This is a genomic window from Candidatus Poriferisocius sp. (assembly GCF_965219775.1).
GTDB lineage: Bacteria > Actinomycetota > Acidimicrobiia > Acidimicrobiales > Bin134 > Poriferisocius.
The window spans coordinates 1,489,140-1,545,866 of the sequence record NZ_OZ244793.1 but is presented as its reverse complement, the minus strand read 5'-3'; the positions used below and the strand labels follow the sequence as shown (position 1 = coordinate 1,545,866).

Genomic DNA, 56,727 nt, shown 5'->3' with positions numbered 1-56,727 from the left:
GACAATGCAGTGGGCAGAATCCTCGGCGTGCCGGTCGAAGAGATGTCTCGAATCCGCTTCGAGCTCAGCCGTGAGCCATCGGTTCAGAAGTAGCGAGACAGGGTCGCCATGCTCGTCATCTTCCCGTCCTCATGGAGGACCCAATCCTGAGTCGGGATTAGGTCCGCGCCGCCAGGTATGCGGCTCGATGCGTTGAGGCTGGGCTCTGGATGACGTCGGGGGAGGGTCTCCCTCTCTGTCAGTGCGGAGTGTGCGGTGAGCGGATGGGAATTTTTTGAGCCTGCGTGGTTTCGGGGGGTGGGGGTGGTGTGGTAGCAAGGGCTGGTGACTGTGGGGCCGCTTCGTTTCTTCCATGTGAACGTGAACTGTTCCGACCTGGAGCGGTCGTTGGGGTTCTACCGCGACTTGGTGGGGCTGACGCCGACGGTGCGTACCCGCCCGGAGCGGCCCCAGCCGGGCGGCGCTTTCGGCTTGGACGAGGTGCAGTGGGACGCCTGGATCATGGCCGGCGACGACGCCCCCGAGGGAGCGGTGTTGGATCTGCTGGAGTGGCAGGTGCCCCGGCCCGGGGGATCGGCGCCCTCGTCGGTGACCCAGTTGGGTTTCGGCCGATTGTGCATTCTCACCGACGACCTGGCCGGTTTGCACCGGCGCCTCATCGACGCGGGCCACGACGTGTGGTCCCCACCAGGGCCCGTCGAACTGGGCGCGGCGGGTATGGCGGCGCCGGAGTTGTTCCTGTGCTCTGATCCCGACGGTACGGCCGTGCAATTCGTGCAGGCCGACCGCACCTGCTTGGCCCACGTGAACGTGAACTGCTCCGACCTGGAGCGGTCCCGCCACTTCTACTGTGACGTGCTCGGGCTGCACCCGCTGGTCCGCTCCTGTCCCGCGGAGCCGCAGCCCGGTGCCCGCTTTCGGGTGGACGGGGAGGTGACCTGGGACGCCTGGTTCATCGGCGCCTCGGACGATGGCTTGTCCGGCTTCATCCTGGACCTGGTGGAGTGGACCCAGCCCCGGCCCACCGGCACGGCGCGCCGGGCGGCCAATCACCTCGGGATTTTCCGGCTGGCGTTGTTGACCGACGACATCGACCGGGACTACCAGGGCCTGCTCGACGCCGGTGTGGTGTGCTACTCCCCGCCCATGGAACTGGAGATGGGCCCCGGTCTGCCGTCGGACCTGCGGGCGTTGTTCTTCGAGGACCCTGACGGCACCTGCATCGAACTCATCGAATCCCCCCCAACCTGATTCACTTCTTCAATTGATACGGCTATAAGGGTTTCAGGCGTGTTCCCAATCCTGCCTCAAAGTCTGACTTGCTGACCGTCCTTGCCGCCTGGAGCCGCTCTTTGGTGTCCTCAAGTGTCAGTACTTCCCAATGGTCCCGCACCAGAGTAAAGGCATTTCTCTTTGTTGGAGCTAGACGAACTACCAGCCAGATGATGTCTCCATCATTGAGGTCCTTGCTGGGAGTCTCACTGGCGCCACCCACAGCCTGGAAGAAAGGCCGGTCAATGGCTATGGCTAGCTTGGCACCCCATCGCCGCACTGTCGGTGCCTTGATGTCGAGTTGTGGCATGAGGCGCTTGGCACTGGAGGACCGCCAGTCAGGGTGACGAATTGCGTCGGGGAAGGGGGGAGGGTCCTCTTCGTCATCTCTCAGTTGTTGAAACTCTTGGGTCATCCCTTTACCTGAGAAATATACGGCTTGAATTTCCAATGCATGCCATCTCAGCTCATCTCCATGAGAATGAGCAATGACCATGTCAATTTTGCCTGCAGGCTTGTTGGTCTCTGTGCTCCGCATGAAGGGAACTTCGCGTGCTACTTCAGTGTCATGAATGGGAAAGTTGGCAACTTCAGTCAACCACTTGGTCACGAGATCCTGCTCTTCGAAGCGCCGAGGACAAGTTATCACTGGATCATCAATTGGATCACCTATCCGGTTGTCTGTACCTTCGGTGTAGCGCCGTATGGAGCATACACCACCCCTCTTGGAACATGGTGGCTTATCTGCCTGAAAGGGGCAAGCGGGATGTTCCTCACTTGTCTCACCCAGGGCATGTGTAGCGCACGAAACTCGTTCCTCTGAACTGAGCGACGTAAAGCTCTTGCCATACCATTCAGCTATCCCATAACGCGTCTTGACATTGTTAGGCATAGAACTAGTCAATCCTACTCGAATATGGGCCGTCGAGTGATGACTAATTCAGCAATGTCAGCATGATGAGTATTCCGCATGACAACTTCAACTGCACTAAATCTGTACTCCTGTATAAGGTCAGCAATCTCAGGGGAACGGTCGTAGGTCATGAGAAATTCTACAGGGGCTTCAGCTAGAAGTTTGAATAGTTGTCGATGGTCCAGATTGTGGTGAGCATAGAGGCGGCTTCCTGCACGTTTGCCACCAGCGGTGTATGGAGGGTCAATGAATGCGACGGCACCGGGCAAGTCGGCCAAGAGTTCCAAGAGTTTGAGGCCGTCCGTCTCGCAGAATGTGATGCTCTGCTTGTGTGCGGCAATGTTGTGTAGCCGCTTGATGATTGTATCGGGATACCATCGAGAAGTTAGGCCCCTATTGTTCTCCCCCAACTTGGTCAGGGCGGCACCAGGGGCCAGAATGCCGCCGCGGCGAGTCCGATTGAGCACAAGAGTCCTGAAACCATGCTCCAGAAGTCCTTGGGGAGCCTGCATGGCTAGGGCGGAGACGGACTCGTGAGTGGGGGTGAACTCTGCCACGAGTTCGCAGAGTTCCGAGTTCTGGTTCAATGCTGCATGCCAGAAGGCAGCCACGTCGTGATCCAGTTCGGCCATGATGCAGTGTTCCGCCAGGCCTTCGCACACGGAGGTGAGTGCGACCGTGCCACCGCCGCAGAAGGGCTCGATGAGGACCCGGGGTCTTGGTTGCAGGGGTGTGAGCCAGGCCCGGATATGAGGGATGAGCCAGGTCTTGCCCCCCGGATATCGCAGGGGTGACCTTTGGGGCACCGAAGCGACATTGACGGCTGGGATCGGGGACGTGGGAAAAGAGGGGCGAAGGCCAGGCGCGGAGGGCTGGTCTACAGCCGTTTCGTGCAGAGCCGTCATGGCTTCAGTGGTCTCTGGTAGCCCACTCTCCGTCCCTTCACCTCTGCCCAGCATTGCACGCCGACTGTTCTTGCTGGTGGACCCGGTAGCGGGGCCCTCAAAGGGGTCGGAAGGAGGTGGGGCCCAGTGTGGAATCGGCATTTGCTGGTCGTGTGGAGGTGGGTGCATCGACCGATTGTACGGAAGGGGGTGACAGCGTCGGGCAGGCCGTGGTCTCAGGAAGGGGTTCATTTGTCGCGCTCGGGGCGGGTGCCGATGACCTGGGCGTTGATCCAGGCCCAGAAACCGTCGGGTTGGGCGGCCCACCGTCGGAAGGCATCGGAGATTTCTTGCAGTTCGGCCTGGTCGGCCAGGCCATGGGTTTGGGCGTGGCGGGCGAAGTCGCTGTCGAGTACCCGCACGGCCCACATCTCCCCCCAGGCGGAGCGCGAATCGGCGTCGGCATGGACGGTGGTGTCGACGGTGGTCTCCACGTCGACGAATCCGGCCTGCATGACCCACGACTGCAGGAACCGGCCGGCGTCGGCCTCTCCACCGTTGGCGGCGGCCACCAGGTGGTACAGCTCACGCCAGCGCTCGATGGCCGGCTGTACCGGTGCGTGCACCATGGTGCCGTAGTCGGAGTCCCGCACGGCCACCAGCCCGCCCGCCCGCAGCACCCGCCGGGCCTCCCGCAGGGCTCGGACCGGGTCGGACAGGTGCTGGAGCACCTGGTGGGCGTAGACCACGTCGAAGCGGTGGTCGTCCCAAGGCAATTCGTAGGCCGAGCCGACCTCGAAGGTGGCGTTGTCCAGCCCGCAGTCGGCGGCGTGGTCGCGGGCGGCGTCCACCATCTCGGGAGACCGGTCCAAGCCCACCACCTGGCCGCAGCGGCGGGCCAGGCCGGCGGTGATGGTGCCGGGACCACAGCCGAGATCCAACACCCGGGCATCGGCGCGCAGCCGGGGCAGAAGGAAGGCGGCGCACACCTCGGCGGAACGTCGGGTGTAGGACCCCACCACCACCGGGTGGTAGCCGTGGGTGTAACGCTCCCCCCCAGGCTCAGGTAGTTGCGGCATCTCTGGAACGGGCTTCGACTCGCGGGTCGTCAGTCCGGAGACCAAGGATTGACAACCTGCAGTTGGTCGAAGCGCTCGAAGTCGCCTTGGTTGCGGGTGACGACGGCCATGCCTCCGGCCATGGCGGTGGCGGCTACGAAGGCATCGTTGACCGGGGCAGGGTCGGGAACGTGAAGCGCCGCAGCCAGACGGGCGACGTTGGTGTCGATGGGCAGAATCCGCTGCTTGAAGGCACCGAAAACGTTATGGTCGAGCCACTTCCGCAGCACGGCCCCACCCTCCTGATCACGTCTCTCGATGAGTTGTACCCCGTGTTCCAACTCGTGAATGGTGATCACAGAAACGAAGGTGAGGCCGGTTGGGGTTCGGCGGATCCAATCTTCTACTCCCGGGTTCGCCCGGCCCGCCCTGATCTTGCGGATTTCGGACACGACGTTGGTGTCGAGCACGTACATCAGTCGAAGGCGGCAGGCTCGGCCACGTCATCGAATTTGGGAATCTCGAAATCGATGTCGCCAACCCCCGGGGTTTGGCACAGCACTCTGCGAGGTTCGGCTCCTCGACGAGCATTTGCCGGTAGTGCTCAATGCTCAAGAGCACGAAGGCGGGGCGACCCCGATCGGTGATGTACACCGGACCGCGGCGGGCGGCCTTCTTGGCCTGTCCGGTGCCTTGGTTGAACTCCCGGCTGCTCATGCTGCTCGCCATATGGGCCATCAGTCTACCTCTCGGATATAGCAACGTTGCTTCAAAATAGCCGATTTAGGGTGGGAACCGGCGACCGACGAGGCAGATAGATGGTTGGCGGGTCTACTTGAGGGGGGTGAGGAGGGCGTCGAGGCGGTGGGGGCCGTTGGCCCAGAAGACCGGGGTCTTGCGGCGAGTGCTGCCGGGGGCCAACTCGGCGGCGGCCACCCGGTCCAGGAACACCTCCAGGGCCACCCGGCCCTCGAGTCGGGCCAGGCTGGCGCCCGGGCAGATGTGGGGACCGCCGCCGAAGGCCACGTGATCCTTGGGCCGGGCCCGGTCGAGCCGGAACTCATCGGGGTGGTCGAAGTAGTCCTCGTCGCGATTGGCGGAGGCCACACCGAACACGATCTTCTCGCCGGAGCGCATGGGCACGCCGAACACGTCGGTCTCGGCGGTGCAATCCCGCATGAGCATGTGGACCGGCGAGTCCAGCCGCAGCGACTCCTCCACCGCCCGCTCGCACAGACCCCGATCGGCCTTGAGGGTTGCGAACAGCTCGGGATCGCTGATGACCCGCCACAGCAGGTTGCCGATCAGATGCCGGGTGGTCTCGTTGCCCGACATGATGAGGAAGGCCAACTGGGTGCGAATCTCCACGTCGGACAGTCGATGACCCTCGATCTCGGTGGTGATGAGCCGGGTCACCAGATCGTCGCGGGCGTCGTCGCCCGCCCGGCGGTCGGCGATCAACGCGTCGATGTAGGCGGTGAACTCGGGGTGGGCCCCGGCCAGCCCCTCGCCCCGCTCGTTGCGGTTGGTGCGGGAGTAGGAGCCGTTCACCACCTCGTCGGTCCAGGCGTGGAACTGCTCCCAGTCTTCGGCGGGCACGCCGATGAGATGGGAGATCACGTTGATGGGCACCGGGGTGATGAACTCGGCCACCAGCTCGCCGTGGCCCCGCTCCAAGATGGGATCCAGGTACTCGTGGCACAGATCCCGGATGAACGGCTCTGCTCGCATCGACTTGTGGTGGGCCACGGTGGCGTTGACGATCCGCCGCACCTGGCCGTGGCGGGGCTCGGCGATCTCGCTGAGCAGCTTCTCCTCCTCGGGGACCACCACGCCGGCGTCGCGGAAGCTGGACACGAAGGTCTCCACGTCCTTGGTGGCGGCCAGCACCTCATCGAACTTGGTGAGATACCACCCGGTGGGGGTGCGGGCCACCGGGCACCCGGTCCGCAGTTCGGCCAGGGTGTCGTAGGGAACGTCATCCAGGTGGGCCAGAGGATCAAATGTCCGGGCGCCAGCGGAGGTCGGGGTCGACGTCTGGGACGGTGGGGTGGCGATGCTCATGGTTCTCATGGTGCCACATGGGGCGATGTCCTGTTCCCTGTCGTCGGTTGCTCCGAGCGGGATGACGGCGCCTCAGGTGACGGTGAACACGACGATGCGGGCCCACTGGTCGGGGTCGCCGGGGTCGGCATCGCCGTAGATGGGCCGCATCTCCTGACCCAGCTCGCTGATCCGGCCCTCGGCTTGACGCGCCTCGAACCAGCGGTCGAAGCCCCGTTCGCCGAAGTGGGCCGAGTTGATGCCGAGCGCACCCCTTGCGCCGGGGCCGGCCACCCGCAGCAGCCCCGCGATGGACTCCGGCCCGAGATGGCCGTGGGTGAACGCTCCCGCACTCACGATGCCGGCGTAGGTCCGGTCGGCCACCTCGACGCCCGCGGTGAGGTCGGCTTCGATGAGCCGGCGATAGGTCGGGCGGCCGTCAACGTGTTTGGCTCGGGCCTGGGCCAGCATTTCCGCTGAGATGTCGATGCCGTCGACCACGGCCACCCCCAGCCGGGCCAGTTCGACCCCGACCAGTCCGGTGCCACAGCCCACATCCAGCACCGGTCGGGTGGCGTCGGCCAAGCCGTCACAGAACACCTCGGCCACGTGGCGGTGATACACGTAGCCGCTGTCGGCGATGAAGCCCGACTCGTAGGTGGCGGCCCACGATGCGTACAGCTTGCGGTTGGCCTCGGGTCCGTCGACGGCGTAGGCGTCCTGCGGTCCCAGGGCCGGGGTGCCCGGCGGGGTGGTGCGCTCGGGCGACTCATCGCCCGGCGGCGTCGGGTGTTTACGGGGCCTCGAACCCACGTGACCATGGTGGCACGCCGGCCCCCGTGCCCTGGTGGTGTGTCGGCAAGGACGATGGCCGCCTCCGGGCCGGTCGGGGGTGCCGGTTGCGCCGGCCGGCGGTGGGCAGCAGCGTCGGCAGGGCCGACGGCCGCCTCCGGGCCGGTAGTGTGCCGCGCCATGGAGTTGGTGATCGGTTCGGTCTTCGACAACGCCGCCGCCGCGGTGCCCACCCGACCGGCGGCGGTGCTCGGGGCCCAGACCCTCACCTACGGGGAACTCAGCAGCCGGGCCCACCAGATGGGCCATGTGCTGGCCGGGCTCGGGGTGGGCCGGGGCGACCGGGTGGTCACCTGGAGTGACAACAACCTGGCCTCGGTGCCGCTGTTCGTGGCCCTGGCCCGAGCCGGTGCGGTGTTCGCCCCGGCCAACGCCCGGTTGTCTGCCGATGAGGCCACCGAGATGGTGGCCTTGGCCCGGCCCTCCTTGCTGGTGGCCGACGCCGACCATGCCGAGGCCGCCCAGGCAGTGGCCGAAGCCGTGGGTGTGCCCCTGGCCCGCCTGGGGGGTGCCGGACCGGAGGTCGACCTGGTGGCCGAGGCCCAGTCGGCGTCGGTGTCGGCCCCGGCTCCCAGCGGGGTGGGGGAGGCCGACCCGCACGTGGTGTTCTTCACCAGCGGCAGCACCGGACGCTCCAAGGGGGTGGTGCTGTCGCACCGGTGCAACTGGCTGCGCACCCGCACTCCGGCGCTGCTGGAGCCCCGAGGGCCCACCGTGTGCATGTTCCCCATGTTCCACATGGGGGCGTGGACCATCGCCCTGCAGGCCTGGCAGGCCCGAGGGCTGGTGGTGTTCACCGACCGGGCCGAGGCCGACGGCCTGATCGACGCGGTACACCGCCACCGGGCGGCCTACCTCAATTGCATCCCGGCGGTGTGGCGGCGGGTGCTGGAGGCCGACCGGCACCGCCACCTGGAGTCGCTGCGGTTCGCCACCTCGGGCACGTCGGCCACTCCGCCGGAGTTGCTGGCCGACCTGAAGGCGGCGTTTCCCCGAGCCCACCGCCGGGTGTTCTACGGCTCCACCGAGGCCGGTTCGGTGACCATGTTGGACGACGCCGACATGGAGGCCCGCCCGGGGAGCTGCGGCCAGGCCCACGTGGGGGTGGAGGTCCGCCTCGACCGGGGCGAGCTGCAGACCCGGTCCCCGTTCCTGTTCGACGGCTACTTCGACAACCCGGCGGCCACCGACGAGGTGTTCACCGCCGATGGCTGGTTCCGCACCGGCGATCTGGCCGAGGTGGACGGCGACGGGTTCTACTCCATCGTGGGCCGAGTGGCCGACGTGATCCGCACCGGCGGCGAGACGGTCTCGCCCACCGAGGTGGAGGGCCACCTGGGGGATTTCCCCGGAGTGGTGGACGCGGCCGTGGTGGGCATTCCCGACGACCGCTGGGGTGAGGTGGTGTGCGCCGTGTTCGTCGTGGCCGACGACGCGGCGGCGCCCACCCCCGAGGCGCTCCAGCGGCATCTGGGCGACCGCTTGGCCCGGTTCAAGCACCCCCGTCGGGTGGAGGTGGTGGACGCCATCCCCCGGACCTCGGCCACCGGGCAGGTTCGCCGCCGGGACCTGCTGGCGGCTCTCCTGCAGTAGTCGGCCGACCTGGGCAAGTAGCGCCGGTCAGTACCCCTCGGCGGGGTCGACCACGCCCTGCAGGGGGAGGCCGTCCAAGCGGCGTTGGAGGTTTTCGGTGAACGGGGCCATGAGCAGGTCGAAGGAGTCGGGCATGGACCAGGAGACATGCGCGCTGATCCGGACTTTGGGGTGGGCGTACAGCCAATGGCCTGCGGGAAGGGGCTCGGGGGTCATGGTGTCGAGCGAGGCCCGGGCCACGGTGCCGTTGTCCAGCGCAGTGCGCAGGGCGCCTTGGTCGATGAGGTCGCCGCGGGCGATGTTGATGATGTGGATGCCCGGTTTGGCGGTGGCCAAGGTCACTGCGTCCAGAAGGTGGTGGGTGGCCGGGGTGGCCGGCGCGGCCACCACCAGATGGTCGGATCGGCTGAGCAGCTCCGACAGGATTTCGGCCCGCTCGATGCCCTCGAAGGGCGGTGGCGCCGCGGTGCGGCGCACGGCCACCACGTTCATGTCGAAGGCCAGGGCCCGACGGGCCACCGCGGTGGCGATGCCGCCCAGGCCGATCAGGCCCAGCGTCTTGCCGTACAGGGCGCCCAACGGGGCGGTGAACCAGCGTTCGGGCGGTTCGCTTCGCCACACGTCGGGCAGGTCTTTCTCGAAGGCCAGCATCATGGCCAGGCACCATTCCGAGATGGCGATGGCCGAGCTCCCGCGGGAGCAGGTCATCACCCGGTGGCCCAACAGCTCGAACGGGAAGCCGTCCACCCCGGTGCTGGTGATATGAACCCACTCCACCCCCCGGTCCAGCAGCTCGGCCAGATTGGGGTAGTCCCGCGGGATGGTCAACAGCACCTCGCCGGAGGCGCCCTGGGGAATCTCGCCCTCACGGGGAACCCGCACGAACTCCACGTCGGGGCAACGGGCGGCCATCGACGCCAGCCGGGCGTCGTCCAGATGATGCATCACTCGCACGGCGCCCCACGGTAGCGGTCACCCGCAGCGTCATCGACGCCCCCAGCGTCATCGACACTCCCGGCGCCATGGACGCCGCCGCCACGGTGGTGGGGGTGACGGGCTCGGGCCGTTGGCCTAGTGTCGGGCCGTGACGTCGAAGGCGCTGTCGCACATTCGCATCTGTGATTTCACCGGGCAGTTGGCCGGGGCGGGGGCCACCCGGTGGCTGGCCGCCTTCGGCGCCGAGGTGATCCGCATCGAGGATCCCGTGCGGCTGGGTCGGTGGGACGTGTTGCGGGGAACCTCCCCGTTCGTGGACGAGCGTCGGGGTCACGAATTCGGCGGGGGATTCAACAACCACAACGTGGAGAAGCTGGGCGTCACCTTGAACCTGCGGACCGACCGGGGCAAGGAACTGCTGGCCGAGCTGGTGGCCGTCAGCGATGCGGTCACCGAGAACTTCGCCGCCGGGGTGCTGGACCGGCTGGGCTTCGGCTACGACCGGCTGGCCGAGATCCGACCCGACATCGTGTACGTGTCGAACTGCGGCTTCGGCCACGCCGGCCCCTATCGCAAGTACAAGACGTGGGGGCCGATCGTGCAGGCCTGCTGCGGCCTGACCTTCACCTCCGGGTTGCCCGACATGCCCTCGGCGGGCTGGGGCTACTCCTACATGGACCATCACGGGGGCAACTTCATGGCCATGGCCATCATGGCCGGGCTGATCCACCGCAACCGCACCGGCGAGGGCCAGTGGATCGACATGTCGTGTACCGACGCCGGGGCCACCCTGCTCGGGCCGGCGGTGCTCGACTACACCGTGAACGGGCGACCGCTGCGACGCCCTGGCATGCCCTTCAGCAACCGCAACCAGTTCCCGGCCATGGCCCCCCACGGCATTTACGAGGCCGACGGCCATGACGCCTGGCTGGCCCTGGCCTGCAGGGACGACCGGGATTGGCAGGCGGTGGCCGAGATGATGGGGATTGACGACCGCCGCTTCGACGACTTGGCCGGTCGACTGGCCCACGAGGACGACCTGGACGATGCCGTGCGGTCATGGACCGCCACGCGGGACCGCTTCGAGGCGGCCGCTGCGCTGCAGGCGGTGGGCGTGCCCGCCGAAGGGGTGGCCAAGCCGGTGGACCGCATCGACAACGATCCCGACACCGCGGCCTGGGGGCTGTGGCCCGAGGTGGACCACGGGGCCATGGGCCGGGTTCGGGTGGACGGTATCCCCGTCCACTTCTCGGACACCGACTGGTCGCTGGAGCAGGGAGCACCGTTGCTGGGCGAGCACAACCAGCGGGTGCTGGGTGGCCTGTTGGGGCTGTCCGAGGCCGAGTTGGCCGACCTCTCCGACCAGGGCGTCATCTGATGGCCGGGGGTGACCGGTTGGCATCGGGGGGCGCGCCCGGCGCACTGGCGGGCATCCGGGTGGTGGAGTTGGCCGGGGAGGCGTCGGCCTACGCCGGGCTGCTCTTGGCGGGCATGGGGGCCGAGGTGATCGTGGTGGAGCCGCCCGAGGGCCATCACTGCCGGGGGTTCGAGCCCTTCCTCGACGACGAGCCCGGCCCGGAGCGCAGCCTGTGGTGGTGGCACTACAACGCCTCCAAGCTCGGCGTCACCCTCGACCTAGCCGATCCCGCCGACCAAGGGCGGTTCCGGGCGCTGGTGGCCACCGCCGATGTGGTGCTGGAGTCGGAGCGCCCCGGTCGCCTGGCCGACCTGGGGATCGACCACGACGCCCTGCGGGCCGAGGACCCGGCGCTGATCTGGGTGTCGCTCACCCCGTTCGGCCGCAGCGGCCCCCGGGCCCACAACGAGAGCGTGGATTTGACGGTGCTGGCCGCCGGTGGCCCGGTGTGGAGTTGCGGGTACGACGATCACGCCATTCCGCCGCAGCGGGGCGGCGGCAACCAGGGCTACCAGACCGGTGCCATTTTCGCCGTGCTGTCGGCGCAGACCGCCCTGTTGGTGCGCGACCAGACCGGCGCGGGCCAGTTCGTGGACGTCAGCTTGCACGCCGCGGCCAACGTGACCACCGAGTTCGCCACCCTGCAGTGGTTGGTGGCCGGGGACGAGGTGCAGCGTCAGACCGGGCGCCACGCCGCGGTGGAGACCACCACCTTCACCCGGGCCCTGTCCCGAGACGGCATCGACGTGAACACCGGCTTTCCGCCCCGGTCGGCCCGCGATTTTCGGGTGGTGTTGGAGTGGATGGACGAACTGGGAATCCGGGACCGATTCGACGAAGCCTTCTTCCTGGAGATGGGCACCCGACTGACCGAGGACCTGCACCTGTCGCTGATCGGTCAGGACGCCGAGGTCACCGCCATGTTCGGCGCCGGCCGGGAAGCGGTGCGCTTCATCGCCGAGAACACCACCGCGCACGAGTTCTTCATCGGGGCCCAGGAGCGGGGATTGGCGGTGGGCATCATCTACTCGCCCGAGGAGGTGCTGGCCGATCCCCACTTCCGGGCCCGGGGCTTGCCGGTGGAGGTGGAGCACGAGGACCTGGGCCGGAGCTTCACCTATGTGGGGGCGCCCTACTTGGCCCCCAAGTCGCCCTACCGGGTGCGCCGTCGGGCACCCCAGGTGGGCGAGCACAATGCCCTGCTGGAGGAGTTGGTGACGGGGGGCTGATCCTGCGTGGCCGAGCTGCCGGGATCATCTGGGCCAAGGGCGCTGATGGCCCCTGGACCGTCCGTTGGATGGGCGTCGGCAGGCATCGGGCATGATGGGGCCATGCATGACGACATTCTGGCGGCGTTCGATCTCTCCGACCGGGTGGCCGTGGTCACGGGGGCGGCCTCGGGCATCGGCCGGGGAACGGCGGTGACCCTGGCCAAGGCGGGGGCGTCGGTGGTGCTGGCCGACATCGACGCCGACGGGATGGGCGAGACCGGCGGCGAGCTCGATGCCCTGGGTGCGGCCTGGTCCACGGTGCCCACCGACGTGAGCGACAAGGCGGCGGTGGATGCGCTCGTGGCCGACGCGCTGCAGCGACACGGTCGGCTGGACATCATGGTGAACAACGCCGGGATCATCACCGACAGCCTGATGGTGGACACCACCCCCGAACAGCTCGACCGGGTGGTGAACGTGAACCTCAAGGGCGTCTACTGGGGGACGGCGGCCGCAGGTCGGGCCATGGCCGATCAGCAGTCGGGATCGATCGTGAACCTCTCGTCGGCCGGGGCCGACATGCCCGCGCCCATGATCTCGGTGTACGCCCTGACCAAAGCGGCGGTGAAGATGATCACCCGCACCGCGGCGGTGGAGATGGCCCCCATCCGGGTGAACGCAGTGGCCCCCGGCTCCATCGAGACGCCCATCTACGACCGCCACTTCCTGGGTGCCGACGGCAAGGTGGACCCGGAGCGCCAGCGGGCCCACTTCGACAACATCGCCGGCCTGAATCCCCTGGGCTTCGTGGGTGATCCCAGCGACATCGCCTACGCCATCTTGTACTTGTGCTCCGACGCCGGTCGGTTCGTGACCGGCCAGACCGTGCGGCCCAACGGCGGCGTGGTCATGCCGCTGTAGCTGACCGTTTGCGCAGCCACAGTCCGTAGCCTGGGGTCATGAACCGCATCCTGAATGTCCGCGCCCTGACCGCAGCGACGATCGTCGTCTTGTTGTTGCTGGCGGTGGCTTGCGGCACCGACGACGGCGGCACCGACACCGTTCCGGCACCGTCCCCCGAGGCTCCGGCTGCCTCCGAGGTTCCGACGGTGGTGGAGGCGGAGCCCGCGCCGGAGACCGAGCCCGACTCGGAAGCTCAGCCTGCCTCTGAGACCGAGCCCGCCCCCGGGGCCGACTCCGACACGGAGGCTCAGCCCGACTCGGAGACCGGGTCGTCGCCCGAGCCGACCACCGCCCCCGGGACTGACCCGGCCGCGGAGACCCCGCCGGTGTCGGAGTCCCAGCCCGTTGCGGAGACCGCCCCGGTGTCATTCGAAGGGGTGGCCGAGGGGACCGCGCCCCAATTCGCCCAAGGGCAGGCCGTGCCCGCATTCTCGGGAACCGACATCAACGGCGCCCCCTTCACGTGGACGCCGGGTGCTGCTCCGACGGTGATGGTGTTTCTGGCCCACTGGTGTCCGGCCTGCCAGGCCGAGGTCACCGAGCTGACCGAGTGGTTGGAATCGGGCAACCGACTCCCCGACGGGGTGGAGTTCGTCGGGGTGTCCACCTTGGTCAATCCCGAGCGCGGCAATTATCCGCCGAGCCAGTGGCTGCGGGAGGAGGGCTTTCCCATCCCGGTGCTGCTGGACGACGACGCCAGCTCGATGGCCGAGGCCTTCGGGCTGACCGGCACCCCGTTCTGGGCCACCATCGACGGCGGCGGCGTGCTGGCCGGCACCGGGAGCGGTCGGATCCCCCCCGCCGAACTGGTCGGTGTGTTCGACCAACTTCTGGCGGCGTCCCAAGGGTAGGGTTGCCCCCCGTGACCGGATATCTGGACGGAAAGAACATCGTCGTCACCGGCGCGGGCAACGGCATCGGCCGGGCCATTGCGCTGGGGTGCGCCGCGGAGGGCGCCAATGTGGTGGTGGCCGATTTCGGCGTGTCGCTGCACGGGGAGGACCCGTCGTCGGACGTGGCCGACGCAGTGGTGGCCGAAATCGCCGCCTCCGGGGGAACGGCGGTGGCCTTGGCCTCCGACATCAGCACCATGGAGGGGGGCGCCGCCGCCGTGCAGGCCGCGGTGGACACCTGGGGTTCGATCGACGGTGCGGTGTGCGTGGCGGGCATCCTGCGGGAGCGGATGATCTTCAACATGACCGAAGAAGAGTTCGACGACGTGATCCGGGTGCATCTCAAGGGCCACTTCACGGTGTACAAGCACGCCTCGGCCATCATGCGCAAACAGGAGACCGGCGGATCGTTGGTGGGCGTCACCTCGGGGGCGTTCACCGGGTCGACCTCCCAGGCCAACTACGCCGCGGCCAAGGGAGGCATCATCTCGCTGACCAAGAGCGCAGCGCTGGCCCTGAAGCGCTACGGGGTGAACGCCAACTGCATCGCCCCCAGCGCGCGGACCCGCATGTCGGAGAACGTTCCGTTCGAGATCGAGGCCGGGGAGCCCGAGGACGTGGCCCCGTTGGCGGTGTATTTGCTCAGCGACGCCGCCCGGGACATCACCGCCCAGGTGTACACCGTGGTCGGGCCCCGCATCTCGGTGTGGGCCCAGTTCGGCGAGGTGCGTTCGATGTTCGCGCCCGATCTCACCTCGTGGACCCCGGAGGGCATCCAGGAGGCGCTGCCCCGCACCATCGGGACCGAGGAGCATCCCACCATGGCCCTTTTGGAACAACAGGCGGCCCAGCGTCAAGCCGCCGCCCAGGCCAACACCTGAGGGCTCTGCCGTGAGCGGGATGCGTCCGTGAGCCGAGAGGTGCCGCCGGAGCCTCCGGGACGGGAGTTGCTGGCCGGGAAGTCGGCGGTGGTGACCGCGGCGGCCGGTACCGGGATCGGGTTTGCCGTGGCCCGGCGGTGCATGGTCGAGGGGGCGAAGGTGCTCATCAGCGACATTCACGAGCGTCGCCTGGGTGAGGCGGCCGATCGGTTGGCCGAGGAGTTCGGGGAACGCCCGGCCGTCCAGATGTGCGATGTAACGGTGGAGGACGACGTGCAGGGGCTATTGGCCGCCGCCGTCGCCGAGTTCGGCCACGTGGACGTGATGATCAACAACGCCGGGTTGGGGGGCACCGCCGACTTGGTGGACATGACCGATCAGCAGTGGCACGTGGTGCTCGACGTCACCCTCAACGGCACCATGCGGGCCACCCGGGCGGCGCTGCGCCACATGATGCCGCGACGATCGGGGGCGATCGTCAACAACGCCTCGGTGATGGGCTGGCGGGCGCAAGCGGGACAGTGCCATTACGCGGCGGCCAAAGCCGGGGTAATGGCGCTCACCCGGTGTGCGGCGATGGAGGCGGCCGAGGCGGGGGTGCGGGTGAATTGTGTGGCGCCCAGTTTGGCCATGCATCCGTTTCTGGCCAAGGTGTCCAGCCAGGAGTTTCTGGATGATCTGGTGTCGTTGGAGGCGTTCGATCGGGCGGCGGAGCCGTGGGAGGTGGCCAACGTGATGGTGTTCTTGGCCAGCGACTACGCCAGTTACATGACCGGTGAGGTGGTGTCGGTCAGTTCGCAGCACCCCTGAGCGGGCGGGCTGGTCGTGACTCGGAGGATGTGTTGATGAGCCCCGTGCGGCGCATCCCGTTGGACGGGTGCATGAATTTCCGGGATCTGGGCGGATACGCCAGCGCCCTGGGCGGCGTCACCCGGTGGGGGGTGCTGTTTCGGGCCGACTCGTTGCACCGGCTCAGCGTGGCCGACGTCGAGGTGGTGGCCGGTCGGCTGGGCGTGCGCACCGCGGTGGATCTGCGGGCCGATGACGAGCGGGAGCGGGTAGGGGTGTTGGATCCCGCCCACGGCATCGAGGAACACCACGTGAGCACCGTGGACGGCTCCCTGCACGCCATGCGGCCGCCCGACACCGTTTTCGAGGACCTCACGTTCGCTCAGCTCTACGAGAACATGATCCGCAGCGGCGGGCCCCGCTATGCCGCGGCCATCGAGTTGGTGGCCGACGCCGACCGGTGGCCCACCGCTTTTTTCTGTATGGCGGGCAAGGACCGCACCGGCTGTTTGGCCGCCATGGTCCTGGGGTTGGTGGGGGTGAGCCCCCAGGACATCGTGGCCGACTACGCGGCCACCGCCCCGGCGGCGGAGGCCATTCGGGAGCGCGCCCTGGCCGAGATGCCGGAGATGGAAGAGGTGTGGGCCCGCCTGCCCGACGACATCATCACCGCCCCCACCTCGGCCATGACCGAGCTGTTGGACATCATCGACCATAACTGGGGCGGCCTCGAAGGCTACGCCACCGCCCACGGCGTCCAACCCGACACCATCAACCGCCTCCGCCAGAACTTCCTCACCTGACCCCCTCCTCCACCGAAGGGCGGGAAAGCCGACCTCCGTCGGGCCTCAGAGGCGTGGGTCGAGGGTAGGAACGTCGTAGTGGACGAACTGGTGGTCAGCGGTGACCAGGGTGAGTGACTCCGCCTGCGCCTGGGCAATGAGCATGCGGTCGAACGGGTCTCGGTGGTGAGGAGGCAGCAGAGGGGCCAAGTTGGCATGGGTCGAGGTGATGGGCAGCTCTTTGAAGCCGCACTTCATCAGTTCATCCACCAAGCCTTCGGGGTATTCGATTCTGCCTTTGGCACGCTTGATGCCGAGTTCCCAGGGCGTGACTGGCGAGAAGTGGGCCTCACTCGCCTCCACAATTCTCTGGCGGCACGTCGGCCCCAAAGCGTCAAATTCGCCCAGGGCCCAGAGGACCACGTGGCTATCGAGAAGCAGTCTCAATCGAGGGTTTCCTCCGCTGATTTCTCGAATATTGCGATCACCTCGTCGTCGGAGCCGACGATGTCGCCGGAAATGCTCACTCGACCGGCCCAGGACCCGAGCACCCTTTCTGGGTCCTGGGGTGGCCAGGCGATGATCTTCGCCACCGGTCGGCCGTTGCGGGCCACAATGACATGACTACCCGATTCTGCCTCTCTGATCAGCTCGGACAGTCGACTCTTGGCCTCATGTGTGTTCACCAGAAGGGTGGTCATGGTCCTAGTCTAGCCAGCTTCACTCGTCCGCATTCACCCCAATTCTCATCCGACGGCCTCAACCCGGCCGGTGCCGAGGCCGCCATCCCCTTGGAGGATTGGGCTCTCGACTAGTCGCCTACGTTGATCCGAGGCAGTAGTCGTCCTTGTCCGGGGGTTTGGTGATGGGTCATTGAGTGTGTGAGCCGGATTCAATCGGCTGTCGCAATGCGGGTCAGGCGCCTGTTGTGAATGACGCCTTGGTGGCGTCGGGGAATCCCTGGTCGGCGGAACGTCAGTCGGCGAGGTCTCGGACCCGGGTATCGCCGTGGACCACCAGAATGTCGACGAGCCGCTGCCAATTGGGCAGTTCTTCCTCACCGCAGTAGTACCGGACTTCGCGCAGCCATGCTGGGAGTAGGTCAGTCTGGCAGTCCTCTGGGTTCTTGGCGACGAGTCGTTCGACCCACTCGATGCCTATTGATGCCTGCTCCTCAATCGGCTGGGACTGCAACATGTGGACTATGGCGTCGATTGCCTCGAGACCGCCATCCGACGCGTTGACCCAAGTGTCGACTTCGGTCCGCCACTGTTGCGGTACAGGCCAGCGGATCGGTTCGCACGTCAGCTCCCTGAAGTGGTGCCGGTGCTCTTGGGTCATGTGCGGCAGGAGCGATGACAAGGCTGAATCTCGCCAATGCATATGAGCTCGCCCCCGGCTTCGTCGGCCAGCGCGGCGCAGCCTGGTGCGGACGCGGTCAAACGCTCTCCGGATCCGCGATGGGCGACTACCAACGTCCTTCAGACTGTCCCCTGACGCTGCCTGAGTGCGGGCAAACAGGCCCAAGACGTCGCGCATGAGCTGCGGCCATACTCCTCGCGCGGCTTCTGCTAGGTCGGAGCGTTCTTCCGCTGCGGCTGCGATCGCTACCACGAAGTCTCGCAAGGCGTGCGTAGCGTCCGCGGCGAGGTCGCGGGCGTGCTCCAAGAGCAGCTCATTGTTCCCACTAGCTGCGACCGTCAAGGTGGCTCGCGCAGCGAATAGGGCATCGGATTCGCTCTGGATGTAGCCGTGCTCGAACGTCTTGACGCTGCGTCGATGCGCCGCCAAGACGGCGACCAGCAGGTCGGTCGCTGCGGGATGCACACAGGTCGAGTGACGTGCTTCCGCTCCGAGCGCTCGAAGCCCTGGACTGAGATCGGGAGCGACCACGTCTTGCTCCGAGGCCGCCGCCAGCGCCCGGACCAGAGGGCCGGACAGCGGCTCTTGGTTGTCTTCCGGATTCAATGACGATCGTCGCAGCGGGGCGTGGCGCACAGAAGCCTCCACCAGGTCGAAGGCGATCTTGTGGTGGCAGGGCACCCCGTCACAGGGTGATGCCCACACCGGGTCGAGCGCTCGACTGGCGAAGATGCGCACCTCTTTCGGGGCCAGGGTGAACAACCACGTGAGCGCCTCTTCCGTCGGCGCGGCTCCCAGATCAGCGAGTGCTTGGCGGAGTTCCGCGGCAGCAGGTGTGAGTAGGAGTGGCAGGCCCCGCGCGGCTGATCGGTCCGCGCCGATTGAGAACAACTGGATGTCCTCCGAGACGTCGGGCGTACGCCCCATGCGCTCCGCGACGACGTCGAGGAGCACCTGGGTGGACCACAGAAGATCGTGGAGTGGGACGTCGAGATTGTCGAGGTAAGCCCCTTCAAGGGCAGCGGCCGCGGTGGCGGTGGGACCCCGAGCCTCCTGCTGATGCCCATCGGGGGGCCGGTTGACCAGCAGGTCGCGTGCGACCCCCAGGTCAGCGGCGAGTTCCGCGAGCACCAGTGGGGGCGGCTTATGGGCCTGATCGAAACGGTCGGCATAGCGGGACTCAAGCCGCAATGACTCGGAGAAGCGTGTGAAGTCCGCACGCTGCGTCTTGAAGGCCTCGGCGTCCTCCGGGTCCTCGCGCTGCTGGACGAGGATGCCTTCGTCGGTCTGGGTCATGTCGTACGAGTTCCGATCGAGCGCCGCGGCCCAACGCCGCGCGGTGGTGGCGTCCTCCCCGATTTCCCGGGAGCGGGCTTCAAGCCGGGCGCCCACCCTTCGGAGTTGTTCGCCGCGAGCATCGTCTGCGCTCAGGGCCAACACCATGGCGACATGCCACGGGTTCCAGTCGCGTCGCTCGGGGGCCGTCACGGGTGCTCCGCCTGCCGCGAGGATCGAACGCTCGCTTAGCACTCGACCGACCTCGAGGTGCCAGACCCTTGGCTCTGAGAGGAACGGGTCGATGGCAGCGGTGCCCGAGTTCAGATGACGCACCAGCATTCCGTAGACGAGACCGGGCATGGCCAGGTTGTCGCAGTCGGTGAGCAGGAATCGGGCGAGTCTGTCCGGCGTCAACTGCCCTTCCTTGATGAGTTCGTCGACGACGACCTCGAGCGCCTGCAGTGCGCTCATGCAAGGGTAGGGGCCCACGCCCGTACCTCGATACCAACGCCACGAGTTCTCATCGCCGACGTACGTCCCCGGCGAGCCGGTGAGGTTCAGTTCAAGTGCCACACCGTCCTGCGGATCAGCTTGGTCACGCTCGCCCTGGGTCTTGGACCTGGCGCGGGCAGCGTGATTCAGCATTCGGTTCAAGCAGCCCACCCCACGGATGAAGTCGTGGCGGAACATGGCAAGGAAGGGTCCGCGGTCGTACGCGGCCAACGGCCTGAAGGCTTCGTGTACGTGGCGACGGATGCCCTCGTTCCCAAAGCTGTCGCGTCGGAACGGCCGCTCGATGTAGTAGGCCTGGGTGAGGTCGGTGAGCAGCTTCGGGTCGAACTGGGCAATCGCTTCGCCGGCCAGTGGGTACTCGAGCGCGGGCGCCAGATGGTCAGGGTCCCGGTCGGCTACCCGCCGGAGCAGGGCCTCGCCTTCGCGGCCCATGTCCGGGCCGAGAAAAGCCAAGCAACGGACCGTCGACTCGAGCGTCAGCTCGCCGGGAAGGTCTCTCGCAGGAAAGTCGAAGTCGTCGTCCTCCTCGAAAGGGATCGATGAGAGGAAAGCGAATTGTGCTGCCCGAGCTTCATCCTCGGCGACCTCCTCGGGTGTACGTGACGCCAGGCGCGCCGCCTCCGCTTCAGCCAACTCACGCCCTCGTCGGTCGCCTTCGCTCACGCGATGCAAGAGCAGCTCGAGCAGGCGCCGGCGGTTGTTGTCACCGGCGGGGGTGGGCACGATCACAAGACTGAGCAACCACCCCTCAATGAACTTCACCGCCTCAGCGCTGGCGCCCTCGGGCCAGCCGTGCTCGAGAAGCAGCGCGGCCAATTCCTGGGCGACCAGACGGTCGGGAATCCCTGAGCGCCGGAACCGCAGGTCAACCACGCGGAGTGTTCGCTTCAGGCCACTCCCGTTCTCGGCATTGAGTTCCTCCCACGATTCGGCAAGCAGCTCTCGTGTCTCCGGCAGGCCCAGAGCCGCTTCCGACGGGACGTCGGACCAGCGGAGTCCAAAACCTGAGGCGGCGAGTTCATCGAATTTGTGCTGCGCGTCCTGCAACGTCCAGCGGGCAGTCGGGTCCCTACTGCGAAGACGCTTCTCGACGACCAGGCGCATGGCCGGTAGAGCCCAGCGCGGCGTGTTGTATCGCTTCAGCCTTTCGACTGGCTGAGTGTCCTGACCGAGGACTCCTGCGACGGCGTAGGTGCGGAGTATGTCGTGGGTGAACGAGGGCAAGGCTGACCACGTGGACTCGCTTGAGTGCAGCACGCCGTCACGCTTCAGCCCGTCGAGTGCCTGTGCGTCCAATTGCCCCGGCTCCGCCCTGCCCGGTTCGAGGGCATTCGCGGCGAGCTGCCTGACCACTTGTTCGCGTGCGTCCGGGGTCCCGCGCACGGATCGCTCGTGATTGCGAACGAGGCCTGCCCAGACGGCATCCATGGCGTCGCATTCGCTCAGTGGTAGGTCATCGCCGCCTGCTCGTGCGAGAAGGTCGGCTAGCGCCGGTCGTCGCAGCAGCTCTCGACTATGCGGGTCGCCGGCCAGGCGTTGAAGCGACGGAATTTGTTCTACGAGGCTGTCGATCTCCTCGTTGGTCAGGCCCACCACCTCATGGTGAGCCACGTTGACGCCGAGGTCCGCGGCGACACCTTCGACGGCGGCGCGGCCCTCCGAGGTGGCCACCATGCACACAGCGACGCCAGATTCCAGAGCTGAGCGGGCCAGGCTGTGGAGCGGGGTTTCGTCTCTCTCGGCTTGGATGTCGGCGCCGTCGAGCACCAGGAGCCGGCGAGGTGCGTGCATCTCAGAGAACAACTGCTCCAGCGGGGCTCCCAGCGCTTTCCGAAACTCAGTAGGGCGAGGAGGAAGCTGGCGAAGATTCAGGACGACGGCTTCGATGTCCTCGGGTTTGGATCGCTCCTGCTGCTCCACGAAGACTCGCACCAATGCGCTCTTGCCTGTCCCGGAGTCGCCAGTGACGATCAGGACCGGGGAGTCTTCGAGTGCCTCTGCGAGCGCAGCCACGGCCTTGTCACGGGGAAGCTGGACGCCGTCGTTTCCACAAGTCAATCGAACGCGGTCACGAGCCTCGCGATCCAGCCGACGCAGCTCCTCCCAGGCCGCTGCCGCCGCGTGGCGGTCGGTCCGCAGCGCTGCGTGCGCGTCGCGAGCGAGCCTTGTGCGTTGAACCGTGGCGGCGTGCGGCGAGTAGTCCGCGGCGAGCGACTCCAACTTGGCTCGGAGCACATCTGCGCCTACCGGAGTCTGAGCGCGGGCCCAGCTCTCGAGTTCGGTGAGGAGAGCCGTCCAGTCAGCCTCGTCCGGAGATTCGAGGCGGGGCATCGAGACGTGCAACCGCTCGAAGAGCTGCCAGGTCGTTGCGGCAGCGTCACCGTCCGATGGAAGTGCGGCGGCTACGAGATCCCGAACGTGCTCGTAGCGACTCCTGAGTTCCTGTCGGGGACGGCCGTCAGTCGCCATCTCCACAGCGAGCGCCTCAGCGTCCATGCTCCTGGCGAGGTCCGTCAACTCCGCAAGCTGGGATGCGCTGGTCTGGTGGCCGGCGACGGTCACGACGAGACGACGTTCAATGCCAGGCTCCATCGGCGTCCAGAGGGCTTCCACTAGAGCGCCGATGAGTTTCCTTGTGTCCGCGTCGCTTCGCACGAAAACCGGGCTGCGCCTCACTGCGACCCGGAGTTCGAGCGACACCTGTTCCTCGCCTTCTCGCGCCAGGCGGATGTGGAGGTCATCAGGGGGTCCGGCCTGCCCCTGCTGGAAGGCGACCTCAGTGACTCGCCAACCCTCGGCCTCGGACCGGGCTGCGCCGGTCAGCATCGCCGCCAGATAACGAACAGCGACACGGCGCTCGAACGTCACCCCGCCACCTCCGGTCGCATACGCCGGCGCAACGCGGGGGGAGTTCGACTCTCCTCCACCGGGGGCATTCCTGGATTCCGCCACGCGCCAACTACTTCTCGTCGTCGGCAAGTTGCGGGCCAAGAGCCAACGCAGCGGCAGGTACCGTCAGCACCTCAACCAACCTAAAGGAGGACGGTCCCGGGCCGCGTAGACCAAAACCCTTGAAACGCCGGCGCAGATCTAGGTCAACCAGCAGTTCCGTGCGCATATCGACACGCAACTGTGGTGCTTTGACAGTCAAGAACCCGACACCAAACTCCCGGCCAGGGACAACTAGTCGGCCTCCGACAGGCCTTGTTTGTGGTATTCGCTTTGGGCGTAGACGATGCCGCCGAGGTGTTGGTCGGCGTCGGGGGAGGTGGCCAACCAGGCCACCACGGCGCCGATGGTGGCGGGCTCGCCGCCAGGGTAGGGAAACGAGCCCGCGGTGTTGCGGGCTCGGGCGGCTTCGGTGATCACGTAGCCGGGGTCGATGCTGAAGCACCGGATGCCGTCGCCGCCGTGTTCCACGTGGAGGTGGGGCGTCATGCGGCTGAAGGCGGCCTTGCTCATGGCGTAGGCCATGCCCCAGCCACCCTTGCCGATGGGTCCGGGCGGGTCGGTGTAGGCCGAGGCCGAGATCATGTTGATGATGGTGCCCGAACCCCGCCCGGCCATGGCGGCCAGCACCTGCTCGGTGATGGCCATCTGGGCGAACACGTTGCCCTCGAACAGCTTGTGGACCTCGGGCTCGTCCAGCTCCGTGAACGGGGTCATGCTCACCTTGCCCTGGTAGATGGCGTTGTTCACCAACACGTCCAAATGCCCCAGGCGCTCCGTGGCGTCGGCCACGCAGGCGTTCACACTGGCCCGGTCCAACAGGTCCATGACGAAGGCGAACCCCCGGCCCCCCTCGGCCTCGATGGCGGCCACCGTGGTGTCAAGCCCACCGGGTATGGCCAGTTCGGGGTCGTACATGTCCCGGCCCGATCCGTCCACCAGGGTGCGGGCCGACACGGCCACGTCGAATCCGGCCCGGGCCAGGGCAATGGCGCTGGCCCGGCCGATGCCCCGGCTGGCTCCGGTGACCAGGGCGGTCTTTCGCTGATCGGTGCTCATTGGTTGGTCTCCCTTTCGGGTGTCGGCCCTCGGCGACATACCGTAGGCCCATGGGCCCGCTGAACGGAATGCGCATCATCGAGCTGGCGGGCATCGGTCCGACACCCTTCGCCGGGATGATGCTCTCGGACCTCGGCGCCGAGGTGGTGCGGGTGGACCGGGTGGGCGGTTCGGGCAGCCCGGTGGGGTCGCAGTCGGGGCCGATGGAGCGGGGCAAGCGCACCGTGGCCGTCGACCTGAAACAGCCCGAGGGGGTGGAGGCGGTGCTGCGGCTGGTGGAGGCCTCCGACGGCTTGTTCGAGGGCTTTCGGGCTGGGGTGGCCGAACGCCTCGGGGTAGGGCCCGAGGCGTGCCTGGCCCGCAACCCGGCCCTGGTCTACGGGCGGATGACCGGGTGGGGCCAGACGGGGCCGCTGGCCGAGCGGGCCGGACACGACATCAACTACATCTCGTTGGCCGGTCCGCTGGCCCACATCGGACGGGCGGGCCAAACCCCAACGGTGCCGCTCAACCTCATCGGCGACTTCGGGGGCGGGTCGGTGTTCCTGGTGCTGGGCATGATGGCCGCCCTGTTGGAGGTGGCCCGGGGTGGTGACGGCCAGGTGGTGGATGCGGCCATGGTGGACGGGGCGGCCTACCTGCTGTCGCCGCTGTACGCGGCCCACGCCGGCGGGTTCTGGACCGACGAGCGGGGGGCCAACTTCTTGGATTCCGGGGCCTACTTCTACGAGGTGTACGGCACCGCCGATGGCCGCTGGCTGGCAGTGGGGGCCATCGAACCCCAATTCCACGCCGAGTTCATGGCCGGTATCGGCCTGGCCACCGCCGACGACCTACCCGAGCAGATGGACCGCAGCCGTTGGCCGGAAATGAAGGAGCGTGTGGGGGCCGCGATCGCCTCCCGCACCCTCGACGAGTGGATGGCGGTGTTCGACGGCACCGACGCCTGTGTCAGCCCGGTGCTGTCCATGGGCGAGACGCCGGATCATCCCCACGCCCAAGCCCGAGACTCGTTCTTCGACGCCTGCGGCGTGCGTCAGCCCCGGCCCGCTCCCCGGTTCGGCGGCACCCCGTCGGTGCCCGCGGTGGAGTCTCGTCCCCCCGGCGCCGACACCGACGCGGTGTTGGAGGAGTTGGGCTACTCGGCCGCCGAGATGGACGCCCTCCGCTCGACCGGAGTGGTGGCTTGAGGGGCCCCGTCCCTACGGGGTACCCCGGTAGTACAGCGCGTCGGTGCCGGTTGGACCGTCGGTGCCCACCCGGCCGTCGGCGGTCATGGCGATGAGGTGGGCCAGCACTGACCGGGCCGCGGGCTCGTGTAACTCGGGGGCCACCTCGGCGTACATCACCTCCACCATCTGGGCGATGGTGGCCGGCCCTGGGGCCAGGCAGTCCATGATCTGACGCTCCCGGTCGAGGCGGTGGGCGTACAGGGCCTCCACCAGCGCGTGGGGCTCGGTGACCGGCGGCCCGTGAGTGGGCCAGTAGGCCCGGTCGTCGGGGGCGTCGGCCAACAAGCGCAGGCTGGCCAGATAGTCGGTCATGTTGCCGTCGGGCGGGGGAATGACGGTGGTGGACCAGCCCATGACGTGGTCGCCGGTGAACACCCCCGACGCCTCCTGCCAGCGGTAGGCGATGTGATTGGAGATGTGCCCCGGGGTGTAGAGGCACTCGAAGCTCCACCCCGGCCCCTCCACCACGTCGCCGTGGACCACCGGCTCGTCGGGGACGAAGGCCAGGTCACCCCGCTCCTCGTTCTTGCCGTCGTCACCGTCGGCGGCGGGATGCGGGCCGAAACCGTAGGCAGGCGCACCGGTGGCGTCGGCCACCGCCCGGGACGCCGGGGAGTGGTCCCGGTGGGTGTGGGTGACGAGCAGGGCCTCCACCCGCTCACCCTCCACCGCCGCCAGGACGGCGGCGATGTGGGCGGCGTCGTCGGGGCCGGGATCGACGATGGCCACCCGTTCCCGGCCCACGATGTAGGTACCGGTGCCCCGGTAGGTGAACTTGCCGGGATTGCGGGCCACCACCCGGCGCAGGCCGGGGGCCATCTCCACCGCGGCGCCGTAATCCACCTCGGGTTCGGTCAGAAACGGGATGTGTACCCCCACCCGGCCCCGCCCCCGTTCAGCCGCCCTCGGCGGCCACCTCGCCGGTGGATGCCCCCAGATAGGCCGGCTTCTCCCCGCCGCCGTGGACCTTCACGTTGGCCCCCGACATCCACCGGGCCAGGGGCGAGGCCAGGAACAGGCACACGTCGGCCACGTCGTCGGGGCGACCCATGCGGCCCAGGGCGATGGTCTCGCCCACGGCGGCGATGCCCGCCTCGTCGCCGTAGTAGAGGTGGGCGTCGTCGGTGACGATCAGGCCCACCGTCACCGTCAGCACCCGGATCTTGGGGCCCCACTCCACCGCCAGGGTCTCGCTCAGGTTCACCAGGCCGGCCTTGGCCGCCCCGTAGGCGACGCCCATGGGGTTGGGTCGAACGCCCGACACCGAGGAGATGTTGAGGATCACCCCGCCGGTGTCCTGGGCCTGCATCACCGGGTACACGGCCTGGCAGAAGGCCATGGGGGCCAGCAGGTTCAGGGCCACGATCTTCTCGTTGAACCGGGGCGACACCGTGGCCGACTCGGCCGGCGGGGCCCCGCCCGCGTTGTTGACGAGCGCATCCACCCGCCCGGTGCGGTCGGTGGCGGTGGCCACCACCCCGGCGATCTGTTCGGGATCGCGCACATCGGCGGCCACGAACACGGCTTCGCGGCCCTCGACGGTCACCGGCGTTTCCGGGGGGCGGCGGGCGCAGATCACCACGTCGGCCCCGGCGGCCACAAAGCGGGTGGCCAGGCCTCGGCCCAGTCCCTTGGTGCCGCCGGTGATGATGACGGTCCTGCCGGTGAAATCCAGGTTGTCCATTGCTGCCAGTGTGCCCGATGGCGACGCCGGGAACATCACTACGCCCCTGGGGGACCGTCGGGGCCATCGGGGACCGGTCGCGGGGGCAACCGACAGGGGCCACGGGGCGGGACGGGTCGGCGGTGTGGGACCGGTCACAGCAGCGGGCTATCGTCGCCGGAATGGTCGACAAGCGGATGACCGAGGACGAGGTGGTCGCCGAGCTGCGCGACGGCATGACCATCGGCATCGGCGGTTGGGGGTCGCGGCGCAAGCCCATGTCGCTGGTGCGGGCCATCCTGCGCTCCGACCTCAAGGACCTCACCGTGGTGGCCTACGGCGGCCCCGACATCGGCCTGCTGTGTGCCACCGGCAAGCTCCGCCGGGCGATCTACGGATTCGTGTCCCTCGACTCCATTCCGCTGGAACCCCACTTCCGCCAGGCCCGCCAGAGCGGGGCCATCGAGTTCACCGAACTGGACGAGGGGGCCTTCTACCTGGGGCTGTTGGCCGCCGCCCACCGGGTGCCGTTCTACCCCACCCGAGCCGGGCTGGGCTCCGACATGTTGACGATGAACCCCGAGCTGCGCACGGTGAGGTCGCCCTACGACGACGGGGAGGAGTTGGTGGCCATTCCCGCCTTTCGGCTGGACGCCGCCCTGATCCACATGAACCGGGCCGACGCCGCAGGCAACGGCCAGTTCCTGGGGCCCGATCTCTACTTCGACGATCTCTTCGCCATGGCCGCCGAAAAGACCTACATGAGCGCCGAGAAGATCGTGCCCACCGAGAACCTGCTGGACGAGGGCTCGGTCCACACCCTGCGCATTCAGCGGATCTTCACCGACGGGGTGGTGGAGGCCCCCCACGGGGCGCACTTCACCGAATGCCCCCCCGACTACGGACGCGACGAGCCCTTCCAGCGGGAGTACGCGGCCACCGCCCGCGACCCCGAGGCGTGGGAGGCCTTCCGCCGCACCTACCTCGAGACCTCGTCCCATGCCGACTACCGCAAAGCGTTGGAGGCCCGGTCATGAGCGTGCCTGCCGACGTCACCATCGACGAGATCTGCGTGGTGGCCTGCGCCGAGGCCTTCCGGGGCGACGGCGAGATTCTGTGCAATCCCATCGGCACCGTCCCCATCGTGGGCGGCCGGTTGGCCCGGGCCACCTTCGAGCCCGACCTGGTGTACACCGACACCGTGTCGGTGCTGGCGGCCAACGACTTTCCGGTGGGCGACCCCGACGCCCCCAAAGTGGTGGAGTCGTGGGTGCCCTACCGCACCGTGTTCGACATCGTGTGGTCGGGCAAGCGCCACGTGATGATGGGGGCCAGCCAGATCGACCAGTGGGGCAACCAGAACATCGCCGCCATCGGCGACTTCCGCCGACCCAAGGCCCAGCTCCTCGGCCTGCGAGGCGCGCCCGGCAACCTGGTCAACCACACCACCAGCTACTGGGTGCCCAACCATTCTCCCCGCTCCTTCGTGGCCTCGGTGGACGTGGTGTCGGGTCCGGGGTACGACCGGATGCGAGAGCTGGGGGCTCCGGCCAACCGCTTCCACGAGGTGCGCCGGGTGGTGTCCAACCTCGGGGTGTTCGACTTTCGCACCCACGACCACCGCATGCGGATCGTCTCGGTCCATCCGGGGGTGACCGTCGAGCAGGTGACCGAGGCCACCGCCTTCGAGCTGGCCGGCACCGACGAGGTACCCGAGACCCGGCTGCCCACCGCCGAGGAACTGCGCTTGATCCGAGAGGTGCTCGACCCCGCCGGTGCCCGCAAGGCCGAGTTCCGCTGATCGGTCGATGAGCGCCGACCCGCGCCTGCACACCCGGCTGTGCGAGCTGTTCGGGGTGGAGCACCCCGTCGTGCAAACCGGCATGGGCTGGGTGTCGGGGGCCCGGCTGACGGCGGCCACGGCCAACGCCGGCGGGCTGGGCATCATCGCGGCGGCGCCGTTGACCTTCGATCAGATGGTGGCGGCCATCGACGAGGTGGCGGCCACCACCGACCGGCCCTTCGGGGTGAACCTGCGCACCGACGCGGCCGACATCGACCGCCGGGTGGACCACGTGATCGCCGCCGGGGTGCCGGTGGCCAGCTTCGCCCAGGCTCCCGGCGAGGTCATCGTGAAGAAACTGAAGGACGCCGGGGTGGCGGTGGTGCCCACCATCGGCGCTCCCCGCCACGCCGAGAAGGTGGCCGCCTGGGGGGTGGATGCGGTGATCGCCCAGGGCGCCGAAGGCGGGGGCCACACCGGTCCCATCGCCACCTCGCTCTTGCTGCCTGCGGTGATCGACACGGTGGACATCCCGGTGATCGCGGCGGGCGGGATGCTCGACGGGCGCTCGCTGGCCGCGGCGTTGGCCTTCGGGGCCGACGGCATCGCCATGGGCACCCGCTTCCTGTTGTCGTCCGACAGCGACGTTCCCGACCACGTGAAGTCGATCTACTTGGCCACCAAGCTCACCGGCACGGTGGTCACCACCGCGGTCGACGGGGTGCCCCAGCGGGTGATCAACACCGACGTGATCAACAAGCTGGAGCGGTCGGGACCGTTGTCGTTCGTGCGGGCGGCCCGCAACGCCCTCCGCTTCCGGTCCCTCACCGGGGTGGGCTACCGCCAACTGCTGTCGGAGGGGCTGGCCATGCGCCGCAGCCTCGACCTCTCCTGGGCCCAGATGGCCATGGCGGCCAACGCCCCCATGATGACCAAGGCGGCCATGGTGGACGGCCACCCCGAGGTGGGCATCCTGCCCACCGGCCAGGTGGTGGGCAACATCGACTCGTTGCCCAGTTGCCGAGAGATCATCCAAACCGTGGTGGCCGAGGCCGTCGCCGCGCTGGACCGCCTGGCCGAGCCGACAGGGCCTGGGGTTTCCCGCTGATGGACTTGTCGTTCACTCCCGAGCAGGCCGCATTCCGGGACGAGGCCCGCACCTGGCTGGCCGAGAACGTGCCGGCCGAGCCCCTGGCCTCGATGGACACCCCCGAGGGGTTCGAGCAACACCGGGCCTGGGAGCAGGTGCTGTTCGACGCCGGTTGGGCGGTGGTGTCGTGGCCGAAGCGCTACGGCGGCCGGGAGGCGTCGCTGGTGGAGTGGCTGATCTTCGAGGAGGAGTACTGGGCGTCGGGGGCGCCGGGACGGGTGTCGTCCAACGGGGTGAGCCTGTTGGCCCCCACCATCTTCGACTTCGGCACCCCCGAGCAGCAGGATCGCTTCCTTCGTCCCATGGCCCGAGGCGACGAGATCTGGGCTCAGGGCTGGTCGGAGCCCGACGCCGGGTCGGACTTGGCCGGCATCAAGACCAAGGCCCGGCGCGACGGCGAGTACTTCGTGGTCGAGGGCCAGAAGACGTGGTGCTCCCGGGGGGCGTTCGCCGACTGGTTCTTCTGCCTGGTGCGCACCGACCCCGACTCCGAGCGCCACGCCGGGTTGAGCTACCTGCTGGTGGACGGCGACACCGAGGGCTTCGAGGCCCGGCCCATCGGTCGCCTGGACGGCGAGCCCGGCTTCGCCGAACTGTTCTTCGACGGGGCCCGGATCCACCAGAGTGCCCTGTTGGGCGATGAGGGGCAGGGGTGGGCGGTGGCCATGGCCACCACCGGCAGCGAGCGGGGGCTCAACCTGCGGGCGCCCGGCCGGTTCACGGCCGCCGCCGACCGGCTGGTGGCCCTCTACAAGGCCCAGGCCGAGCGTCAGGGACCGGACGGGGACCGGCGGGACCAGGTGGTGGGGGCCTGGATGGGGGCTCAGGCCTACCGCTGGCAAACCTACGCCACCGAGGCCCGACTGCGGGGCGGTGCGCCCATCGGGGCCGAGGCCAGCTTCATGAAGGTGCTGTGGTCGGAACTGGACGTGGAGCTGCACGCCACCGCCCTGCGGCTGTTGGGGCGCGACGGCGAGCGGGCCGACAGCTCGTGGATGGACGGCTACGTGTTCGCCCTGTCGGGACCCATCTACGCCGGTACCAACGAGATCCAGCGAAACATCATCTCCGAGCGGGTGCTCGGACTGCCCCGGCGATGACGTCGAGATATCGGGCGCCACGGCCCGGCCCCGCCGGCGGGGCCGAGAGGGGATAGCCGTGGAGTTCTCGTTCAGCGACGATCAGCGCATGTTCCAGGAGGTGGTGCGGGATTTCCTGGCCAAGGAGTGCCCCCCGGCGGTGGTGCGGGCGGCGTGGGACTCCGGCACCGGGCGCACCGACGGGCTGTGGGCGGAGTTGGCCGAGATGGGCGTGGTGGGCATGACCGCACCGGCGTCGGCGGGCGGTCTGGGCATGGACGAGGTGGACCTGGTGCTGTTGCTGGAGGAGGCGGGCCGGGCCGCCCTGCCCGAGCCGCTGTTGGAGCACACCGCGGTGGGGTTGCCCACGCTGGCCGAGGCGGGCGGGCCGGTGGCCGAGGCCTGGCTGGAACGGGCGGCCACCGGTGCGGCCACGCTGGGGGCGGCCCCGGTCGGGGGCTACGCGGTGGGGGCGGCGTCGTGTGATCTGGTGGTGCTGGTCGGTGAGGACGTTCGGGCGGTGGAGGTGGCCGGGGCGTCGCTGGTGGAGCACCCGTCGGTGGACGGTTCCCGCCGCCTGTTCGAGGTGGACGGAGACTCGGTGGTGCTCGACGCCGATCCGGCCCGGGCTTTCGACCGGGCCGCCGGGGCGGCGGCCGGGCTGTGCGTGGGCGTGGCCCAGTACCTGCTCGAGGCCACCGTGGACTACGTGGCCCAGCGCTATCAGTTCGGCAAGCCGGTGGGCTCCTACCAGGCGGTCAAGCACCACCTGGCCAACGCCGCCCTGAAGGTGGAGTTCGCCCGCCCGGCGGTCCATCGGGCCGCCTGGTGCCTTGCCACCGACGACGGTGACCGCAGCCGGGACGTGTCGCTGGCCAAGGCGCTGGCCTCCGAGGCGGTCGATCTGGCCGCCCGCACCGCCCTGCAGTGCCACGGGGCCATCGGCTACACCTTCGAGTACGACCTGCATCTGTGGATGAAGCGGGGCTGGGCGCTGTCGGCCTGTTGGGGAGACGCCGCCTGGCACCGGAACCGCATCGCAGCGGCGCTGGGCATCTGACCGGTTGCGGGTTGATAGCGTGGCGGGGATGAGCACGGAGGGGGCGACGGCGGTGGCAGAGCGGACCCCCGAGGCGGACGGCGCCCTGTTGGCGGTCGAGGGTGTGGTGGTGCGCTTCGGTGGCGTGGTGGCCGTGGACGGGGTGTCCCTGGCGGTGCCCCCCGGCGAGATTCGGGGGCTCATCGGGCCCAACGGCGCGGGCAAGACCACCCTGTTCGACAGCATCACCGGGGTGAACACGCCGAGCGCCGGGGCCATCCGGCTGGAGGGCGAGGACATCACCGGGCGACCGGCCACCTGGCGGGCCCGCCGGGGCATCCGCCGCACTTTTCAGCGCCAGCAGCCCTTCGGCTGGCTGTCGGTGGCCGACAACGTGCTCTCTGCGCTGGAGTGGGAAGGGGGCGGGGGAGGCATTGCCGCCGACTTGGTCGCCTGGCCGTCCCGCCGTCGCATCGAAGCCCGGCGGCGCGAACGGACCGATGAGGTGCTGGAGCGGTGCGGCCTGACCGATGTCCGGGACACCCCGGCGGGGGAGTTGCCCATCGCTCGGGCCCGGATGGTGGAGTTGGCCCGGGCCATCGTGGCTCGTCCCAAGCTGCTGCTGTTGGACGAGCCCACCTCGGGCATCGAACACGACGAGGCCGAGCAGCTCGGCCAGATCATCCAGGCCATTCGGGCCGAGGACCATTGCTCGGTGCTGCTGGTGGAACACGACGTGGCCTTCGTCATGGCCCAGTGTGACCGCATCACCGTGTTGAACCTGGGACAGGTGATCGGCGAGGGGTCGCCCGAGGAGGTCCGCACCAACCCGGCCGTCCGGGACGCCTACCTGGGATGACCACCGACCGACGGGGCGACGGCCGCCCCAAGATTGCGCATCCTGCCCTGCCCGCCCCCGATGAGCTGAGTTGATCCATGCAGACCGTGTCGTCTTCGACCCCCATTGCCGCCCCTCAGGAGATCGCCTGGGAGGTGATGACCGATCACGCCCTCTACGCCCGCTGGACACCGGCGTCGCAGGTGGACCTCGAGGTGGAGGGCTCGCCCGAACCCAACGGGGTGGGCGCCATACGGGTGTTCCGTACCGGCCCGGTGAACACCCGCGAGGAGATCACCGCCTTCGAGCCCCCCCACCGCATGGCCTACCGCATGTTGAACCTGCCGCTGCCGGTGCGAAATTGCCGTTCGGAGTTGACGCTGGTGGCCGACGAGGGCAACGAGAGCTGCCGGCTCCACTGGGACACGTGGTTCGAGACGCTGGTGCCGTTCACCGGTGGCATCCTGCGACCGATCATGTCCTCGGTGGTGGCCAGGATGGCCACCGGCATCGCCGGGGAAGCGGAGCGCCGGGCCCGATCCGCGTGACCGGTCCCGCCACGGTTGATCCCCGGCCGGCGGTGGTGATGCTGTGTACCGGCAACGCGGCCCGGTCGGTGATGGCGGTGGTGATGGGTCGGGCCCGTACCGAGGCGGTGCGGTTCATCGGGGCGGGCACCCACAGCATCGAGGGCCTGCCCATGAGTGGGCGAACCCGGCGGGCCCTGGAGGGGTTGGGCCTGGCCGATCCCGCCCACCGCAGCCATCAGCTCACCGCCGCCGATGCCGACGGGGCCGACCTCATCGTGGCCTTCGCCCCCGAGCACGTGGACTACGTGCGCCGGATGCACCCCGAGGCCGCGGCCCGCACGGCCACCATCAAGCACCTGGTGGCCGAGCTGCCGCCCGGCCCAGCCCCCCTCGGCCAACGGGTGGCCGCCCTCCGGCTGGCCGACGTGGAAGTCGCGGGCGCCGAGGAGGTGGTGGATCCCGGTGGCGGGGAGGACCCCGCCTTCGTGGCCTGTGCCGCCGAGATCGACCACCTCATGGACCAACTCCTGGCACTGATTTAGCGGGAGATCCTGTAGCGGTGGATCCCCTGCCGTAGCGATGGATCCAGTGGCGGCAGATACGATGACCGGCGATGGATCTGCGATTCACGGCGGCCGAGGAGGCGTTTCGCGACGAACTGCGGGAGTGGCTCGGGGCCGTGCTCCCCACCCTGGGACCGCCTCCTGAGCGCACGGACTGGGCCGGTCGCCGAGAGTGGGACACGGCCTGGCAGCGAATGCAGTACGACGCCGGCTACGCGGGCATCAACTGGCCGGCGGAGTTCGGGGGCCGGGGGTCCACGCCCACCGAGCACCTGATCTTCCTGGAGGAGACCACCCGGATGGGCGCCCCTTACGTGGGGGTCAACTTCGTGGGGCTGCTCCACGCCGGGCCGACGCTGATTGCCGAGGCCACCCCGGCCCAGCAGGCCGCCCACTTGCCCGCCATCTTGAAGGGCGAGGAGGTGTGGTGCCAAGGGTTCTCCGAACCCAACGCGGGCTCCGATTTGGCCTCGCTGTCCACCCGGGCGATTCGCGACGGCGACCACTACGTAGTGTCGGGCCAGAAGATCTGGACGTCGTTCGGCCATGTGGCCGACTACTGCGAGCTGCTGGTGCGCACCGATACCGAGGCCCCCAAACATCGGGGCATCACCTGGCTGATCTGCCCGATGGACCTGCCCGGTATCGAGATCCGACCCATCACCACGGTGGCCGGCTCCAGCGAGTTCTGCGAGGTGTTCTTCGACGAGGTCCGGGTGCCGGTGGAGAACCGGGTGGGCGACGAGAACGACGGCTGGCGGGTGGCCATGGTCACGTTCAGCTTCGAGCGGGGCACGGCCTTCATCAGCGAGCTGCTGGGCACCATGACCCAGCTCGCCGAGATGGCCGCGGAGGCCCGGCTCATTCCCCGCCCGGGGGGTTCGGTGTGGGACGACGTGGAGGTGCGCCGGGAGATCGGTCGTCTGCAGGCCGAGTACGACGCCCTGTGGGCGTTGACCAAGCGAGTGGTCTCGCAGGCCCAGCGCACCGGGATGCCGGGCCCGGGCGGCTCGGTGTTCAAGGTGTACTACGCCGAGGTGAAAAAGCGGATGGCCGATTTGGCCCACCGGATGCTGGAGCGGGAGGCGCTGGCCTTCGCCGATGACGTGGGCGACGAGCAGACCGGCGGCGACCTGGTGGCCTCACGGCTGTACGTGCTCAGCCTGTCCATCGCGGCGGGCACCTCCCAGATCCAACGAAACATCATCGGCGAGCGCATCCTGGGCTTGCCCAAGGAGCGGTGATGATGGGCCCAAGCGGCATGCTCGGTGGCGGCGTGGCCCTGGTGCTCGCCAACGGGGAGCGATAGATGGATTTCGAGTTGTCGGAGGATCAGGTTGCGCTGAGCGAGGGCATCCGGGACTTGTGCCAGGGGCGGTTCGACATCGACACCGTGCGGGGGCTGGCCGATTGCGGGGGCGTGGACCGGCGGCGGTGGGACGAGTTGACCGAGACCGGCGTGTTCTCTTTGGTGGTGCCGGAGGCCGACGGCGGGGTCGGGTTGGGTTGGGCCGATGCCGTGCTGGTGTACGAGCAATTGGGGCGGGCCCTGGTGCCGGGACCGTTGGTGGGCACCCTGTTGGCCGCCGGGGTGACCGACGACGCCGTGGTGGGCCTCATCGAGCGCACCGAGGGCCCGGCGCTGGTGGAGTACCCCGACGTGATCGACGCCCTTTTGGTGGTGGACGGCGACGGGGTGTGGCGGGTGGACGCCGCCGACCTGGGGGGCCAGGCGGTGCAATCGGTGGATCCCCTGACCCCGCTGGCCCGGATGGCCGGGTTGCCCCGAGGTGATCGGGTGGCCGACGCCGGGGGATGGGCCGACCGGGCCGTGCTGTTGAGTTCGGCCCTGCAGGTGGGTGTGGCCCAGGGGGCCCGAGAGCTGGCCGTGGCCTACGCCGGGGAGCGGCGGCAGTTCGGCAAGCCCATCGGCCAGTTCCAGGCGATCAAGCACCTCTGTGCCGACATGTTCAGCCGGGAGGAGGTGGCTCGGGCCGCCCTGTACTTTGCCGGTTGCGTGCTGGATTCCCCCGAGCTGGGCGACGTGGGCCGGGCGGTGTCCGGGGCCCGCATCCTCGCGGCCGAGGCCGCCGACCACAACGGCAAGGACTGCGTGCAGATCCACGGCGGCATGGGGTTCACCTGGGAGATCGACGCCCACCTGTACCTCAAGCGGGCCTGGGCGCTCACCCCCAGCTTCGGCTCACTGGACGAGCACGCCGAGCGCATCGCCGCGCTGGTGTGATCGGTGTCGTCGGGCTCTGACCGGGAGGGCCGAGACGCCAAACCGCGTGGTACCCGGCGATGGACCGAGAAGCTGTTGCCTCATCTCGATCCCGAGCTGGTGGAGGCGGGCGACACCCGCAACGTGGTCGACGGCTATCGCTTCTGGCGCCAGGAGGCCATCGTGGCCGACCTGGACGGCCGCCGCCACGGGTTTCACGTGGCCGTGGAGAACTGGCAGCACGACCTCAACATCGGCACCATGGTCCGCAACGCCAACGCCTTCGGGGCGGCCGCGGTACACATCGTGGGGCGTCGGCGCTGGAACCGGCGGGGGGCCATGGTCACCGACCGCTACCTGCACGTCCACCATCACCCGGAGTTGGCCGACCTGGTGGCCTGGGCCGCCGGGGCCGGCCTGCCCCTGTTGGGTATCGACAACGGTGCTGGTGCGGTGCCCATCGAGAGCCACGACCTGCCGGAGCGGTGCGTGCTCCTGTTCGGCCAGGAAGGCCCCGGTCTGTCACCCGAGGCGGTGGCCGCTTGCGAGGTGGTGCTGGCCATCACCCAGTTCGGCTCCACCCGCTCCGTCAACGCCGGGGTGGCCTCCGGCATCGCCATGCACCGCTGGGTCTGCACTCACGCCCTCTGACCCTTCCGGAAGCACCACCCACCGGGCCGTCATTCAGGGTCTCGGCAAGAGGTTGCGGGGCACCAGATGATCGAGTTCATCCAGCGTCCAGGGGTCGACTTGGCTGTGGTCGCCCCGGTAGATGGCCCGTTCCTCCCGCAGGTGGTTGAACACCGCCACTTGACCGCCCGCGGCGTGGACCACCTGTCCACTCACGTAGTCGGCGGTGTCGGTGCAGAGCCAAACCACCGCCGGGGCGACATACTCGGGCGGGGGAGTGGTGAGGTAGCTCTGCCACATCTCGTCGTCGATGATCCCCTGCTCGTGCCAGGCCTGAAAGTCGTCGTGGGACTTGGCGTGCAGCCGAGTGGCGGCGCCCGGGGCCAGGCAATTGACGGTGACCCCGGTTCCGGTGGTCTCGGTAGCCAGAGCCTTGGTCATGGAGATGACTCCGCCCATGGCCGCCGCGAATGCCGGTTGGCCCAGGTCGCCGAGCGCGCCGTGCGAGGTGGTGTTGACCACTCGGCCCCAACCCTGGGACACCATCAGGGGTACGGCGTGGCGGGCGACGTACCACTTCTGGGACATCTGCAGGGCAATGGTCTTGTGGTACAGCTCGGGAGGCATTTCGTAGATCGACCCCTCGATGGCCGCCCCGGCGCAGTTCACGGCGATGTCGATGCGCCCATACGTGTCCACCACCTGCTGCACCACGCCCCCGGCCCCCGCAAAGGTGGCCACGTCGGCGTGGTTGGCCACGGCGGTGCCCCCGTTCGCCTCGATCTCCGCCACCGTCCGAGCGGCGTGGGAGACGTCGATTCCCTCGCCCATCTCATCGGTGCCCAGGTCGTTCACCACCACCTGAGCCCCGTGTCCGGCCAGCAACAGCGCAATGGCTCTCCCTATACCGTTGCCGGCCCCCGTCACCATCGCCGCCCGCCCCGCCAGCCGTTCACTCACCCTTCCCACGCTATCCCCCCATTCTCCCCCGCACCGCCGACTACTGGCGGCGGAGGTAGACGGTCCAGTTGGCGAGGCCGACGAGGGCGCCTCCGACGATGTTGCCGAGGGTGACGGCGGCCAGGTTGTGGACGATCCACGGGAAGTTCAAGCGGCCGATCTGCTCGCTGGTGAGTCCGGCGGCGGCCAGGGCATCGGCGTCGGCTGACACCAGCCAACCCAGGGGCAGAAAGAACATGTTGGCGATGCTGTGCTCGAACCCGGCGGCCACGAACGCGGCGATGGGCAGGATGATCCCCACCATTTTGTCCACCAGGGTGCGGCCCGCGGCAGCCAGCCACACCGCCAAACACACCAGCACGTTGGCCAACACCCCCCGCACGAATCCGGTGCCGAAGGAGAGGTTCACCTTGTCGTTGGCGATCTGGATGGTCCGCACCGAGAACGAGTAGTCGCCCTGGGCCCACCAGCGGCTGAAGTAGAGCATGAACACGATCACCAGGGCGCCGATGAGGTTGGCGGCGAAGGCCAGCGCCCAGTTGCGGGTCAGTTCCCGCCCGCTGATGCGGCGGCTGAAGAAACTGGCCACCATGAGGTTGTTGCCGGTGAACAGCTCCGCCCCGGTGATCACCACCAACAGCAGGCCCACCGAGAAGGCCACCCCGATGAGCAACCGGCTGGGACCGGTGCCCAGCTCCGGGTTGACCGCCAGGGTGAGGGCGAACACCCCGCCCAAGGCGATGAAGGCCCCGGCCATGATGCCGAGCATGGTGGTCTGGGACAGGTCGAATTTGGCCTTGCCGATGCCCGCCCGCTTGATTTTTCGGGCGATCTCCTCGGGTGTCAACGCGTCCGACATACCCCCATTCTTACCCACACGCCACTAGCGTCGGGGCCATGGTTGAATCCGCAACGGGCGCCGACTTCCCGCCGGGAGGGGTGGTCGCCGACTCCCGGTACTACTCCAGCGCGGTGGAAGCCCTGCGCAGCGCCTGTGCCCACATCGGCGAGGCGGCTGACGCGGTCCAGCGCTCCCAGTTCTTCGCCCAGATCTCCGACTGGGACGACGAGGCCAACGCCACCGCCCACGACGCCGACAAGGCGGCGGTCGTGGCCATGGCCGAGGCGCTCCGGGCCAAACAGTCGGTGGCGGTGTACGCCGATGCGGCCCGTCGCACGCTGGCCGAGGTGAACGCGGCGTACGCCGCCACGGTGTCGCCCGGTTTGACGCCGGCCCCGCCCGCGCCCGGTGACCCCGGAGCAGCGGGGGAAGAGCCGGGGGCCGCCGGGGACGTGGCCGAGAGCGCAACGGGAGAAGCAGCGGGCTCGGTGGGGGGCTATTCCGTACACCTCGCCGGGGCGCTGGCCACCCTGGCCGAGGAGCAGGACACGGAGGCGGGACGCCGGGCTGGCGAGCAGAGCTACGTCAAGATGGCCCAATCACTGTCGGTGCTGGTGGGGGGCCGCACCGACTATCAGGAAATCGACGAGGCGCTGGTGATGCTGGACCGGGCCCGAACCGACTACCAGCAGGCGTCGACCACCGTGGGCCGAACGGCGCTGGCCGGCGATGTCCGGGCCACGTTGTCGGCCGACATCCGAATGTCGGCCATCGGTGAGTTCCGTCGGGCGCTGACCGCGTTGGCGGTGGCCCGCACCGCCTACAACGCGGCGGTGGCCGACCATCTCTGGAGCGACCTGGCCGAGATTCGGGCCAACCACAGCGCCGCCGCGACCACCATGTTCGAGTTCCAGTCGGCCATCGGCGACGACCGCGCCACCGACGATCCCTACGCGGCGTCGGCCTTCACCTCCTCGCTGGAGGATCCCGATGCCCCCACCAGCATGTACGACGCCGCCCGGGACGCCGCCATCGACATGAAGAAGCTGCTGTTGGAGGTGCAGAACACCAGCGACGCGGTGGACGCGTTGCTGCTGGAGAACCGGGCGGTGGCCGCCGACGCCCTGATCGAGGCCCGAGCGGTGGTGGGAGTCGGGGCGCTGGACGAGATCCATCGGGCCTACGACGTCGCCCGGGAGGCCATGGACTCCCTGTTCGGGGCTCGGGCCGCCTTTGAGGTCGGTCTGGACCTGGCCCTACCGGAAGACCTCGGCTACCTCACCTCGGGTATCTGAGGGTCGCCGAGGATCGCGGGTGAACCGGGGCGAGGTGGCTACAGGGCCACGCCCACCAGCACGGTGCCCACGGCGGTCAGGCCGGACAGGGCGCCGGTGAGGGCGATGCGGCGAGGGTTGGTGGCCACGCTGTGGCGCCAGGCGGCCACCCCGGTGGCGATCACCAACACCACCTTGACGGTGAGGGTGACGTGGTAGCTGGTGGCCACGTCGTCGAACTCCACCTCGGCCAGGTTCCAGATGCCGCTCACCACGGCCACCGCGAAGAACGGCCAGGCCACGCGGGCGAACTGGCGGGCGGCGGCCTGGGTGGCCTCGGGGCCGACCCGGCGCAACGCGGGCACCAGCGCGGCCACCACGATCTGGCCTCCCACCCACACGGCGGCGCCCAAGATGTGCAGGAACACCCGGAGGGTTTCCACGTCCCAATTGGCTTCGATCATGGCCTCAATCTAGCGGTAGCGGTCGGTCGGGTGGAGATTGCTACGGTCGGGCCATGAGTCCGGTACCGCGCATCGACCGATCCACCTACATGGAGGCCCTGGCCGCCGACGGGGAGGCCATTGCCGCCGCCGGTCGGAGGAACCTGGAGGCCGAGGTGCCCTCGTGTCCGGGCTGGACGGTGGCCAAGCTGTTGGCCCACGTGGGCCGGGTGTACCGCTCGGTGGGGCGGCACGTGGCCGAACGGGCCACCGAGATGATCCCCGCCGACCAGATTCCCCGTCCGCCCGAGGGCGACGCCATCGTGGAGTGGTTCGAGGAGGGGCACCGGTTCGTGCAGGAGGCCTTGGCCGGGGCCGAGCCGGATGAGCCGGTGTGGAGTTGGGCCGGCCAGCACACCATGGCCTTCTACTTCCGCCGCATGGCCCACGAGACCGCCGTCCACCGCTGGGACGCCGAGGCCGCCTTCGGCGAGCCCGGTCCCATCGACGCCGACCTGGCCGCCGACGGGGTGAGCGAGCTGTTCGAGTTGGTGCTGCCCTTCGCGGTGGCCAACTGGGACATGGGCCTGCCCGACGCCACCTTGCACCTGCACCGTACCGACGGCGACGGCGAGTGGCTGCTGTCCAACGACGGCGGGCGCATCAAGATGAGCCTGGAGCACGCCAAGGGCGACGCCGCCGTGCGGGCGGGCGGGGCCGAACTGCTGTTGTTGTCGTGGGAGCGCATCGGATTGGACCACCCCGGCGTGGAGACCTTCGGTGACGCCGATGCCGCCCGGGCCTGGTTCGCCCTGTCCCGCTAGCCCCGCGCTCCCCGAGACTGCCCGTGAGCGACGACCCCACCTCGCCGTACCGGACGCCGGTCGCCCCGACCAGGGCCGACGTGGTGGACCAGTACATGCCCATCGCGTTGTTCCTGGTGCTCAACAGCGTGGGCGGGCTGGTGTGGGCCATCGGGGCCATGACGCTGTGGGCGGTCAAGGCCCAGGTCAGCCGGTACCGCCGGGGCCTGCCCCTGGGTCGGGTGATGCCCATCATCGTGGTGTACCTGCTGATCCGGGGCACCCTCGGGATCATCTACGACAGCGAGGAGGTGTACTTCGGCATCGGCATCGGGGCCAAGGGCCTGGCCGCGCTGGCCCTGGCGGGGTCGGTGGCCATCGGCCGCAACGTCACCGGCTACGCCCTGTCGTTTCTGTTGCCCCTGGATCGGGACACCCGGTCCCACCCCGAGTTCCGGTCGGCCACCAACCGGGTGTCGATCGGGGTGGCGTTGGTGGTGCTCATGAGCGTCGGGTTCGACACCTGGCTGTTGCAGAACGCCTCCATCAACAAGTTCGTGCTCATCCGGCTGGGGGTCAACTGGGGCCTGTCGCTTCTGACCCTGGTGGTGATCGGGGTGTTCCTGGACCGCCGACTGCGGCGCATCCCCGGCTTCCCCGGCTTGATGACCCTGCTGGAGCGTCGTCTGGCGTCGCCGGGCATGAAGCGGCCAGGGGTCTCGCCTCCGCAAACCGATGATGAGTAGGATCGCCCCATGGCAGACAACAACTGGGGCCGATGGGGTGACGAGGACGAGCGGGGGGCGCTGAACCTGCTCACCCCCGAGGTGGTCAAGCAGGCCGGTGCGTCCATCACCACCGGCAAGGTGTATCCGCTGGGCATTCCCATCCAGTCGCAGGGCGTGCCCCTCATGGACTACCGGGGCACCCCCATGCGGCTCACCCTGCAGAACGCCTCCGACGAGGGGATCTACGAGGCCTACGGCTGTCACGCGGGCACCGGGGCCCACGAGGACGTGCTGGTGTTCGCCTCCCACACCACCAGCCACATGGACGCCCTGTGCCACGTGTACGGCGAGGACCAGCACTACAACGGCTTCTCCAAGGAGGCCATGAAGACCCACACCGGGGCCTCCCGCCTGGGCATCGAGAAGGTGGGCGCCATTGCCGGCCGGGCGGTGCTGCTCGACATGGTGGCCCACACGGGAGCCGAGCGCTGGCTGGAGCCGGGCACCCCGCTGGGGGGCGCCGACCTGGCGGCCTGCGCCGAGGCCCAGGGCACGGAGGTACGGGCGGGGGACACCGTGCTGATCCGCACCGGGTATCTGGACATGTGGTGGTCGCTGAACGCCGATCCGGGGGCCGAGCAGCCCTTCGCCCAGCCGGGCATCAACAACGACGGGGCCCAGTGGCTGGCCGCCCACGACGTGGTGGCCGTGGGCAGCGACAACGCCGCGGTGGAGGTCATCCCGTTCGACGAGAACGACTTTCTCACCGTCCACAAGATTCTCCTGGTGGGCGCGGGCATCTACATGCTGGAGTTCCTGAACTTCTCCCAGATGGCCGCCGACGGCTGTCACGAGGGCTTCATCACGGTGTCGCCGCTGAACGTGACCGGCGCCACCGGCAGCCCCATCAACCCGGTGGTCATCGGTTAGCAACGGTACGACGCCTCCGGTTTCGGCGACGGCCATGAGCGCGGCCCGGATGGGTGCGGCCGAGGGGGCGGTGCTCGGCCACCTGCGGGTGCTGGAACTCACCCGCACCATCGGCGGGGCCTACGCCGCCAAGCTGTTCGCCGACGCCGGAGCCGAGGTCATCACCGTGGAACCCCCCGAGGGGGACCGGTGGCGGTCGTGGTCGGCATCGGGATCACCGGCCGGGGGGGACGCGGGCGACGGGGCCTTCTTCCAGTTCCTCAATGCGGGCAAGCGCAGCGTGAGGTTGGACGTGGGCGACCCGGCTGGGCGAGCCGGTCTGTTGGAGCTGGCCGCCGGGGCCGATGCGGTGGTGGAGGACCTGGGGGCGGGGGTGGTGGAGTCCCTGGGCTTGGGCCACCAGGAGCTGGCCGCGCGCAATCCGGCCCTGGTGCTGGTGTCGATCTCGCCGTGGGGCCGGGGCGGGCCGTGGGACCAGCGACCGGCCAACGAGTTCACCCTCCAGGCCTGGGTGGGATCCACCGAGGGTCGGGGCATTCCCGGCGAGATGCCCTTCGGGGTGGGGGGCAAGCTGGGGGAGTTCCTGGTGGCGGCCAACGCCGCCTCGCTGGGGCTGGCCGCGGTCACTGCCGCCCGACAGGACGGACGTCCGGGCGAGCACGTGGACGTGTCGGCCTACGAGGCCATGACCACCAGCTTCGTGGTGTACGCCCACCTGTACGCGGCCTACGCCCCCGATTCCCGCACCGGGGCCCGCTCCATCGAGATCCCGTCGGTGGAACCGGCCCAGGACGGGTGGGTGGGCTTTTGCACCATCACCGGTCAGCAGTTCAAGGACTTCTGCGTGGTCATCGATGATCCCGCCATGGCCGACGACCCGGACTTGGCCAAGGCCGACGGTCGGATGGACCGCCGCCAGGAGGTGTGGGACCGCATCGCCCGCTACACCAAGGCTCACACCGTGGACGAGATCGTGGACAAGGCCACCCTGTTGCGGGTGCCGGTGACCCCCATCGGCGATGGCAGCCGGGTGGCCCAGATCGACCACTTCCAAGAGCGGGGCGTGTACGTGGCCAACCCCGGAGGGTTCACCCAGCCCCGGGTGCCCTACCTGCTCGGCGGCCACCCGTCGACCCCGGTGCGAGCGGCCCCCGCCCTGGGCGAAGCCGACGCCGAGCAGTGGGCGTCGCCAAGGCCCTCGGAGGCCCCGCCCCAGCCGGGGGAGCCTCGGACGGAGCCGTCGCTGCCCGTGGCCGGGTTGCGGGTGTGCGATCTGGCCACCTTCTGGGCCGGGCCGGTGGCGTCGTGTCTGCTGGCGGCCCTCGGGGCCGACGTGATCAAGGTGGAGTCCATCCAGCGGCCCGACGGGATGCGCTTCGCCAGCGGGCTGCAACGCGACGACCTGTGGGAGTGGAGTCCGGTCACCCACGGGGCCAACACCGGTAAGCGCTCGGTCACCCTGGACCTGTCCAGCGACGACGGCATGGCCCTGGTGAAGCGCCTGGTGGCGATGTCCGACATCGTCATCGAGAACTACTCCCCCCGTGTGGTGGAGAACTTCGGCCTGGACTGGGACGAGGTCCACCGGCTGAATCCCCACGCCATCATGGTGCGGATGCCCGCCTTCGGCCTGACCGGGCCGTGGCGCGACCGCACCGGCTTCGCCATGACCATCGAGCAGGCCAGCGGCCTGGCCTTCCTCACCGGCGACCCCGAGGGCCCGCCGTTGGTTCCCCGGGGGGTGTGCGACCAGCTCGGGGGCATGCACGCGGTGTTCGCCACCCTGTTGGCCCTGGAGCGCCGAGCCCAGACCGGAGAGGGCCTGTTGGTGGAGGTCCCCCTGGTGGAGGCGGGGCTGAACGCGGCCGCCGAGCAGGTGATCGAGTGGACGGCCTACGGCGAGCTGCTGGAGCGACAGGGCAACCGGTCGCCCTACGCCGCCCCCCAGGGCATCTACGCCGCCGCCGGGGAGGATCGCTGGGTGGTGATCTCGGTGGACGACGACGCCCAGTGGCCCGCCGTGGCCCGACTCCTGGGCCACGACAAGTGGACGGCGTGGTCGGAGCGCGGCGAGCGGCACCGCCACCACGACGAGATCGACGCCGCCATCGGCGCCTGGGTGGCCGACCGGGACCGGGACGAGGCGGTGGCCGAACTGCTGGCCGCCGGGGTGCCGGCCGCCCCGGTGATCACCGGCCGCCAGTCCCTGGACAACCCGCAGCTCGCGGCTCGGGGTCACCAGCAGTGGATGGACCACTCGGTGGTGGGCCGGGTGCCCTATCCCAGCTTCCCCGGCCGCCTGGACGGGAGCTACCACCGGCTCGGCAGACCGGCGCCCACCCTGGGGGAGCACAACCACGAGGTGCTGAGCGAGGTGCTGGGCCTGGACGAGGCCGAGATCGCCCGCTTGGCCGAGGCGCAGGTGATCGGCACCCGCCCCGTCCTGTGGGGCTGAGGGTGGCCGGGCAGCCAGGCGTTACCATCAACGGCCATGTTCCTCGCGCTCTCTGACCAGCAGCTCAAGCTCCAGTCCACCCTGCGGGAGTACTTCGAGGGCCTGATGACGCCCGAGCGGCGGGAGGCGTTGGGGGGCGAGCACGGCGGACCGGTGTACAAGGAGACCATCCGCCAACTGGGCAAGGACGGCTGGCTGGGGGTGGGCTGGCCCACCGAATGGGGTGGCCAGGGCTACACCCCGCTGGAGCAACTCATCTTCTTCGAGGAGGCCAACCGGGCCGGGGCCCCGCTGCCGTTCGTCACCCTGAACACGGTGGGCCCGGCGCTGAACGTATACGGCACCGAGGAGCAAAAGGCGTACTTCCTGCCCAAGATCCTGGCCGGGGAGCTGCACTTCGCCATCGGCTACTCCGAGCCCACCGCAGGCACCGACCTGGCCTCGCTCACCACCCGGGCGGTGCGCGACGGCGACGAGTGGGTCGTCAACGGGCAGAAGATCTGGACGACCGGGGGCCACGAGGCCGACTGGGTGTGGCTGGCCACCCGCACCGATCCCGACGCCCCCAAGCACAAGGGCATCACCATCTTCGCGGTGGACACCACCCTCGAGGGGTTCAGCCACACCCCCATATGGCTGCTGGGCGGGGGACACACCAACGCCACCTACTACCACGACATCCGGGTGCCCGACGGGGCCCGCATCGGCGAGGTGAACGGGGGGTGGAAGCTCATCACCGCCCAGCTCAACCACGAGCGGGTGGGGTTGGCCCCCGCCGGCAACATCGACGGGCCGCTGCGCCGGGTGGTGGACTGGGCCCGCCACACCACCCTGGACGACGGCCGCCGGGTGATCGACCAGGAGTGGGTGCGCCTGGCCCTGGCCGAGGTGTTCGCCCGCAACGAGGCGCTGAAGATGTACAACTGGAAGGTGGCCGCCGCCCTGGAGGACACCGAGCTTCAGCCGGCCGACGCCTCGGCCATGAAGGTGTTCGGCACCGAGCTTCGGGTGAGCGCGCTGCGGAGCCTGATGGAGGTGCTGGGGCCGCGGGCCTGCCTGGTGAAGGGCACCCCCGAGGCGGTGCTGGCCGGGGAGCTGGAGCAGGCCTACCGGGGGGCGCCGGTGGGGACCTTCGGGGGCGGCGTGAACGAGGTGCAGCGCGACATCATCGCCACGGCGGGCCTGGGCCTGCCCCGATCTCCCCGCTGAGAAGCCGCAACCGCGCTACGGCCGGCAACCGGTCTACGGCCCGGCTGCCTCGCTCTCCTCGCTGAGGGTTCGCAACCGGGTCACCACCTGGTCACGGTCGGCGGTTCGGCGGAACGGCGGCAGGGCCCGGACCAGCTCCCAGCGGTAACCGGCCCGGGCCATGCGGGAGTCGAGCACCGCCACCACCCCCCGGTCGTCGCCCCGTCGGATGAGCCGACCCGCCCCCTGGGCCAGGCGGGTGGCGGCCCGGGGCAGGTCGACCAGGCGGAAGGCCTCGGCCCCGTAGCGTTCCCGGCGGGCCTCCAACAGGGGATCGTCGGGGCGGGGGAAGGGCAGCCGGTCGATGGTCACCAGCGACAGCGAGGGGCCGGGCACGTCCACCCCCTGCCACATGCTCATGGTGGCGAACAGGCAGCTCTCCTCCTCGTCGGAGAAGTGCCGCAGCAGCTCGGGTTTGGGCAGGTCCCGCTGGGTGTAGATGCGAAAGTCGAGTTGGTCTCGCAGGGCGTCGGCGGCCCGGTCCATGGCCCGGTAGCTGGTGAACAGGGCCAGGGTGCGGCCCCCGGCGGCTTCGATCAGCACGGCCAGCTCGTCGTGGAGGGCCGCCTCGTAGCCGTCGCTGCGGGGGTCGGGCAGGTGCTTGGCGCAGTAGAGCAGCCCGTTGGCCTCGTAGTCGAAGGGGCTGCCCACGTCGATGGCGTCGTGCTCGTCGGGCTCGAGCCCCAGGATCTCGCCCAGGTTCATGGGGATGGTGGCGCTGGTCAGGATCGAGGTGGTGGTTTCCCACAGGTGCTCGGTCAGCAGGTGCCCCAACCGGATGGGAGCCATGCGCCACGCCGGGGCCGATTCGGTGCCCGACACCCACGACACCTCGGCGGCGGTGGCCTCCACCGCCCGGTTCAGGTCGTCGGTGAGGGCCGAGGCCACCAGCAGGGCCCGCACCTTGCGGGGGATGGCCTCGCCGGGGGCGTTGTCGGGCACCGCCCGCAGTTCGGTGGCGGCCTGGTTCACCCGGCCCTGGGCCAGCACCGCCAGTTGCTGCAGTTCGGCGGGCAGGGGAGCGGGCAGGGGTTTGTCCCGCCAGGGGGCCAGGGTCTCCCGGAGGAGACTGCCCACGTCCTCGAGGTCGCCTGAGGCCGCAGAGTCGGCCACCACCGCCCGCAGGAGGCGGGCCAGTTCGTCGAAGCGGCCCCCGGTGAGCGACACCCCGGCGGTGTCGGACACGATGTCCTCCAGGCCGTGGGCCTCGTCGATGACCACGGCGTCGTGGTCGGGCAGCAGCGGGGCGTCGCTGAACAGGTGCAGGCAGTAGAGGTGGGTGTTGACCACCACGATGTCGGCCTCTTCGGCCCGGTGGCGGGCCCGTTCGGCAAAGCAGTCCGGCCCGGACGGGCACCGGTTGGCGCCGGGGCATTCTCGGCCCGACACGCTGAGGGCGTCCCAGGCCGTCGCCGAGGGCTCGAAGTCCAGATCGGCCCGGTCGCCGGTGGGGCTGTGTTGGGCCCAGGCGGCCAGCCGGGAGATCTCTGCTCGGGGTCCGTCGGTGATTTCCAGGCGGAGTTGGTCGTCGTCGGCCAGCTCCTGCAGCCGCTGCACGCACAGATAGTTGGACCGGCCCTTGAGCACGGCGAAGCGCAGTGGCAGCCACGGTTCGTCGGAGGGGTCGGGGTCTTCCCGGTGGCGGCTCTCGTCGGCCCGCCAGGTTTCGAGGGCGTCGGCCAGTTGGGGGAGGTCCTTGTCGACCAGTTGGTCTTGGAGGGTCTTGGTGGCGGTGGCCACGATCGACGGACCGGGGCTCAGCGCCAGCGGTACCAGATAGGCCAGCGACTTGCCGGTGCCGGTGCCCGCGGCCACCACCAGGTGCCGCCCCGAGGCCACGGCGCGGGCCACCGCGGCGCACATTTCCTGTTGGCCCGGCCGCCGTTCGCCTCCGCCGGCCAACGTCCCAACGGCTGCCTCCAGCACCTCGTGAGCAGCGGCGATGTCGGGCACCGCCCCGACGCTACACCGGGGGCTCGCCCCCTCGGGCCCCATCGGCGGGGAGGCCGGGCCTGCGCCCCCAATCCGGGGTGTATCGGCGAGTACCCGGACGCTTCGGCCCCATCGGCGGGGAGGCCGGGCCTGCGCCCCCAATCCGGACGCTTTGAGGAGTACCGTTCAGGTGTGGGCGCGTCCGGCCATGGCCTCGATCCGACTCGAATTCCTCGCCACGTGGGCTGTGTCATGGACGGCAACGGCCGGTGGGCCGAACAGCGGGGCATGGCCCGCACCGAGGGCCACGAGCAGGGCGAGCACGCCCTGTTCGACGTGATCGAGGGCGCCCTGGAGCTGGGCATCGAGTGGCTCACCGTCTACGCCTTTTCCACCGAGAACTGGAACCGCCCCGACGACGAGGTGCGCTTCTTGTTGAACTTCAACCGCACCATCCTGCGCCGACGCTGCACGGAGCTGCACGAGATGGGGGTGCGCATCCGCTTCGTGGGCCGGCGGGACTGGCGGGTGCCCAAGGGGCTCATCAACGAGATGGACGAGGCCATCGAGCTCACCCGCGACAACCAGCACATGACGCTGGTGATCGCCTTCAACTACGGGGGTCGGGCCGAGATCGTGGACGCGGTCAAGCGCATCGCCGCCCAGCGCATTCCCTCCCGCCGGATCAACGAGCGAACCATTGCCCGTCACCTGTACGACCTGGAGATGCCCGAGCCCGACCTCATCATTCGCACGTCGGGGGAGTACCGGATCTCCAACTTCCTGCTGTGGGAGCTGGCCTACAGCGAGTTGGTGTTCACCGACGTGCTGTGGCCCGACTTCTCCCGCCGCGACCTGTTCGCCGCCATCGCCGAGTACCAGCACCGTCACCGCCGATTCGGCCGGGTCCGGTAGGTCTGCGGTGAACGAGGCGGGTGACCGAGGCCGGGAGGGCTCGCGCCGGTGAGCCTGTATCGCGACGAGGGGATCGTGTTGCGCACCTATCGGTTGGGCGAGGCCGACCGTATCGTGGTGTTCTGCACCCGCGGCCACGGCAAGGTCCGAGCGGTGGCCAAGGGGGTGCGCAAGACCCGGAGCCGCTTCGGGGGTCGCTTGGAGCCCACCAGCCACGTGCAGCTCCAGCTTCACCGGGGGCGCAGCGAGTTGGACGTGGTCACCCAGACCGAGACGGTGGACCGGTTTCGGGCGGTGCGGGAGGATCTGGCCCGGCTGGGCAAGGCCATGGCCATGCTGGAGGCGGTGGACCGGGTGGGGGTGGACCGGGAGCCCGACGGGGCGCTGTACCGGATGCTGTTGGGTGGGTTGCGGTCGCTCGACGCCGGGGACTCGGCGTTGGTGGTGCCCGCCTTCTACCTGAAGCTGCTGGTTCACGACGGGGTGGGCCCCGAGGTGGGGGTGTGCGCCCTGTGCGGGGACGGTGACGATCTGGTGGCCTTCGACTACGCCAGCGGGGGCGGCCTGTGCCGGGGGTGCCGCCGGGGGTCGCCCCTGTCGTCGGAGGCGCTGGAGCTGTTGCGCATGGTGTTGGACGGCAGGCTGGGCGCGGCGCTGGCCCAATCGGCCTCCGCGGCCACCGGCGAGGTGGAGCATCTGGCCACCGCGGCCCTCGAGTACCACCTGGAACGCCGACTGCGGGCGGTTGACGCCTACTCCTGACGGCCGGCCGTCGAGCCCTTGGGCTCACCCCCACGGCCCGCCGATATGGGCAATCGATATGGGTGGCGGTCCGGTCACAGCAGCCCGGTAGCCTGCCTCCCCATGAGCAGTGGCAGCACCGCCCCGGTTGTGGGCGGGGATCTGATGGACAGCGTGGTCAACCTGTGCAAGCGGCGGGGGTTCGTGTACCAGTCGGCGGAGATCTACGGCGGCTTCCGCAGTGCCTACGACTACGGCCCCCTCGGGGTGCTGTTGCTGCGCAACGTGAAGGACGCCTGGTGGCGGACCATGGTGCAACTCCGCACCGATGTGGTGGGCCTGGACGCCTCTATTTTGTCGCCCCCCGAGGTTTGGGAGGCGTCGGGCCATCTGACCAACTTCTCCGATCCTCTGGTGGACTGTCGGAGCTGCGGCAGCCGATTCCGGGAGGACCATCTGGACGACTCCGAGACCTGTCCCAATTGCGGGGCGGTCGGGCAGTTCACCGAGGCGCGGGAGTTCAACCTGATGTTCCGCACCCAGGCGGGCCCGGTGGCCGGGGCGGGCGCCGACGTCTACCTGCGGCCCGAGACGGCACAGGGCATGTTCATCAACTTCGCCAACGTGTTGAACACCATGCGCCACAAGCCGCCGTTCGGCATCGCCCAGATCGGCAAGTCGTTCCGCAACGAGATCACCCCGGGCAACTTCATCTTCCGCACCCGGGAGTTCGAGCAGATGGAGCTGGAGTTCTTCGTGCCCCCCGAGGAGGCCTCCCGGTGGTTCGAGTACTGGTGCCAGGCTCGGTTGGACTGGTACACCGAGTTGGGCATCCCCGCCGAGCACCTGCGGCTGCGGCCTCACGGGACCGACGAGCTGAGCCATTACTCGGCGGGCACGGCCGACGTGGAGTACCTGTTTCCGTGGGGGTGGGGCGAGCTGGAGGGCATCGCCAACCGCACCGACTACGACCTGGCCCAGCACGCCCAACACTCGGGCACCGACCTGGAGTTCTACGACCAGCAGGCCAACGAGCGCTACCGCCCCCATGTGATCGAGCCGGCCGCCGGGGCCACCCGGACGATGATGGCGTTTCTGTTGGCCGCCTACGACACCGAGGAGGTGCGGGGGGACACCCGTACCGTGCTCCGGCTGCACCCCCGCCTGGCCCCCTACAAGGCGGCGGTGCTGCCGCTGTCGAAGAAGCCCGAGCTGCAGGCGGTGTCCGAGGAGGTGCTGGGCCTGCTCCAGCCCCGGTGGATGACCGACTACGACGTGACCCAGTCCATCGGCCGGCGCTACCGCCGCCAGGACGAGATCGGCACGCCCTACTGCGTGACCGTGGACTTCGACACCCTGGAGGATCGGGCGGTCACCGTGCGCGACCGCGACACCATGGACCAGGATCGGGTGCCCATCGACGGGTTGAGCGAACACCTGGGGGCCAAGCTGGCCCTGTAGGGCGGCGCCCCACTACGAGTTGTCACCGCTTCGGCGTAGTCTCAGGTTGTGGGCATCCACGACGACGACGTGGCCCGGGTGAGAGAGGCAACCGACATTGTCGCGGTCATCGGCGAGTACGTGCCGCTGAAGCGGGTCGGCCGCCGCTGGCAGGGGCTGTGTCCGTTTCACGCCGAGAAGACCCCGTCGTTTTCCGTGAACGCCGAGATGGGCGTGTACCACTGCTTCGGCTGCAAGGCCAGCGGCGACGCCATCACCTTTGTGCGGGAGGTGGAGCACGCCGACTTTCCCGACGCGGTGGAGCGCCTGGCCGCCCGGTCGGGGATCACGCTGCGCTACACCGCCCCTGGGGAGGGCAGCGACCGCCTCAAGCGGGGCAAGCTCACCGAGGCTCTCGAACAGGCGGTGGAGTGGTACCACCAGCGGTTGTTGACCGCCGCCGACGCGGGTCCGGCCCGGGGGTACCTGCGCCTGCGGGGCTACGACGGTGAGGTGGTCCGCCGCTACAAGCTCGGCTGGGCCCCCGACGGGTGGGACGAACTGGCGGTGGGGTTGGGGGTGGGTGCGGAGGCGGGCATGTCGGCGCAGGTGTTCTCCGACGCCGGGTTGGGTTTTCGCAACAAGGGGGGCCGCATCCAGGACAGCTTCCGGGCCCGGGTGCTGTTCCCCATCTTCGATCCCAGCGGTCGCCCGGTGGGGTTCGGCGGGCGGGTCCTGCCCGGCGGGGAGGGCCCCAAGTACAAGAACTCGGTGGACAACGCCGTGTACCGCAAGTCCCGGGTGCTCTACGGGCTGAACTGGGCCAAGCAGGACATCGTGAACTCCGGTGAGGTCATCGTGTGCGAGGGCTACACCGACGTGATCGGCTTCGCCACCGCCGGCATCCCCCGGGCGGTGGCCACCTGTGGTACCGCGCTCACCGAGGACCACGTGCGGGTGCTGCGGCGGTTCGCCCCCCGCATCGTGTTGGCCTTCGACGCTGACTCCGCCGGCCAAACCGCGGCCGAGCGGTTCTCCCAGTGGGAGCACGCCTTCGAGCTGGAGGTGGCGGTGGCCGACCTGCCCGCCGGGGCCGACCCGGGGGATCTTGCCCAGAGCGATCCCGAGCGGCTGGCCGCCTCGGTGCGCGACGCGGTGGACTTCATGGACTTTCGCATCAACCGGGTGTTGGGCGAGGCCGACCTGGGCACGGTGAAGGGCCAGGTGCGGGCGGGGGAGCGGGCCGCCCGGCTGGTGGCCGAGCACCCCAACCCCGAAGTGCGCGACAAGTACCTGGTGGCGATCGCCGACCGCTGCCAGGTCAGCGCCGATCACTTGCGGACGGTGGTGGCCGACGCCGCTCGCCGGGGCCGAAACCAGGCCTCCCGCTCGGGGGCCGACGACGCCCCCCACCCGGCCGACGGGGGCGGCGAGCCCCACCTCGACCCCGGCGGCGGGGACGACTTCGGCGCCCACGGGGCCAACGGGGACGGCGGCGGCCCGCCGCCCGACAACGTGGAGCGCCTGGTGTTGTGGCTGGCCGCCCACGATCCCGGCCGAGTGTGGCCCGAGATCGGCCCGGAGATGTTCCACCACCCCCTGTACCGGGGGGCGTTCGAGGCCCTGCTGGAGTATCGCGACATGGACACGCTGTTGACCCAGGCCGAACCCCGGCTGGCCGAGTTCATCACGGAACTGCTGGTGGCCGAGGACGAGACGCTGGCGGACAACGCTCACCGCCAGGACGTGGTGATGGCCGTCTTGTTGTACGAGTCGGCGCGGCGGGAGTTGGATTATCTGGAGCGCCAGTCCCGCACCGGCCGCGCCGACGAGGAGTTGCTGCGACGGGTGATCAGCCTGACGTCGGCCACCGACAAACTGCGGGAGTCGGAGTGGAAACGCCAGGAGGCGGAGAACCTGGTGGCGGTGCTCCGCCAGAGTGAGGACCGGACGGCTTCGTCGGCGGCCCCGCCGGAGTGAGGACCAGCAGCGCCTAGAAGTCCTCGTCGAAGGCCACGTCGCCCTCGACGCCCACCTGGTAGGAGGCCACGGTGCGCTCGAAGAAGTTGGTCAGTTCCTGCACGTCCTGCAGTTCCATGAACGAGAACGGGTTCTTCGAGCCGAACTCCTTGGGCAGACCGAGCTGGGCCAGTCGCTGGTCGGCCACGTACTCCAGGTAGTGCCGGGTGTCGGCCACCGACATGCCGGGGACGCCCTGGCCGAGCAGGTCCTCGGCGAACTGGTACTCGCAGTCCACCGCCTCGCGGATCATGGCGGCCACCTGGTGGCCGAGTTCCGCATCGAACAGGTCGGGCTCCTCGGCCCGGACGGTGTTGACCACCTCCAGGGCGAAGTTCATGTGGCAGCTCTCGTCGCGAAACACCCAGTTGGTGCCGGCGGCCAGCCCGTTGAGCAGGCCCTTGGACCGCAGGAAGTAGACGTAGGCAAAGGCGGCGAAGAAGAAGAGGCCCTCGATGCAGGTGGCGAAGCAGATGAGGTTCAACAGGAACTGGCGGCGTTGGGTGGGAGTGTCCAGTTGGCCGATGGCGTCCATCGAGTGCATCCAGCGGAAGCAGAACTCCGCCTTCTTGCGAATGGAGGGGATGTTGTCGATAGCGGCGAAGGCAGCTTCCCGCTCGCCCAGGTCGGGGATGTAGTTGTCCAGCAGGGTCAGGTAGAACTGGACGTGCAGGGCCTCCTCGTAGAGCTGTCGCGACAGGTACATCCGGGCCTCGGGGGCGTTCACGTGGCGGTAGAGGTTGAGCACCAGGTTGTTGGCCACGATGGAGTCGCCGGTGGCGAAGAAAGCCACCAGCCGGTTCACCAGGTGCTTCTCGGCGGGCAACAGGGTCCGTTCCAGGTCGACCAGGTCGTCGGAGAAGTCGATCTCGTCCACCGTCCAGGTGTTCTTGATGGCGTCGCGGTACATGTCGAAGAACTGCGGGTAGCGCATGGGCCGCAGGGTGAGGTTGAAGCCGGGATCGAGGATGCGCCCGGTGGCCGGTGGGGTGGGGGCGACCGGCTCGGTGTCCGGGCGCAGGAGCGGGTCGGGGGCGAGCAGGGGGGTGTCGACAAGAGCCATCAGTCGCAGGCCTCACAGGTCTCGGGGTTCTCCAGGGAGCAGGCCACCGCCTCGGCGTCGGCCACCGGGGCCGGGCCCGACGTGGTGGTCTGGTTGATGCGGGTGGCCGGGCGGGACCGCAGGTAGTAGGTGGTCTTCAGCCCGGCCTTCCAGGCGTGCAGGTACATGGAGCTGAGCTTGCCGATGGTGGGGGATTCCATGAACAGGTTGAGCGACTGCGACTGGTCGATGAAGGCCCCCCGGTCGGCGGCCATGTCGATCAGCGACCGCTGGGGGATCTCCCAGGCGGTGCGGTAGACGGCCTTGAGGTCGTCGGGGATCCGGTCGATGTCGGCCACCGATCCCTCGGCCCGCTTGACGTCGGCGATCATCTGCTCGTCCCACAGGCCGAGCCGCTGGAGGTCGCCGACCAGGTAGCGGTTGATCTGGAGGAACTCCCCGGACAGGGTCTCCCGCTTGAACAGGTTGGACACCTGGGGCTCGATGCACTCGTAGCACCCGGCGATGGAGGCGATGGTGGCGGTGGGGGCGATGGCGATCAAGAGCGAGTTGCGCAGACCGTGCTGGTCGATGCGCTCCCGCAGGGTCTGCCACCGGTCCGGGTCGCCCGCCTCGGTGCCCCACAGATCGAACTGGAGGTGGCCGTCGGCCGCTCGGGTCTGGTCGAACGCCGGGTGGGCGCCGTGCTTTTCGGCCAGTTCGGTGGAGGCCCACAGCGCGTTGAAGTAGATCTCCTCGGAGATGGCGGCCGACAGGCGCCGGGCCTCGGGGGAGTCGAACGGCAGGTCGAGCTGGAAGAACACGTCCTGGAGGCCCATCAGGCCGAGGCCCACCGGACGCCACTTGGCGTTGGAATCGGCGGCCTCGGTGGTCGGGTAGAAATTGATGTCGATCACCCGATCCAAGAAGGGCACCACGGAGCGAACCACCTGGCCCAGCCGCTCGAAGTCGAAGCCGGCGGCGTCGGGGCTCACGAAGGCCCCCAGGTTGACCGAGCCCAGGTTGCACACCGCGGTCTCGTCGGCGCTGGTGACCTCGATGATCTCGGTACACAGGTTGGAGAGGTGGACCGTTCGGCCCGACTTGCCGGTCTGGTTGCACCGCTGGTTGGAGGAGTCCTTGAACGTCATCCAGCCGTTGCCGGTCTGCGCCAGCGACCGCATCATGCGGCTGTAGAGCTGGCGGGCGGGGAGCTGGCGTTCGTAGAGACCGTCCTCTTCGGCCTGCAGGTAGGCGGTCCGGAAGTCGTCGCCGTACAGATCGGTGAAGTGGGGCACCTTCTTGGGGTCGAACAGCGACCACTGCCAGTCGTTCTCCACCCGCTCCATGAACAGGTCGGGCACCCAGTTGGCCAGGTTCAGGTTGTGGGCCCGGCGGGAGTGGTCGCCGGTGTTCTCCTTCAGCTCCAGGAAGTCCTCGATGTCGGCGTGCCAGCTCTCCAGGTACACGCAGGCGGCCCCCTTGCGCTTGCCGCCCTGGTTGACGGCGGCCACCGAGCTGTCCAGCGTCTTGAGCCAGGGCACGATGCCGTTGGACAGACCGTTGGTGCCCCGGATGAGCGACCCCTTGGACCGGACCCGGTGCCAGGCCACGCCGATGCCGCCCGCGAACTTGGACAGCCGGGCGATGTCGGTGTAGCGCTGGTAGATGCCCTCCAGGCTGTCCTCCGGGGAGTCGAGCAGATAGCACGACGACATCTGCGGGTGGGCGGTGCCCGAGTTGAACAGGGTGGGGCTGGAGGGCAGGTAGGCCAGCGAGCTCATCAGGTCGTAGAAGGCGATGGCCTCGTCGGCGTCGGCGGCCAGCCCGCAGGCCACCCGCAGGAAGAAGTACTGGGGGGTCTCGATCACCAGCCGGGTGTCGGGATGGCGCAATAGGTACCGGTCGTACACCGTGCGCAGGCCGAAGAACTCGAAGTTGCGGTCGCGCAGCGAGCTGATGGAGGCGTTCAATTCGGGGGCGAAGCGCTCGGTGAAGGCCACCGTCTCGTCGCTGATCAACCCCAGGGTGTGCCCGGCCTTGATCGACTCGGTGAACCAGGGGATGTTCTGGTTGCGGACCTCCTTGTCGATGCAGGTGGACAGCAGGCGGGCGGCCAGCTTGGAGTAGTTGGGCTCGGTGACGATCAGCCCGGCGGCGGTGCGGATGGACAGCTCGTCCAGCTCCCGGGTGGTGGCGCCATCGGCCAGCGCGGAGATGGTGCGGGTGGCCACCCGCATGGGGTCCACCCCCACCAGGCCCTCGGCGCAGCGGGCCACCGCGTTGACGATCTTGTTGACGTCCACCGGTTCCAGCTCGCCGCTGCGCTTGCGCACCCGCATGCCGGTGTCGGGGGCGCCCAGTCCGTTGGCTTGTGTCTCATGGCTGTCCACTGCGGCCAGTGGCTCCTGGATGAGTGTCATCAGCCCCCCTTGGATGCGGTCGAGTCGAAGTTGCAAAAGTGTAGTTACATCGGGGAAGTTCCATCAACCACACCTTGGGCGCGACCCCGTGACCTGCGGGTTCGCGGCCCGGGGTTGGTCCGCAGGGCGCGCGAAGGGCCCCAGGGCGCGCGCC

At 69.0% G+C, this 56,727-nt stretch carries 51 protein-coding genes and 1 pseudogene (1 of these 52 cut by a window edge); 32 read left to right on the top strand and 20 right to left on the bottom strand.

Annotated features, from left to right (window positions below; all coding sequences use genetic code 11):
- Together ACOQPQ_RS07005 and ACOQPQ_RS07000 are read left to right on the top strand one after the other, a co-directional pair.
- Nucleotides 1–93: the 3' portion of an N-6 DNA methylase gene (locus tag ACOQPQ_RS07005; protein ID WP_420638726.1), read on the top strand. It extends 2,682 nt beyond the left edge of the window; the window shows 93 of its 2,775 coding nt (coding positions 2,683–2,775); its start codon lies beyond the left edge, outside the window; it ends in the stop codon at nt 91–93.
- A 231-nt stretch (nt 94–324) separates the two neighbouring features.
- Nucleotides 325–1,251: a VOC family protein gene (locus tag ACOQPQ_RS07000; protein WP_420638725.1), complete on the top strand. Its 927-nt coding sequence runs from the start codon at nt 325–327 to the stop codon at nt 1,249–1,251.
- A 22-nt stretch (nt 1,252–1,273) separates the two neighbouring features.
- On the opposite strand, the gene ACOQPQ_RS06995 is transcribed toward ACOQPQ_RS07000, so the two are convergent.
- From ACOQPQ_RS06995 to ACOQPQ_RS06965, 7 genes and pseudogenes are all read right to left on the bottom strand, one after another.
- The gene (locus ACOQPQ_RS06995; protein ID WP_420638724.1) at nt 1,274–2,164 is read right to left on the bottom strand and encodes a NotI family restriction endonuclease; all 891 of its coding nucleotides are present in this window, start codon (nt 2,162–2,164) and stop codon (nt 1,274–1,276) included.
- Nucleotides 2,165–2,178: 14 nt separating this feature from the next.
- On the bottom strand, nt 2,179–2,817 hold the full coding sequence (locus ACOQPQ_RS06990) for a DNA adenine methylase (RefSeq protein ID WP_420638723.1): 639 nt from the start codon (nt 2,815–2,817) through the stop codon (nt 2,179–2,181).
- A gap of 500 nt (nt 2,818–3,317) precedes the next feature.
- Nucleotides 3,318–4,148, bottom strand: coding sequence for a class I SAM-dependent methyltransferase (locus tag ACOQPQ_RS06985; protein ID WP_420638722.1), 831 nt, complete (start codon nt 4,146–4,148; stop codon nt 3,318–3,320).
- A gap of 29 nt (nt 4,149–4,177) precedes the next feature.
- Nucleotides 4,178–4,603 (bottom strand): type II toxin-antitoxin system VapC family toxin, encoded by a 426-nt coding sequence (locus tag ACOQPQ_RS06980; protein ID WP_420638721.1) that lies wholly within the window; start codon nt 4,601–4,603, stop codon nt 4,178–4,180.
- 100 nt (nt 4,604–4,703) lie between these two features.
- Nucleotides 4,704–4,844 (bottom strand): annotated as a pseudogene (locus tag ACOQPQ_RS06975) (type II toxin-antitoxin system prevent-host-death family antitoxin); the annotation flags it as partial.
- Between the two features lie 114 nt (nt 4,845–4,958).
- Nucleotides 4,959–6,191 (bottom strand): cytochrome P450, encoded by a 1,233-nt coding sequence (locus ACOQPQ_RS06970; protein ID WP_420638720.1) that lies wholly within the window; start codon nt 6,189–6,191, stop codon nt 4,959–4,961.
- A 72-nt stretch (nt 6,192–6,263) separates the two neighbouring features.
- Nucleotides 6,264–6,983 carry a class I SAM-dependent DNA methyltransferase gene (locus ACOQPQ_RS06965; protein WP_420638719.1) on the bottom strand — a complete coding sequence of 240 codons (720 nt, stop codon included), beginning with the start codon at nt 6,981–6,983 and terminating at the stop codon, nt 6,264–6,266.
- A gap of 159 nt (nt 6,984–7,142) precedes the next feature.
- Between ACOQPQ_RS06965 and ACOQPQ_RS06960 the strand changes: the two genes are divergently transcribed.
- Nucleotides 7,143–8,615 (top strand): class I adenylate-forming enzyme family protein, encoded by a 1,473-nt coding sequence (locus ACOQPQ_RS06960; RefSeq protein WP_420638718.1) that lies wholly within the window; start codon nt 7,143–7,145, stop codon nt 8,613–8,615.
- 27 nt (nt 8,616–8,642) lie between these two features.
- Here ACOQPQ_RS06960 and ACOQPQ_RS06955 read toward each other — a convergent pair whose 3' ends face one another.
- Nucleotides 8,643–9,560 (bottom strand): NAD(P)-dependent oxidoreductase, encoded by a 918-nt coding sequence (locus tag ACOQPQ_RS06955; RefSeq protein WP_420640370.1) that lies wholly within the window; start codon nt 9,558–9,560, stop codon nt 8,643–8,645.
- 139 nt (nt 9,561–9,699) lie between these two features.
- Between ACOQPQ_RS06955 and ACOQPQ_RS06950 the strand changes: the two genes are divergently transcribed.
- From ACOQPQ_RS06950 to ACOQPQ_RS06920, 7 genes are all read left to right on the top strand, one after another.
- On the top strand, nt 9,700–10,929 hold the full coding sequence (locus ACOQPQ_RS06950; protein ID WP_420638717.1) for a CaiB/BaiF CoA transferase family protein: 1,230 nt from the start codon (nt 9,700–9,702) through the stop codon (nt 10,927–10,929).
- The gene (locus ACOQPQ_RS06945; protein WP_420638716.1) at nt 10,929–12,197 is read left to right on the top strand and encodes a CaiB/BaiF CoA transferase family protein; all 1,269 of its coding nucleotides are present in this window, start codon (nt 10,929–10,931) and stop codon (nt 12,195–12,197) included. The genes ACOQPQ_RS06950 and ACOQPQ_RS06945 overlap by 1 nt, the downstream gene beginning before the upstream one ends.
- A gap of 102 nt (nt 12,198–12,299) precedes the next feature.
- Nucleotides 12,300–13,100, top strand: a complete 801-nt coding sequence (locus ACOQPQ_RS06940; RefSeq protein WP_420638715.1) for an SDR family NAD(P)-dependent oxidoreductase — start codon at nt 12,300–12,302, stop codon at nt 13,098–13,100.
- A 38-nt stretch (nt 13,101–13,138) separates the two neighbouring features.
- A complete protein-coding gene (locus ACOQPQ_RS06935; protein ID WP_420638714.1) occupies nt 13,139–13,993 on the top strand; it encodes a redoxin family protein in 855 nt (284 codons plus the stop codon).
- 11 nt (nt 13,994–14,004) lie between these two features.
- Nucleotides 14,005–14,916, top strand: a complete 912-nt coding sequence (locus tag ACOQPQ_RS06930; RefSeq protein WP_420638713.1) for an SDR family oxidoreductase — start codon at nt 14,005–14,007, stop codon at nt 14,914–14,916.
- 27 nt (nt 14,917–14,943) lie between these two features.
- The gene (locus tag ACOQPQ_RS06925; protein WP_420638712.1) at nt 14,944–15,726 is read left to right on the top strand and encodes an SDR family oxidoreductase; all 783 of its coding nucleotides are present in this window, start codon (nt 14,944–14,946) and stop codon (nt 15,724–15,726) included.
- A gap of 35 nt (nt 15,727–15,761) precedes the next feature.
- A complete protein-coding gene (locus ACOQPQ_RS06920; protein WP_420638711.1) occupies nt 15,762–16,508 on the top strand; it encodes a tyrosine-protein phosphatase in 747 nt (248 codons plus the stop codon).
- A 45-nt stretch (nt 16,509–16,553) separates the two neighbouring features.
- Here ACOQPQ_RS06920 and ACOQPQ_RS06915 read toward each other — a convergent pair whose 3' ends face one another.
- The 4 genes from ACOQPQ_RS06915 to ACOQPQ_RS06900 all read right to left on the bottom strand — a co-directional run bounded on the left by ACOQPQ_RS06915 (nt 16,554) and on the right by ACOQPQ_RS06900 (nt 23,648).
- Complete coding sequence (locus ACOQPQ_RS06915; protein ID WP_420638710.1) at nt 16,554–16,934, bottom strand: type II toxin-antitoxin system VapC family toxin; 381 nt, start codon at nt 16,932–16,934, stop codon at nt 16,554–16,556.
- A complete protein-coding gene (locus tag ACOQPQ_RS06910; protein WP_420638709.1) occupies nt 16,931–17,188 on the bottom strand; it encodes a type II toxin-antitoxin system Phd/YefM family antitoxin in 258 nt (85 codons plus the stop codon). Before ACOQPQ_RS06910 ends, ACOQPQ_RS06915 begins: the two co-directional genes overlap by 4 nt.
- A 274-nt stretch (nt 17,189–17,462) precedes the next feature.
- Nucleotides 17,463–22,508 (bottom strand): hypothetical protein, encoded by a 5,046-nt coding sequence (locus ACOQPQ_RS06905; protein ID WP_420638708.1) that lies wholly within the window; start codon nt 22,506–22,508, stop codon nt 17,463–17,465.
- A 315-nt stretch (nt 22,509–22,823) separates the two neighbouring features.
- A complete protein-coding gene (locus tag ACOQPQ_RS06900) occupies nt 22,824–23,648 on the bottom strand; it encodes an SDR family NAD(P)-dependent oxidoreductase (RefSeq protein WP_420638707.1) in 825 nt (274 codons plus the stop codon).
- Nucleotides 23,649–23,698: 50 nt separating this feature from the next.
- On the opposite strand from ACOQPQ_RS06900, the gene ACOQPQ_RS06895 reads away from it, so the two are divergent.
- Nucleotides 23,699–24,838, top strand: coding sequence for a CaiB/BaiF CoA transferase family protein (locus tag ACOQPQ_RS06895; RefSeq protein WP_420638706.1), 1,140 nt, complete (start codon nt 23,699–23,701; stop codon nt 24,836–24,838).
- A gap of 12 nt (nt 24,839–24,850) precedes the next feature.
- On the opposite strand, the gene ACOQPQ_RS06890 is transcribed toward ACOQPQ_RS06895, so the two are convergent.
- Together ACOQPQ_RS06890 and ACOQPQ_RS06885 are read right to left on the bottom strand one after the other, a co-directional pair.
- A complete protein-coding gene (locus tag ACOQPQ_RS06890; protein WP_420638705.1) occupies nt 24,851–25,759 on the bottom strand; it encodes an MBL fold metallo-hydrolase in 909 nt (302 codons plus the stop codon).
- Nucleotides 25,760–25,775: 16 nt separating this feature from the next.
- The gene (locus ACOQPQ_RS06885) at nt 25,776–26,564 is read right to left on the bottom strand and encodes an SDR family oxidoreductase (protein ID WP_420638704.1); all 789 of its coding nucleotides are present in this window, start codon (nt 26,562–26,564) and stop codon (nt 25,776–25,778) included.
- 161 nt (nt 26,565–26,725) lie between these two features.
- Between ACOQPQ_RS06885 and ACOQPQ_RS06880 the strand changes: the two genes are divergently transcribed.
- The 11 genes from ACOQPQ_RS06880 to ACOQPQ_RS06830 all read left to right on the top strand — a co-directional run bounded on the left by ACOQPQ_RS06880 (nt 26,726) and on the right by ACOQPQ_RS06830 (nt 36,400).
- A complete protein-coding gene (locus tag ACOQPQ_RS06880; protein WP_420638703.1) occupies nt 26,726–27,580 on the top strand; it encodes a CoA transferase subunit A in 855 nt (284 codons plus the stop codon).
- On the top strand, nt 27,577–28,344 hold the full coding sequence (locus ACOQPQ_RS06875; RefSeq protein WP_420638702.1) for a CoA-transferase subunit beta: 768 nt from the start codon (nt 27,577–27,579) through the stop codon (nt 28,342–28,344). Before ACOQPQ_RS06880 ends, ACOQPQ_RS06875 begins: the two co-directional genes overlap by 4 nt.
- Nucleotides 28,345–28,351: 7 nt before the next feature.
- Entirely contained in the window at nt 28,352–29,434 is a 1,083-nt protein-coding gene (locus ACOQPQ_RS06870; RefSeq protein ID WP_420638701.1) for an NAD(P)H-dependent flavin oxidoreductase, read from the top strand.
- Nucleotides 29,434–30,576 (top strand): acyl-CoA dehydrogenase family protein, encoded by a 1,143-nt coding sequence (locus tag ACOQPQ_RS06865; protein WP_420638700.1) that lies wholly within the window; start codon nt 29,434–29,436, stop codon nt 30,574–30,576. Before ACOQPQ_RS06870 ends, ACOQPQ_RS06865 begins: the two co-directional genes overlap by 1 nt.
- Before the next feature lie 58 nt (nt 30,577–30,634).
- Nucleotides 30,635–31,615: an acyl-CoA dehydrogenase family protein gene (locus ACOQPQ_RS06860; RefSeq protein ID WP_420638699.1), complete on the top strand. Its 981-nt coding sequence runs from the start codon at nt 30,635–30,637 to the stop codon at nt 31,613–31,615.
- A 28-nt stretch (nt 31,616–31,643) separates the two neighbouring features.
- Nucleotides 31,644–32,453, top strand: a complete 810-nt coding sequence (locus tag ACOQPQ_RS06855; protein WP_420638698.1) for an ABC transporter ATP-binding protein — start codon at nt 31,644–31,646, stop codon at nt 32,451–32,453.
- 77 nt (nt 32,454–32,530) lie between these two features.
- A complete protein-coding gene (locus ACOQPQ_RS06850) occupies nt 32,531–32,980 on the top strand; it encodes an SRPBCC family protein (protein WP_420638697.1) in 450 nt (149 codons plus the stop codon).
- Nucleotides 32,977–33,504, top strand: a complete 528-nt coding sequence (locus tag ACOQPQ_RS06845; protein ID WP_420638696.1) for a hypothetical protein — start codon at nt 32,977–32,979, stop codon at nt 33,502–33,504. The genes ACOQPQ_RS06850 and ACOQPQ_RS06845 overlap by 4 nt, the downstream gene beginning before the upstream one ends.
- A gap of 71 nt (nt 33,505–33,575) precedes the next feature.
- Nucleotides 33,576–34,769 (top strand): acyl-CoA dehydrogenase family protein, encoded by a 1,194-nt coding sequence (locus tag ACOQPQ_RS06840; protein ID WP_420638695.1) that lies wholly within the window; start codon nt 33,576–33,578, stop codon nt 34,767–34,769.
- Between the two features lie 65 nt (nt 34,770–34,834).
- Nucleotides 34,835–35,770, top strand: a complete 936-nt coding sequence (locus ACOQPQ_RS06835) for an acyl-CoA dehydrogenase family protein (protein WP_420638694.1) — start codon at nt 34,835–34,837, stop codon at nt 35,768–35,770.
- 3 nt (nt 35,771–35,773) lie between these two features.
- On the top strand, nt 35,774–36,400 hold the full coding sequence (locus tag ACOQPQ_RS06830; RefSeq protein WP_420638693.1) for a TrmH family RNA methyltransferase: 627 nt from the start codon (nt 35,774–35,776) through the stop codon (nt 36,398–36,400).
- Nucleotides 36,401–36,433: 33 nt separating this feature from the next.
- Here the strand turns inward: ACOQPQ_RS06830 and ACOQPQ_RS06825 are convergent, their stop codons facing one another.
- Nucleotides 36,434–37,339: an SDR family NAD(P)-dependent oxidoreductase gene (locus ACOQPQ_RS06825; protein WP_420638692.1), complete on the bottom strand. Its 906-nt coding sequence runs from the start codon at nt 37,337–37,339 to the stop codon at nt 36,434–36,436.
- Nucleotides 37,340–37,379: 40 nt separating this feature from the next.
- A complete protein-coding gene (locus ACOQPQ_RS06820) occupies nt 37,380–38,198 on the bottom strand; it encodes a formate/nitrite transporter family protein (RefSeq protein ID WP_420638691.1) in 819 nt (272 codons plus the stop codon).
- Between the two features lie 38 nt (nt 38,199–38,236).
- Between ACOQPQ_RS06820 and ACOQPQ_RS06815 the strand changes: the two genes are divergently transcribed.
- On the top strand, nt 38,237–39,475 hold the full coding sequence (locus tag ACOQPQ_RS06815; protein ID WP_420638690.1) for a hypothetical protein: 1,239 nt from the start codon (nt 38,237–38,239) through the stop codon (nt 39,473–39,475).
- A gap of 38 nt (nt 39,476–39,513) precedes the next feature.
- Here ACOQPQ_RS06815 and ACOQPQ_RS06810 read toward each other — a convergent pair whose 3' ends face one another.
- A complete protein-coding gene (locus ACOQPQ_RS06810; protein ID WP_420638689.1) occupies nt 39,514–39,918 on the bottom strand; it encodes a CopD family protein in 405 nt (134 codons plus the stop codon).
- A 53-nt stretch (nt 39,919–39,971) separates the two neighbouring features.
- Between ACOQPQ_RS06810 and ACOQPQ_RS06805 the strand changes: the two genes are divergently transcribed.
- The 5 genes from ACOQPQ_RS06805 to ACOQPQ_RS06785 are packed head-to-tail and all read left to right on the top strand — an operon-like array spanning nt 39,972 to nt 46,022.
- Nucleotides 39,972–40,721 (top strand): maleylpyruvate isomerase family mycothiol-dependent enzyme, encoded by a 750-nt coding sequence (locus tag ACOQPQ_RS06805; RefSeq protein WP_420638688.1) that lies wholly within the window; start codon nt 39,972–39,974, stop codon nt 40,719–40,721.
- Between the two features lie 23 nt (nt 40,722–40,744).
- Nucleotides 40,745–41,446, top strand: coding sequence for a DUF3159 domain-containing protein (locus ACOQPQ_RS06800; RefSeq protein WP_420638687.1), 702 nt, complete (start codon nt 40,745–40,747; stop codon nt 41,444–41,446).
- A gap of 9 nt (nt 41,447–41,455) precedes the next feature.
- Nucleotides 41,456–42,358, top strand: coding sequence for a cyclase family protein (locus ACOQPQ_RS06795; RefSeq protein ID WP_420638686.1), 903 nt, complete (start codon nt 41,456–41,458; stop codon nt 42,356–42,358).
- Nucleotides 42,359–42,392: 34 nt separating this feature from the next.
- Entirely contained in the window at nt 42,393–44,813 is a 2,421-nt protein-coding gene (locus ACOQPQ_RS06790; protein ID WP_420638685.1) for a CaiB/BaiF CoA transferase family protein, read from the top strand.
- Nucleotides 44,814–44,849: 36 nt separating this feature from the next.
- The gene (locus tag ACOQPQ_RS06785) at nt 44,850–46,022 is read left to right on the top strand and encodes an acyl-CoA dehydrogenase family protein (RefSeq protein WP_420638684.1); all 1,173 of its coding nucleotides are present in this window, start codon (nt 44,850–44,852) and stop codon (nt 46,020–46,022) included.
- A 33-nt stretch (nt 46,023–46,055) separates the two neighbouring features.
- Here the strand turns inward: ACOQPQ_RS06785 and ACOQPQ_RS06780 are convergent, their stop codons facing one another.
- Nucleotides 46,056–48,014 carry an ATP-dependent DNA helicase gene (locus ACOQPQ_RS06780; RefSeq protein WP_420638683.1) on the bottom strand — a complete coding sequence of 653 codons (1,959 nt, stop codon included), beginning with the start codon at nt 48,012–48,014 and terminating at the stop codon, nt 46,056–46,058.
- A gap of 231 nt (nt 48,015–48,245) precedes the next feature.
- Here ACOQPQ_RS06780 and uppS point away from each other — a divergent pair, with 231 nt between their 5' ends.
- The 4 genes from uppS (at nt 48,246) to dnaG (ending at nt 53,069) form a co-directional block, all read left to right on the top strand.
- Nucleotides 48,246–48,908 (top strand): polyprenyl diphosphate synthase, encoded by a 663-nt coding sequence (uppS, locus tag ACOQPQ_RS06775; RefSeq protein ID WP_420638682.1) that lies wholly within the window; start codon nt 48,246–48,248, stop codon nt 48,906–48,908.
- 48 nt (nt 48,909–48,956) lie between these two features.
- The gene (gene recO, locus ACOQPQ_RS06770) at nt 48,957–49,670 is read left to right on the top strand and encodes a DNA repair protein RecO (protein ID WP_420638681.1); all 714 of its coding nucleotides are present in this window, start codon (nt 48,957–48,959) and stop codon (nt 49,668–49,670) included.
- 102 nt (nt 49,671–49,772) lie between these two features.
- A complete protein-coding gene (locus ACOQPQ_RS06765) occupies nt 49,773–51,110 on the top strand; it encodes a glycine--tRNA ligase (RefSeq protein WP_420638680.1) in 1,338 nt (445 codons plus the stop codon).
- Nucleotides 51,111–51,158: 48 nt separating this feature from the next.
- Nucleotides 51,159–53,069, top strand: a complete 1,911-nt coding sequence (gene dnaG / locus ACOQPQ_RS06760) for a DNA primase (protein ID WP_420638679.1) — start codon at nt 51,159–51,161, stop codon at nt 53,067–53,069.
- A gap of 13 nt (nt 53,070–53,082) precedes the next feature.
- Here the strand turns inward: dnaG and ACOQPQ_RS06755 are convergent, their stop codons facing one another.
- Nucleotides 53,083–54,042, bottom strand: a complete 960-nt coding sequence (locus tag ACOQPQ_RS06755) for a ribonucleotide-diphosphate reductase subunit beta (protein WP_420640369.1) — start codon at nt 54,040–54,042, stop codon at nt 53,083–53,085.
- 128 nt (nt 54,043–54,170) lie between these two features.
- Nucleotides 54,171–56,573 carry a ribonucleoside-diphosphate reductase subunit alpha gene (locus ACOQPQ_RS06750; protein WP_420638678.1) on the bottom strand — a complete coding sequence of 801 codons (2,403 nt, stop codon included), beginning with the start codon at nt 56,571–56,573 and terminating at the stop codon, nt 54,171–54,173.
- Nucleotides 56,574–56,727 lie beyond the last annotated feature (154 nt).

Excerpts from the sequence above, each read along its gene's own strand:
- ACOQPQ_RS06995 (WP_420638724.1), bottom strand. The coding sequence starts at position 2,164 with ATGCCTAACAATGTCAAGACGCGTTATGGGATAGCTGAATGGTATGGC.
- ACOQPQ_RS06990 (WP_420638723.1), bottom strand. The coding sequence starts at position 2,817 with ATGGCCGAACTGGATCACGACGTGGCTGCCTTCTGGCATGCAGCATTG.
- ACOQPQ_RS06985 (WP_420638722.1), bottom strand. The coding sequence starts at position 4,148 with ATGCCGCAACTACCTGAGCCTGGGGGGGAGCGTTACACCCACGGCTAC.
- ACOQPQ_RS06980 (WP_420638721.1), bottom strand. The coding sequence starts at position 4,603 with ATGTACGTGCTCGACACCAACGTCGTGTCCGAAATCCGCAAGATCAGG.
- ACOQPQ_RS06970 (WP_420638720.1), bottom strand. The coding sequence starts at position 6,191 with ATGAGCATCGCCACCCCACCGTCCCAGACGTCGACCCCGACCTCCGCT.
- ACOQPQ_RS06960 (WP_420638718.1), top strand. The coding sequence starts at position 7,143 with ATGGAGTTGGTGATCGGTTCGGTCTTCGACAACGCCGCCGCCGCGGTG.
- ACOQPQ_RS06955 (WP_420640370.1), bottom strand. The coding sequence starts at position 9,560 with ATGCATCATCTGGACGACGCCCGGCTGGCGTCGATGGCCGCCCGTTGC.
- ACOQPQ_RS06945 (WP_420638716.1), top strand. The coding sequence starts at position 10,929 with ATGGCCGGGGGTGACCGGTTGGCATCGGGGGGCGCGCCCGGCGCACTG.
- ACOQPQ_RS06940 (WP_420638715.1), top strand. The coding sequence starts at position 12,300 with ATGCATGACGACATTCTGGCGGCGTTCGATCTCTCCGACCGGGTGGCC.
- ACOQPQ_RS06935 (WP_420638714.1), top strand. The coding sequence starts at position 13,139 with ATGAACCGCATCCTGAATGTCCGCGCCCTGACCGCAGCGACGATCGTC.
- ACOQPQ_RS06920 (WP_420638711.1), top strand. The coding sequence starts at position 15,762 with ATGAGCCCCGTGCGGCGCATCCCGTTGGACGGGTGCATGAATTTCCGG.
- ACOQPQ_RS06910 (WP_420638709.1), bottom strand. The coding sequence starts at position 17,188 with ATGACCACCCTTCTGGTGAACACACATGAGGCCAAGAGTCGACTGTCC.
- ACOQPQ_RS06900 (WP_420638707.1), bottom strand. The coding sequence starts at position 23,648 with ATGAGCACCGATCAGCGAAAGACCGCCCTGGTCACCGGAGCCAGCCGG.
- ACOQPQ_RS06895 (WP_420638706.1), top strand. The coding sequence starts at position 23,699 with ATGGGCCCGCTGAACGGAATGCGCATCATCGAGCTGGCGGGCATCGGT.
- ACOQPQ_RS06885 (WP_420638704.1), bottom strand. The coding sequence starts at position 26,564 with ATGGACAACCTGGATTTCACCGGCAGGACCGTCATCATCACCGGCGGC.
- ACOQPQ_RS06880 (WP_420638703.1), top strand. The coding sequence starts at position 26,726 with ATGGTCGACAAGCGGATGACCGAGGACGAGGTGGTCGCCGAGCTGCGC.
- ACOQPQ_RS06875 (WP_420638702.1), top strand. The coding sequence starts at position 27,577 with ATGAGCGTGCCTGCCGACGTCACCATCGACGAGATCTGCGTGGTGGCC.
- ACOQPQ_RS06870 (WP_420638701.1), top strand. The coding sequence starts at position 28,352 with ATGAGCGCCGACCCGCGCCTGCACACCCGGCTGTGCGAGCTGTTCGGG.
- ACOQPQ_RS06865 (WP_420638700.1), top strand. The coding sequence starts at position 29,434 with ATGGACTTGTCGTTCACTCCCGAGCAGGCCGCATTCCGGGACGAGGCC.
- ACOQPQ_RS06855 (WP_420638698.1), top strand. The coding sequence starts at position 31,644 with ATGAGCACGGAGGGGGCGACGGCGGTGGCAGAGCGGACCCCCGAGGCG.
- ACOQPQ_RS06850 (WP_420638697.1), top strand. The coding sequence starts at position 32,531 with ATGCAGACCGTGTCGTCTTCGACCCCCATTGCCGCCCCTCAGGAGATC.
- ACOQPQ_RS06840 (WP_420638695.1), top strand. The coding sequence starts at position 33,576 with ATGGATCTGCGATTCACGGCGGCCGAGGAGGCGTTTCGCGACGAACTG.
- ACOQPQ_RS06835 (WP_420638694.1), top strand. The coding sequence starts at position 34,835 with ATGGATTTCGAGTTGTCGGAGGATCAGGTTGCGCTGAGCGAGGGCATC.
- ACOQPQ_RS06820 (WP_420638691.1), bottom strand. The coding sequence starts at position 38,198 with ATGTCGGACGCGTTGACACCCGAGGAGATCGCCCGAAAAATCAAGCGG.
- ACOQPQ_RS06815 (WP_420638690.1), top strand. The coding sequence starts at position 38,237 with ATGGTTGAATCCGCAACGGGCGCCGACTTCCCGCCGGGAGGGGTGGTC.
- ACOQPQ_RS06810 (WP_420638689.1), bottom strand. The coding sequence starts at position 39,918 with ATGATCGAAGCCAATTGGGACGTGGAAACCCTCCGGGTGTTCCTGCAC.
- ACOQPQ_RS06805 (WP_420638688.1), top strand. The coding sequence starts at position 39,972 with ATGAGTCCGGTACCGCGCATCGACCGATCCACCTACATGGAGGCCCTG.
- ACOQPQ_RS06795 (WP_420638686.1), top strand. The coding sequence starts at position 41,456 with ATGGCAGACAACAACTGGGGCCGATGGGGTGACGAGGACGAGCGGGGG.
- ACOQPQ_RS06790 (WP_420638685.1), top strand. The coding sequence starts at position 42,393 with ATGAGCGCGGCCCGGATGGGTGCGGCCGAGGGGGCGGTGCTCGGCCAC.
- ACOQPQ_RS06785 (WP_420638684.1), top strand. The coding sequence starts at position 44,850 with ATGTTCCTCGCGCTCTCTGACCAGCAGCTCAAGCTCCAGTCCACCCTG.
- uppS (WP_420638682.1), top strand. The coding sequence starts at position 48,246 with ATGGACGGCAACGGCCGGTGGGCCGAACAGCGGGGCATGGCCCGCACC.
- ACOQPQ_RS06765 (WP_420638680.1), top strand. The coding sequence starts at position 49,773 with ATGAGCAGTGGCAGCACCGCCCCGGTTGTGGGCGGGGATCTGATGGAC.
- ACOQPQ_RS06755 (WP_420640369.1), bottom strand. The coding sequence starts at position 54,042 with ATGCGCTACCCGCAGTTCTTCGACATGTACCGCGACGCCATCAAGAAC.
- ACOQPQ_RS06750 (WP_420638678.1), bottom strand. The coding sequence starts at position 56,573 with ATGACACTCATCCAGGAGCCACTGGCCGCAGTGGACAGCCATGAGACA.